The sequence below is a fragment of the Actinomadura sp. 6N118 genome (assembly GCF_044326415.1).
Classification (GTDB): domain Bacteria; phylum Actinomycetota; class Actinomycetes; order Streptosporangiales; family Streptosporangiaceae; genus Spirillospora.
Map to the genome: position 1 here is coordinate 1 of NZ_JBIRAZ010000045.1, position 43,620 is coordinate 43,620.

General features: G+C 67.8%; 42 protein-coding genes and 2 pseudogenes. 25 read left to right on the forward strand and 19 right to left on the reverse strand.

The genetic code is table 11. The features are described from left to right. Positions 1-239: 239 nt before the first annotated feature. From ACH34W_RS53460 to ACH34W_RS53470, 3 genes are all read right to left on the reverse strand, one after another. The gene (locus tag ACH34W_RS53460; protein WP_395968995.1) at positions 240-971 is read right to left on the reverse strand and encodes an SDR family NAD(P)-dependent oxidoreductase; all 732 of its coding nucleotides are present in this window, start codon (positions 969-971) and stop codon (positions 240-242) included. Continuing rightward, the gene (locus tag ACH34W_RS53465) at positions 968-3,154 is read right to left on the reverse strand and encodes a hypothetical protein (protein ID WP_395968996.1); all 2,187 of its coding nucleotides are present in this window, start codon (positions 3,152-3,154) and stop codon (positions 968-970) included. The genes ACH34W_RS53460 and ACH34W_RS53465 overlap by 4 nt, the downstream gene beginning before the upstream one ends. An 85-nt stretch (positions 3,155-3,239) precedes the next feature. Beyond that, positions 3,240-4,019: a FadR/GntR family transcriptional regulator gene (locus ACH34W_RS53470; RefSeq protein ID WP_395968997.1), complete on the reverse strand. Its 780-nt coding sequence runs from the start codon at positions 4,017-4,019 to the stop codon at positions 3,240-3,242. Between the two features lie 1,251 nt (positions 4,020-5,270). On the opposite strand from ACH34W_RS53470, the gene ACH34W_RS53475 reads away from it, so the two are divergent. The 5 genes from ACH34W_RS53475 (at position 5,271) to ACH34W_RS53495 (ending at position 9,425) form a co-directional block, all read left to right on the forward strand. Further along, on the forward strand, positions 5,271-5,999 hold the full coding sequence (locus tag ACH34W_RS53475) for an aspartate/glutamate racemase family protein (protein ID WP_395968998.1): 729 nt from the start codon (positions 5,271-5,273) through the stop codon (positions 5,997-5,999). Positions 6,000-6,022: 23 nt separating this feature from the next. Then, entirely contained in the window at positions 6,023-6,709 is a 687-nt protein-coding gene (locus ACH34W_RS53480) for a GntR family transcriptional regulator (protein ID WP_395968999.1), read from the forward strand. 747 nt (positions 6,710-7,456) lie between these two features. Beyond that, positions 7,457-7,831, forward strand: a complete 375-nt coding sequence (locus ACH34W_RS53485; protein WP_395969000.1) for a GntR family transcriptional regulator — start codon at positions 7,457-7,459, stop codon at positions 7,829-7,831. Next, entirely contained in the window at positions 7,828-8,733 is a 906-nt protein-coding gene (locus ACH34W_RS53490) for an ABC transporter ATP-binding protein (protein ID WP_395969001.1), read from the forward strand. Before ACH34W_RS53485 ends, ACH34W_RS53490 begins: the two co-directional genes overlap by 4 nt. After that, entirely contained in the window at positions 8,730-9,425 is a 696-nt protein-coding gene (locus ACH34W_RS53495; RefSeq protein WP_395969002.1) for a hypothetical protein, read from the forward strand. The genes ACH34W_RS53490 and ACH34W_RS53495 overlap by 4 nt, the downstream gene beginning before the upstream one ends. Before the next feature lie 617 nt (positions 9,426-10,042). Here ACH34W_RS53495 and ACH34W_RS53500 read toward each other — a convergent pair. Both ACH34W_RS53500 and ACH34W_RS53505 read right to left on the reverse strand, forming a co-directional pair. Then, a complete protein-coding gene (locus ACH34W_RS53500; RefSeq protein WP_395969003.1) occupies positions 10,043-10,663 on the reverse strand; it encodes a site-specific integrase in 621 nt (206 codons plus the stop codon). Between the two features lie 176 nt (positions 10,664-10,839). Beyond that, positions 10,840-11,244 carry a VOC family protein gene (locus ACH34W_RS53505; protein WP_395969004.1) on the reverse strand — a complete coding sequence of 135 codons (405 nt, stop codon included), beginning with the start codon at positions 11,242-11,244 and terminating at the stop codon, positions 10,840-10,842. Positions 11,245-12,222: 978 nt separating this feature from the next. Between ACH34W_RS53505 and ACH34W_RS53510 the strand changes: the two genes are divergently transcribed. From ACH34W_RS53510 to ACH34W_RS53535, 6 genes are all read left to right on the forward strand, one after another. Continuing rightward, complete coding sequence (locus ACH34W_RS53510) at positions 12,223-13,110, forward strand: peptidase inhibitor family I36 protein (RefSeq protein WP_395969005.1); 888 nt, start codon at positions 12,223-12,225, stop codon at positions 13,108-13,110. A gap of 34 nt (positions 13,111-13,144) precedes the next feature. Then, positions 13,145-14,083: a peptidase inhibitor family I36 protein gene (locus ACH34W_RS53515; protein ID WP_395969006.1), complete on the forward strand. Its 939-nt coding sequence runs from the start codon at positions 13,145-13,147 to the stop codon at positions 14,081-14,083. Positions 14,084-14,434: 351 nt separating this feature from the next. Further along, positions 14,435-16,204, forward strand: a complete 1,770-nt coding sequence (locus ACH34W_RS53520) for a sigma-54-dependent Fis family transcriptional regulator (protein WP_395969007.1) — start codon at positions 14,435-14,437, stop codon at positions 16,202-16,204. 307 nt (positions 16,205-16,511) lie between these two features. Continuing rightward, the gene (locus ACH34W_RS53525) at positions 16,512-17,615 is read left to right on the forward strand and encodes an NAD(P)-dependent alcohol dehydrogenase (RefSeq protein ID WP_395969008.1); all 1,104 of its coding nucleotides are present in this window, start codon (positions 16,512-16,514) and stop codon (positions 17,613-17,615) included. 14 nt (positions 17,616-17,629) lie between these two features. After that, positions 17,630-18,445 (forward strand): alpha/beta fold hydrolase, encoded by an 816-nt coding sequence (locus tag ACH34W_RS53530; protein ID WP_395969009.1) that lies wholly within the window; start codon positions 17,630-17,632, stop codon positions 18,443-18,445. Next, positions 18,442-19,887: an aldehyde dehydrogenase gene (locus ACH34W_RS53535; RefSeq protein WP_395969010.1), complete on the forward strand. Its 1,446-nt coding sequence runs from the start codon at positions 18,442-18,444 to the stop codon at positions 19,885-19,887. The genes ACH34W_RS53530 and ACH34W_RS53535 overlap by 4 nt, the downstream gene beginning before the upstream one ends. Before the next feature lie 349 nt (positions 19,888-20,236). Here the strand turns inward: ACH34W_RS53535 and ACH34W_RS53540 are convergent, their stop codons facing one another. Continuing rightward, entirely contained in the window at positions 20,237-21,439 is a 1,203-nt protein-coding gene (locus tag ACH34W_RS53540) for a hypothetical protein (RefSeq protein WP_395969011.1), read from the reverse strand. Next, the gene (locus tag ACH34W_RS53545) at positions 21,414-21,809 is read right to left on the reverse strand and encodes a hypothetical protein (RefSeq protein ID WP_395969012.1); all 396 of its coding nucleotides are present in this window, start codon (positions 21,807-21,809) and stop codon (positions 21,414-21,416) included. The genes ACH34W_RS53540 and ACH34W_RS53545 overlap by 26 nt, the downstream gene beginning before the upstream one ends. Here ACH34W_RS53545 and ACH34W_RS53550 point away from each other — a divergent pair. Further along, positions 21,800-22,384, forward strand: coding sequence for a Uma2 family endonuclease (locus tag ACH34W_RS53550; protein WP_395969013.1), 585 nt, complete (start codon positions 21,800-21,802; stop codon positions 22,382-22,384). The genes ACH34W_RS53545 and ACH34W_RS53550 overlap by 10 nt on opposite strands. A 505-nt stretch (positions 22,385-22,889) precedes the next feature. Here ACH34W_RS53550 and ACH34W_RS53555 read toward each other — a convergent pair. After that, positions 22,890-23,624, reverse strand: a complete 735-nt coding sequence (locus ACH34W_RS53555) for an SMI1/KNR4 family protein (RefSeq protein WP_395969014.1) — start codon at positions 23,622-23,624, stop codon at positions 22,890-22,892. 108 nt (positions 23,625-23,732) lie between these two features. After that, positions 23,733-23,978, reverse strand: a complete 246-nt coding sequence (locus ACH34W_RS53560) for a hypothetical protein (RefSeq protein ID WP_395969015.1) — start codon at positions 23,976-23,978, stop codon at positions 23,733-23,735. A gap of 184 nt (positions 23,979-24,162) precedes the next feature. Between ACH34W_RS53560 and ACH34W_RS53565 the strand changes: the two genes are divergently transcribed. Continuing rightward, the gene (locus ACH34W_RS53565; protein ID WP_395969016.1) at positions 24,163-24,579 is read left to right on the forward strand and encodes a DUF3592 domain-containing protein; all 417 of its coding nucleotides are present in this window, start codon (positions 24,163-24,165) and stop codon (positions 24,577-24,579) included. A 169-nt stretch (positions 24,580-24,748) separates the two neighbouring features. Further along, entirely contained in the window at positions 24,749-25,147 is a 399-nt protein-coding gene (locus ACH34W_RS53570; protein WP_395969017.1) for a DUF3592 domain-containing protein, read from the forward strand. 629 nt (positions 25,148-25,776) lie between these two features. On the opposite strand, the gene ACH34W_RS53575 is transcribed toward ACH34W_RS53570, so the two are convergent. Next, positions 25,777-26,622 carry an LLM class flavin-dependent oxidoreductase gene (locus ACH34W_RS53575; protein ID WP_395969018.1) on the reverse strand — a complete coding sequence of 282 codons (846 nt, stop codon included), beginning with the start codon at positions 26,620-26,622 and terminating at the stop codon, positions 25,777-25,779. A gap of 481 nt (positions 26,623-27,103) precedes the next feature. Here ACH34W_RS53575 and ACH34W_RS53580 point away from each other — a divergent pair, with 481 nt between their 5' ends. Then, positions 27,104-27,805 (forward strand): HAD family hydrolase, encoded by a 702-nt coding sequence (locus ACH34W_RS53580; protein ID WP_395969019.1) that lies wholly within the window; start codon positions 27,104-27,106, stop codon positions 27,803-27,805. Here the strand turns inward: ACH34W_RS53580 and ACH34W_RS53585 are convergent. Continuing rightward, on the reverse strand, positions 27,792-29,033 hold the full coding sequence (locus ACH34W_RS53585; RefSeq protein WP_395969020.1) for a hypothetical protein: 1,242 nt from the start codon (positions 29,031-29,033) through the stop codon (positions 27,792-27,794). The two genes, ACH34W_RS53580 and ACH34W_RS53585, sit on opposite strands and share 14 nt — an antisense overlap. A 227-nt stretch (positions 29,034-29,260) precedes the next feature. On the opposite strand from ACH34W_RS53585, the gene ACH34W_RS53590 reads away from it, so the two are divergent. From ACH34W_RS53590 to ACH34W_RS53610, 5 genes are all read left to right on the forward strand, one after another. Continuing rightward, positions 29,261-29,710: a hypothetical protein gene (locus tag ACH34W_RS53590; protein WP_395969021.1), complete on the forward strand. Its 450-nt coding sequence runs from the start codon at positions 29,261-29,263 to the stop codon at positions 29,708-29,710. Beyond that, positions 29,710-29,961, forward strand: a complete 252-nt coding sequence (locus ACH34W_RS53595; protein ID WP_395969022.1) for a hypothetical protein — start codon at positions 29,710-29,712, stop codon at positions 29,959-29,961. Before ACH34W_RS53590 ends, ACH34W_RS53595 begins: the two co-directional genes overlap by 1 nt. Continuing rightward, positions 29,958-30,176 (forward strand): hypothetical protein, encoded by a 219-nt coding sequence (locus ACH34W_RS53600; RefSeq protein ID WP_395969023.1) that lies wholly within the window; start codon positions 29,958-29,960, stop codon positions 30,174-30,176. The genes ACH34W_RS53595 and ACH34W_RS53600 overlap by 4 nt, the downstream gene beginning before the upstream one ends. Before the next feature lie 153 nt (positions 30,177-30,329). Continuing rightward, the gene (locus ACH34W_RS53605) at positions 30,330-30,800 is read left to right on the forward strand and encodes a hypothetical protein (protein WP_395969024.1); all 471 of its coding nucleotides are present in this window, start codon (positions 30,330-30,332) and stop codon (positions 30,798-30,800) included. 48 nt (positions 30,801-30,848) lie between these two features. Then, the gene (locus ACH34W_RS53610) at positions 30,849-31,667 is read left to right on the forward strand and encodes a phosphotransferase (protein ID WP_395969025.1); all 819 of its coding nucleotides are present in this window, start codon (positions 30,849-30,851) and stop codon (positions 31,665-31,667) included. Here the strand turns inward: ACH34W_RS53610 and ACH34W_RS53615 are convergent. Both ACH34W_RS53615 and ACH34W_RS53620 read right to left on the reverse strand, forming a co-directional pair. Further along, positions 31,640-31,924 carry a hypothetical protein gene (locus ACH34W_RS53615; RefSeq protein WP_395969026.1) on the reverse strand — a complete coding sequence of 95 codons (285 nt, stop codon included), beginning with the start codon at positions 31,922-31,924 and terminating at the stop codon, positions 31,640-31,642. The two genes, ACH34W_RS53610 and ACH34W_RS53615, sit on opposite strands and share 28 nt — an antisense overlap. Before the next feature lie 175 nt (positions 31,925-32,099). Continuing rightward, the gene (locus ACH34W_RS53620) at positions 32,100-32,708 is read right to left on the reverse strand and encodes a hypothetical protein (RefSeq protein ID WP_395969027.1); all 609 of its coding nucleotides are present in this window, start codon (positions 32,706-32,708) and stop codon (positions 32,100-32,102) included. 600 nt (positions 32,709-33,308) lie between these two features. Here ACH34W_RS53620 and ACH34W_RS53625 point away from each other — a divergent pair. The 5 genes and pseudogenes from ACH34W_RS53625 (at position 33,309) to ACH34W_RS53645 (ending at position 38,435) form a co-directional block, all read left to right on the forward strand. After that, the gene (locus tag ACH34W_RS53625; protein WP_395969028.1) at positions 33,309-33,566 is read left to right on the forward strand and encodes a hypothetical protein; all 258 of its coding nucleotides are present in this window, start codon (positions 33,309-33,311) and stop codon (positions 33,564-33,566) included. Positions 33,567-33,697: 131 nt separating this feature from the next. Further along, complete coding sequence (locus tag ACH34W_RS53630; RefSeq protein WP_395969029.1) at positions 33,698-34,813, forward strand: amidohydrolase family protein; 1,116 nt, start codon at positions 33,698-33,700, stop codon at positions 34,811-34,813. A 151-nt stretch (positions 34,814-34,964) separates the two neighbouring features. Further along, positions 34,965-35,599: pseudogene (locus ACH34W_RS53635) on the forward strand (transposase). A 375-nt stretch (positions 35,600-35,974) separates the two neighbouring features. Next, complete coding sequence (locus ACH34W_RS53640) at positions 35,975-36,202, forward strand: hypothetical protein (protein WP_395969034.1); 228 nt, start codon at positions 35,975-35,977, stop codon at positions 36,200-36,202. Positions 36,203-36,359: 157 nt separating this feature from the next. Then, on the forward strand, positions 36,360-38,435 hold the full coding sequence (locus tag ACH34W_RS53645; protein ID WP_395969035.1) for an MMPL family transporter: 2,076 nt from the start codon (positions 36,360-36,362) through the stop codon (positions 38,433-38,435). 362 nt (positions 38,436-38,797) lie between these two features. On the opposite strand, the gene ACH34W_RS53650 is transcribed toward ACH34W_RS53645, so the two are convergent. From ACH34W_RS53650 to ACH34W_RS53675, 6 genes and pseudogenes are all read right to left on the reverse strand, one after another. Continuing rightward, a complete protein-coding gene (locus ACH34W_RS53650; RefSeq protein WP_395969030.1) occupies positions 38,798-40,249 on the reverse strand; it encodes an ATP-binding protein in 1,452 nt (483 codons plus the stop codon). Continuing rightward, positions 40,246-40,938, reverse strand: a complete 693-nt coding sequence (locus ACH34W_RS53655) for a response regulator transcription factor (protein ID WP_395969031.1) — start codon at positions 40,936-40,938, stop codon at positions 40,246-40,248. Before ACH34W_RS53655 ends, ACH34W_RS53650 begins: the two co-directional genes overlap by 4 nt. 78 nt (positions 40,939-41,016) lie before the next feature. Next, positions 41,017-41,813, reverse strand: a protein-coding gene (locus ACH34W_RS53660; RefSeq protein ID WP_395969036.1) for an IS5 family transposase whose coding sequence is annotated in 2 segments (ribosomal slippage) — positions 41,017-41,471 and positions 41,471-41,813 — 798 coding nt in all. Because the reading frame shifts where the segments join, the coding sequence is not laid out codon by codon here. A 63-nt stretch (positions 41,814-41,876) separates the two neighbouring features. Next, a complete protein-coding gene (locus ACH34W_RS53665) occupies positions 41,877-42,005 on the reverse strand; it encodes a DUF6924 domain-containing protein (RefSeq protein WP_395969032.1) in 129 nt (42 codons plus the stop codon). Positions 42,006-42,210: 205 nt separating this feature from the next. Then, positions 42,211-42,609, reverse strand: a complete 399-nt coding sequence (locus ACH34W_RS53670; protein WP_395969033.1) for a hypothetical protein — start codon at positions 42,607-42,609, stop codon at positions 42,211-42,213. 378 nt (positions 42,610-42,987) lie between these two features. Continuing rightward, positions 42,988-43,209, reverse strand: a pseudogene (locus ACH34W_RS53675) (transposase); the annotation flags it as partial. Positions 43,210-43,620 lie beyond the last annotated feature (411 nt).

Sequence of the window (43,620 nt, forward strand, 5' to 3'; positions counted from 1 at the left end):
GCGTTACGGTGAGACACGAGAGCCTCCCGGTGGATGTGGACCTAGACAACCCACACCCCACCCGGGGGGCTCTCCCTACGTCAACTCCTACCGGCCCGCCACCAACGTCCTGGCCGAATACACCTAGGGCGTGTCTCAAAGTCGGCACGCGTCGCCCTAGGGCAGCTGACTTTGAGACGTGCCCTAGAGGCCCGGCCGCTTCGTCGAGCCGGTCGTCCAGAGTCGGCGCCGGTCGATGGTCATCGCGTGACCCGGAGGGTGCAGCCGCCGTCGACGAGGAGGGTGCTTCCCGTCATGTAGTCCGCCTCCTCCGAGCAGAGAAAAGCCGTCGCACGGGCGACTTGCTCGGCGGTTTGGAGCCGTCCCAGCGGAACGGCCGTCGCGATGCGGGCGGCGTACTGGGGCTCGGTCTCCATTTGGTGACGGGCCATGCCCGCCTGGACGATGCCGGGCGCCAGGGCGTTGACGAGGATGCCGTACGGTGCCAGCTCGGCCGCCATACTGCGGGCGAGCATCTTGATGCCGGCCTTCGTGACGGAGTACGCCGCGATCTCGGGCCAGGGGACATCCTGGACCCAGGAGGAGGTGAAGATGATCCGGCCGGGCCGCCCGCGCTCGACCATCAACCGTGCCGCCGCCTGTCCGGTGTTGAAGGAGCCGGTGAGGTTGGTGTCGAGGTGTCGCCGCCACTGGTCGGCGGTGATCTCCAGGAAGGGTGCGGAGTCGACGATTCCGGCATTGGCGATCACGACGTCGAGCGGGTCGACGGAGCGCAGCGCGGCGGCCACGGCGGCGGCATCCCGTACGTCGGCGCGACGGTAGGCACCGCCGGAGTCGCCCGCTTCCACCATCTCCGCGATGTCGATAAGGGTGACGGCGGCTCCGCGCCCGCTGAGCTCGGCCGCCATGGCGCTGCCGATGTCGCCGAGTCCGCCCGTGATGACGACGCCGAGTCCAGGGGTGATGGTCATGTTCGCCCGTTCACGTGGAGTTCGCCGGTCAGGTGCAGTTCCAGGACGCCGCCGGGCGGTACGGCGAGGGCCTCGCCGGCCACCCGTACGTCGGTGATGCCAGCGGGCAGGTGCAGGCGGGCCGGGCACGGGTCGGCGCCGTGCCAGGTGATGCGCAGGTCGACGTCCGCCTCGCCTGCGGCGACGTCGAGGCTGATCCGGCCGAAGCGCGTCGGGGTGCGCTCCACCGTGATCCGCGAGCCGGGCGACAACCAGTGCGGGGGCGTGCCGGGAAGGAGCTCGAGGGCGTCCCCGCGCTCGAGCACCAGCAGGTGGCGGACGAGCCGGATGAACTCGGCCGCGGCCCAGTTGTGCGGCATGTCGCCGCAGATCTGCATGAGGTCACTGCCGGTGAGGGGCTGCTCTTCACGCCAGACGCGAGTCGGGTGGGCGTGGTTCGCGAAGGCGTACAGGTAGTCGGCGGCCTTGTCCGGGCGGCCCTGGGCGAGCCACGCGTGCGCGGCGAAGGACGCGGCGTAGGTCCAGACGGCGCGGTACGGCAGCCAGCCGGTGGTCGCCGGGATGCCCTGCTCGCCGTCGCGAGCGTCGAACAGGGCGAGGAGGTCGGCGACGATCGGCTCACCCGGCGCGAAGACCTCGCCCGGCCAGATCGCGTGGCAGAACGCCCACGTCGCGGTCTCGGGCTGGATCTGCCGCCAGCGCGGCACCTGATCATCGGGCAGTTCGGGATGGAACTGGTGTGCGCCGCCCGCCGGGGCCATCGGCAGGTAGCGCGTGCCGTCCGGCGCGATCGCGCGCCGCAGGTTCGCCGAGCGTAGGAAGGCGTGCCGCAGGTCTCCGAACGCCGCGTCGAACTCCGCGGCGTCATCGGCGAACCCCAGCAGCCGCGCCGCCCGCACGGCGTACCGCAGGCCGATCAGCGTCCACATCGTCGTGGTGTACTCGGCCCGCCGTCCGCCAAGCCCGCCGTCCGCGAACGCCTCCGGCAGGACACCGTGCAGCGGATGGTCCGCGGGCAGCTCGGCGGCCTGCGCGCGCAGCTCCTGGATGTGCGCGACGGCCGCGCGGATCGACGGCCAGTACCTGCGCAGCGGGCCGAGATCGCCGGACAGCTCGGCCTGCCGGGCCAGCGTGGAGATGGCGATGCCGGTCTCCTTCAGATGCGGCTGGTCCTGCATCCCCACGACGGCGCCGTCGGCCCTCGCCCGCCGCATGAGGATCTCCAGGCCCGCGTCGGCGGTGTCGTCGAGGCCCAGGTAGCGTGCGGCCTCCAGCAGGAAGTGCCCGTCCACGAGCCACAGCCCGCGGTAGATCGTCGGGCCCACGTGCAGGACCGGGAGGCCGTCCTCGATCTCGCGCGCCTGGAGCATGTTGCGCGCGCACGCCGTCAGCATGTCCTGGACGTCCGGATCCGGCACCCGCAGGGCGAGCGGCTGCACGACGAGCTCGTCCCAGTACCCCCGCTCGGCGACGAGCCGCGCCCGCGCCCAGGCCAGATCCACGCCCGCGGGGCTCGCGCCGCCCAGACCGACGACGATCGCGCCGCTCGCGCTCCCGCCGCCCGCGACGATCTCGGGGGTGGTGACCAGGCCGCTCGCCGGCCGGAACCCGGTGGCGTACGTGCCGAGGAGCGGCCGGTCGGCCGAGTGCAGGAACCACGTCCCCGCCGGTTCGCCCGCGACGGCCGGCAGGTCGTCGGTCCAGGCCGCGGTCGGCGCCGGCGGCGCCGTCGGGTACACCGTCCGGTGCGGCGGCGGTCCGGCGGCCGCGAGCGCGGCGTCGCGCTGGTACACGTCGAGACGCAGGCCCGTCAGCGACTCGTCGTCGACCGTGACCGTCCACAGGATGATGTCGCAGCGGCGGCCGTCCTCGTACGACGCGAAGGCGATCATGTCGAGTGTCTGGCCGGGGTACCGCACGCGGGTGTGCACGATCGGCCGCGCGGCGGACTCGGTGCGCTGCTCGACGGCGACCGGGCGGCCGGTCGTCTGCGCGCTCGGCTCGATCACCACGTCGAAGTGCCAGGCGTCGAACGCCACGCCGTGGAAGCCGTACAGCAGCGCGCCGTCCTCGCGCACCAGGGACTTGTGCGGGTCGTCGGGCCGGCAGATCAGCGTCCACCCGCTCGCGGGGGCATGCCGGAAGTCGATCGTGGAGCGTGTGGCGGCGGCAGGGAGGATCATGGACCACCTCGTGTGGACAGGCCGGTCTGACCGATCTGACCAAATATCGCGGGCGTGGTCTCGCCACGTCAAGGAGGTGATCGCGCTACTTCCCGGCGCCGAACCGCTTTCCGACCTCGGCGAGGAGCCGCTCCAGCGGCTGGGGTGAGCCGAGCCCTGGGAACTGGCTGCGGACCACGCTGTCGATACTTCGGTCGTAGTCGGGGCCGTACAGGTCGGCGGCGATCGTCAGGTGCGCGCGCATCGCCTCGGCGGCGCGGTCGCCGTCGCCGGCGCGCAGCGCGTCGACGATTGACCGGTGGTACGGGAGGCCGCGCTCGGCGACGTGCGCGTCGAAGTGGCTGCGCAGCATCAGCTCGAACGTGAAACCGGCGATGGACCCGAACATCGTCTCGATCACCGCGTTGCGGCTCGCCTTCGCGATCAGGCCGTGGAAGGTGATGTCGAGGTGGGCGCGGTCGAGCACGCCGGCCGCGGCCTCGCACTCGACCGCGCAGCGCTCGATCGCGTCCACGTCGCCGGGCGTGGCACGCTCGGCGGCGAGCCGGGCGGCGTAGGTCTCCAGCATCAGGCGGGCGTCCATGATGTCGTGCGCGGTGACGGCGCCGCGCCGGTACAGCGACTCCATCGAGCGGGCGCCGTCGACGGTGCTCGGCTGCCGGACGAACGTGCCGCGCGCCGGGACGATCTCCACGAGCCCGCGCTCCTGGAGACCGCGCAGCACCTCGCGCACGGTGGGGCGGCTCAGCCCGAACGTCTGGGCGAGCTCGCGCTCGGGCGGCAGGCCCGCGCCGGCCGCCAGGCGGCCGGACGTGATCTCGTCCACGAGGTGGGTGGTCAGCTCGTCCTTGCTGGGCGGTGCCATCGATCTCCTTTTTGGTCTGACCTGTCTGGCCAGGATAGTTTGTAAGTAATTACTTGCGCCATGCTGATCTCCGGGGGCGCAGCTGTCCAGTATCAGATGCTCCATGCGGCTCGTCGCTTTCTTCGCGCTGATGTACTACGCCGCACTGCGTCCTTAGGAGGCGATGAACCTACGCAGGGAAGACGTGACCCTGCCGGCTCTTGTGTTCAACGAAGAGACACAGGAAGTGGAAGAGCCCGCCGAAACATGTGGCGAAATCAGCCTTCGGGCGGCCCGGCCGTACACCGGCAGCGCATGGATCGACGACGGCGCGGCGCGCAAGGTGGGTGCGCTCAAGCACAGAGCAGACGTTGAGGGCCGCACGGCACCGTACGGGCCCGCCCTGACCCGGATTCTCCGGGTGCACCCTCGCCGAGTTCGGCGATGGTCCAGACGGATCTGCGCCCTGCGTGCGTCTCATTGCCGGTCGCTGTGCCGGGCTCCGTCCACCATCGCCAGAGCCTAAGGGTCAAACGTTTCGGCCGTGGCACGGCGGGCGAACTCGGTGATGAGCTCGCGCACGACTGGACGGCGCCGAACCTTCTGCGGGGCGACTTCGTCGGCCTCGCAGAGCGCGGCAACCGCTCCGCCACACAGATGATCTTGATGAGATCAGTCGGCGATGCTCTTGGACGGAACGGGCATGTCTCCCACCAGGTCGTACCCCATGCGTGTGGCCTGCGCCATCTGATGCTCCTCGTCAATGCCGCCGGACCTAAGCCGGGATACCAGTGCGGAAGCCTCTTGACGGGCAGCCGTCCCGGGGCCGACCCTATCGCCAACACGCAGAATGCAATATATTGCAGTGGTGAGGGTTCATGAACGCCGCGCATACCTGCCCACCAGCGCAGACACCACACCGGACCGGCCTTCAGGGTTCCTATGGCGTTGTCTCCGGATGCCGATCGGAGTCCAATCGATCGAAGCTTTCGGGCTCAGCCGGTCGACGACCTCGTTCGTCGTCCTGCAACACCGACGGCTCCGTTCTCTACCAGGCGGCTGCGCGGGTCTTCCTCGTCAGCGCCAACGGTGCGGACACTTCCCTGCTGCACATGGTCGGCGTGCTGTTGCTCCTCTCCCAAGCATGGCCAGCGTCGCCTGCTCCCTCATCGTCGACACGGCCCGCACCGGCGTGAGCCAAACGCGGCACTTGCGAGACATCCACACTCTGGCCGCGCATCAGGCCAGGGCCCTGCGGAAGGAAGCCGCACCGTGAACACCCGTACCCCTGCCCCGGAGATCATCGGCATTCTGGGAGGCATGGGGCCGGCGGCCACCGCCGACTTCTTCGCGAAGCTCGTCTCGACAACGCCCGGCTCCAGCGATCAGGAACATCTCCGAACGGTCATCTGGTCCGACCCCACGATCCCCGACCGAACCGAGGCCCTGCTGGGCGGCGGCCCCGACCCCACCCCCTGGCTTCTCGATGGCAGCCGCATCCTGCGCGAGGCCGGTGCCACCGTCATCGCCATCCCGTGCAACACCGCGCACGCTTTCGTCCCGCGCATCGTGGACCACGTCGGCCTGCCCATCGTCCACATGATCGGCGAAGTCGCCCGGCACCTCACCACGCTGAGCCCTCGCGTTCACACCGCCGGGCTGCTCGCCACAAGCGGCACCGTCCGCGCCGGCCTGTACCAGGAGTGGCTGGACGGCTTCGGGATCCGCCTCGTCCTGCCCGATGCCGTCAGCCAGGACCGCGAGGTCATGACCGCCATCCGCGCGGTCAAAGCAGGCACCCGCGACGACATGACGACCGCGCTCCTGGCCCGCGCCGCACAGCGCCTGACCGAACGAGGCGCGCAGGCGGTCATCGCAGGCTGCACCGAAATCCCCCTCGGTCTCCCCGCCGACGCCGTGGACGTCCCGCTTATCGACCCAGCTCTCGTCCTGGCCCAAGCCCTGGTCCGCCGTGCCATGAGCGAGGACACAGCCAGATAGGGCGCCGATGTACTGTACGCAATATGTCGCTGGACACCCCTGTCTCTCGCCGCCTCCTCAGTGACGAGGTCTTCGACCGCCTGCGCGATTCCATCGTGCGCGGCGAACTCGTTCCCGGCGAGAAGGTCAAGGACGGTGAGCTCGCCGAGCGCCTAGGCCTCAGCCGTACCCCGGTGCGGGAGGCGCTCGCCCGGCTCGCCGACATCGGCCTGGTTGAAGCCAAGCCCGGCGTCTACACCCGCATCACCACCCTCAACCGCCGCGACGTCGAAAAGACCCTTGCCGTCCTGCGCTCCCTCGACCAGCTCGCCGTCGAGACAGCCGTTCCGGACATGACCGAGCAGGACCTGATGCGCATGCGCGAGGCCAACCGCGATTTCGAACGGGCCGTCGCCGCCAACGACATCACTGCCGCACTCGCCGCCGACGATCGCTTCCACGCCGTGCCCATCACGGTCGCGGACAACCCCGTGCTCGGCCGGATCATCGAGCAGCTCCACCCGCAGATCCACCGCATCCTCTACCGCAAGTTCTCCACTCTGCTCGGCGGTCGCAACACGATCGAGCACCACGACCAGCTCATCGACGTCTGCGCCGGTGGCGACGCCCGCGCCGCCGGTGAACTCTCCGGACAGCACTGGTCCGAGCTGGGCGGGCACATCAACGAGCTCTTTGACACCAACCAGTTCGCTGAGGCAGTGACCGGTTAGAACACCAGTCCCCGTCGGAGATCGGGGCGGCGATCGGCCAGGGATGGGGGATCCCAGCCGAGGTCGGGATCTGTCGGCACCGGGCGTACGTGACGCGGGCGCAACGACAGCTTTACTGGACTACCTGGAGGCACCCATGGTCTTCAGCGATCTTGTCCAGGATGGCGAGTGTCGTTACTCATCGAAGTTGCAGTCACTCGCGCTTGTTGTCATGAATGTGACTTGCATTGCTCGATGCAAGTCACAGATGATGATCGCCGCGATCGTGGCCATGACAGCCAGGCTCTAACGCCCTGTCCCGCTCATCGGCACGGTGATCCCCGCTGATCGGCGGTGCGGTCCCGGGCATCCGCCGCCCGGTCCCGTGCGTCGGCATCGTCCTCACGCTCGGTCAGCTTCAGCTCCGACTCGCGGACCAGGCGCACGCGCTCCACGAGGACGCGGTCCCGCGGACGGTGCTGTCGCTCGTCCTGGTCGGCCACCGTTCCTCGTGTCGGTGTCGGTGTCTGCGTCCACTCTGCCCCAGGTGCGCACGGCGCCGCCTACCGTACGGCCCGATCACACCGTCCGCTGCGTCGAGACGACGCCGCCCACGCATCCCCGGCTGCCTTTCCTGAGCGGGAAACAGGTCCCGGCGCCGCCGCCGGCTGAGGTCGCGGGACGCCCGGGCGGCTTGACAGCCGCGGCGACCCAAGGTTACGTGGTTAGGTACATGTGTAGCTAACCAGTTGGGCGGCTAAGCCAACGATGGACGACGACCGACCGATCTTCCTTCAGATCGCCGAGCTGATCGAGAACTCGATCATCGACGGGTCGCTGGTGGAGGAGGCCCAGGTCCCGTCCACCAACGAGCTTGCCGCCTTTCACCGGATCAACCCGGCCACCGCGGCCAAGGGCGTCAACCAGCTCGTGTCGGAGGGAACGCTCTACAAGCGACGCGGCATCGGCATGTTCGTCGCCGGTGGCGCCCGGGCCAGGCTGCGCGAGCGGCGACGGGAACGGTTCACCGAACAGTACGTGGAACCCCTGCTCGCCGAGGCGCGCAAGCTCGGCATCGGCCACGAGGAGCTGATGAAGATGATCGATTCATTCGGTGCGGTTGTCGGGAGGGACCTGGGATGACGGAGGTGGTAACCGCACACGGGGTGACCAAGCGCTTTGGTGACGTCACGGCGCTCGACGACGTGAGCTTCGCGCTGGCCGAGCACACGATCTACGGCCTGCTAGGGCGCAACGGGGCGGGCAAGACCACCCTGATGCAGATCCTCACCGGGCAGGCGTTCGCGTCGTCGGGGAACGTGTCGGTCTTCGACGCGCCACCGGTGGAGAACCCGGCCGTCCTGTCGAAGGTCTGTTTCGTCCGGGAGAGCCAGCGCTACCCCCACGTCTACACCGTGCGCCACGTCTTTCACACCGCACGCCGGCTGTTTGCGAACTGGGACGACACGTTCGCGCACGGCCTCGCCGCGGACTTCCAGCTACCGGCCGGGCGGCTGGTCCGCAGGCTCTCGCGGGGCATGCTGTCGGCCCTCGGCGTGACCGTCGGGCTGGCCGCGCGGGCGCCCCTGACGTTCTTCGACGAGCCGTACCTCGGGCTCGACCCGGCCGCCCGGCAGCTTTTCTACGACCGCCTGCTCGCCGACTACGCCGGGCATCCCCGCACCGTGGTGCTGTCCACCCACCTTATCGACGAGGTGAGCGATCTGATCGAGCGGGTGCTGCTCATCGACCGTGGCCGGCTGCTGCTCGATGAGGACGCCGACGACCTGCGCGGGCGGGCGGTGGCGGCCACCGGTCGGGCGGAGGCCGTGGACGGGTTCGCCGCCGGACGCACCGAGTTGCACCGCGAGCGGTTGAGCGGCCTGGTCCGGTCGACCATCCTCGGTGGGCTCGGACCGCACGCGAAGGCGCTCGCGCAGGCGCTGAACGTCGAGCTGGAGCCGCTGTCGTTGCAGCAACTCGTGGTCCGCCTGACCGTACCGCCGACGACAACGGCGCCGGCGGACCGGGAGGCCGCCCGATGAACCGCATCCGTCAGGTGGCCCGTCTCCAGATGCCGGCCTGGCCGCAGATCCTGGGCTGGACGTGGGGCATGACGGCCGTCGTGTTCGGCATCAACCTGTTGACCTTCATGGCGAACTACGACCCGGGCGACGGCGTGAGGAACACCGGCGGTCTGGTCAGCCTGTGCGGCGTCGCGATCGGGATGGCCACCGTCTCGGTCAACCAGATCTTCCCGTACGCGCTGGGCATGAGCGTGACCCGCCGGGAGTTCTACCTGGCCTGGTCGCTGCTCGCGGTCGTCCAGTCGGTGGTCTACGCGCTGGTGCTCTGCCTGCTGCGCGCCGTGGAACAGGCCACCGGCTACTGGGGGATGGGGATGCGCTTCTTCGGCCTGCCGTTCATGGATGACGCCAACCCGGTGCTGCTCCTGCTCGGGTACGCGGTACCCATGCTGGTCGTGACCCACCTCGGGATCCTGCTCGGCACGTTGTACCTGCGCTGGGGCACCACCGGCGTCCTCGCCAGCCTCACCCTGACGTTCACAGCGCTCGGGCTGGCCGCCGCGCTGATCACGTGGACCCGGCAATGGCACGCGATCGGCCGCTGGTTGCTCGACCAGTCCCCCACGGCGCTGCTCGCCGGCTGGCCGGTCCTGGTGGCCGCCGCGTTCGCGGTCTGCGGGTACAGACTCATCCGCCGTGCCACGGCGTAGGCGCGGCGGGCACTCGGCCGCTCCGGACACCGGACAACGCGAACGCCAACATCCGCCGTGATGGGCCGCCAGATTGTCAGCCCTGTCCGCCCGCGTCCTTGGGAGAGATGCAATGACGAGCAACAACACGCCCCCGCCCGCCGCAGGTCTCGGGATCTGAATATGACAAGTTGATTGAGCGAGAACGCGCTCGGCGCACTTAACCGACCAGCTCAAACACTGCGTGTGACGCTTGTTGGACGAGCAGGTACTGTTGCTTCGCGCGTGCCGACTCAGCGGGCGTCGACGAGTTCACCCAGGCGGGGCAGCCGGTCCCGGAACCTTTTCCGAACTACGGAGATCAACTCGCGGGCTGCGCTGCTTTCGCAGGTCATCGGCGTCCTCCGGGAATGATCGGCATACCTAGAGACACAGGCGCGGACGGCTGCTTGCGGGCTAGCCGGTCGAGGGCGGCGAGCTTGCGGCCAGCGGCGTCGAGACTGATTTGTAGTCCTTGGACTTCGCCGAGCCAGCCGTTGATGCGGGCTTCCTCGATGCGGTCGCGCAGGTTCCGGGTGATCTGTTCGACGCGACGAGCGCCCGGTCCCGATCCGAGCCCAACGCCTCGAAGAAGTTCTTCAACGCTGGTCGGACATTGCTCGCGGCCGGCGTTTGGGCACGGGCGGGTTGTAGCGCAGCCGCCCTTCGGGCCGGAACGGCTGCAGCGGATGGTGGTGCGCGTTCGGCCGTTGCCCGCGGCGGCGTTGCAAAGGCACCGGGTTAACCAGCGGCCCAGCGCCGCGCTCGATCCAGAACTCGTAGAAGGCGCGCAGGACGGCGTTGCTATGCCGGATCGTCCGCGGCTGATACCGGTCGCCCGGATGCAGTTTGCGCGTGATCGGGTTGATCGTCCCCGCTGTGGCGGCCGACGTCGTCCGCGCTGTCCGACGTCGCTTGGTCGCCCGCTGCAGCCAGAGCACCAGGTCGCAAACTTCGACCGAGGTCGCTCGGTCCCACTCGACGCCGACGGCACGCAGCCAGCGCCACCAGCGGAGCAAGTCGTAGGCGTAGCTGCGTACGCTGCCGGGCCGACGTCCCTGGGCGACGAAATCCCGCAGGTAGCGCCGAATCGGCTCGATCGGCTGGCCGTCGTCGTCGAGGACTTCGTACGGCACGACACCGCCGGTCGCCACAACGCGACCCCAGCTCGGGAACTCGATGATGCCGACGTCTCGGTCCGGCTCGTCCGGTATCGCCACGCGAATCCCTCCTCTTGGGTCGCGTGACTTCCTATCGGTGCCTCCCAAATGGCTGTCCACGACACGCGGAGGGCCGGCTCCGTAGTCCGGTCAACATGTCAACGCGGCCCGAGGAAGTTCGCCTCAGCAATGCGGGCCCAAGGAAGCTCGCCTCGGTGACTGCTGTGCCCGGCTCGTCAGGCGAAATCGGCTGCCGTCATGCCGGCCGGATGGCCCAGTGGCCACTGCACTAGCTCGATCCTGTAGCCGTCGGGGTCGGTGAGCCATGACGTCCGGATTCCTGGCCCCGGCTCGGTCGGCGGCTCGGCCGTGATGCCCTTGGCAGCGAGGTCGGCGATCGTGGCGTCGAGATCGTCGGTCTGGACGACTAGGTGGTTGACGGCGCTGACGTCCTTGACCGGTCTTGCGGGGTCGTGCACGAGTTCGAGGCTGACGAACGGATCGTCGGGCAGCTGGAGCATGGTCAGGCTGCCGAAGTCCGTTTCGGGGACACGGCCGAGCTCGGCGTATCCGAGTGCGGTGTAGAAGGCCAGCGAACGTTCCAGGTCTGTGACCCGCAGCCCCAGATGCAGCATGCGCATGCTCGGCAGACTAGTGCCACGCGGACGAGGGGCACCACTCCTCACCGGCGGACCCTGACGGCCGGACGCAGTAGCTGGAATTCTGTGCCGTACGGACGGCGAACGAGGCTCCTTAAAGTCACGACCTCTTCGTGCGAACTTATGGCGACCCTTGATCGTTATATGGTTATCCTGGTTATCGGGCTGTGGAGCCGGGCGCTGTGAATATGAGCGGCCTGGTCGTCTACCGAGGCTTCCACGTCGGTCGTCTTGCGGCGCGCCTTATTCCGCTTCGTTTCAGTCTCTCGAGGCGCCGCTCCAGATACCGACCTGACTTGGCCGGGCATCCCGCTGTGTCTGCGCGGTGCGAGCCCTGCCGAATCGGTCAGCGCGCTGACCAGGCACGTCGGAGGAATCCTGGGAGGGCTCCCACCCGGACCCCGCGACCAGACGGGTGCTGATCCCGGCCAAGCGGCCCCTCCTCTAGGACGTCCACCCATAAGCTTCTGACCTGCTCATTCTTTTGTCCAGCGAGATCTGTACACGTCCTGGACGAAGTTTTCTTGGCAGGGCATGGCGCCCGGTGCCAACGTTGCCGTGCAGCAACCGGCCGGTCGCTCTCTGCCGCTCAGGGCCCCCTTCGCTTCCGCTTGGGCCCTGTGCGTTCACCCCGCACAGTGTTCACCCAAGCAATGGAAGGAATGGCGGTGCGAATGTGCCTGGCCCACACCTTCCTCCTGCGTCTTTCAGCACTGGCCGAAAGACGCATCCAAGCGCAGTCACAGCAGCTCACCAGGAGCGGCACGGGGGACAGGAAGGTGTCTGTCATGAAGGACGGATAGGAGATAGGGACGCTCTTGGCCGTGGTGAGCGTCGCAACAATCGCGGGACGGCATCTCTTTCACGATCAACTGATTGACACGCTTTCGCCTGGCCGGGGTGGGACCCGGCCGGGTGGTGACCATCGAAACGTGAGCTCCCAAGGGGAAGGGGCACTTCGTGATAAGGCTCAACCGGATCTTCACCGCGACGACAGCCGTGGTGGCACTCGGCGGGGCGGTGCTCATCACCGCAATGCCCGCCTCGGCGGCAAGCCGCAATGGCAAGTGTGAGAGCGGCGAGTTCTGCTACTACTTCAACAGCGGCACCAAGGGATCGCTGTCGGACTTCACCGGCTCAGTCGCCGACTACGGCGCCAAGCAGCCCAAGTGCTTCGACTTCAAGAGCGCGGGCACCGGCAAGGGCAAGTGCGTGAAGAACAACGCCGCCTCGGTCTGGAACCGCAGCAAGAAGACCATCCGGGTCTACTTCAACAGCAACTACGGCGGCAGGTACCAGGACTTCAAGGCGGGCGCCAAGGGCAACCTGAACTCCGGCCTGAAGAACCAGAACGCCTCCCACCAGTTCTCGCCGTCATCGCGCACGAACATGACGCGCGGGCTGTACAGGCCCCAGACCGGCCGGATCACCGCCGGCTTCGACGGCTACCGGAACACCCCCGGCCGGCACGAAGGCATCGACTTCGCCCGCGGCGTCGGCGCGGATGTCCGCTCCCTGACATCCGGCAAGATCATCTACCTCGCGCGCGGGGCCACCGGCAGTAGTGGACTCTCCACGATCTCCATCTACAACGCCTCGTTGAAGAGGACGGTGATCTACCTGCACTCCGCGCCCCGCGCCTCCCTGCGCGTCGGCCAGACGATCAGCAAGGGCCAGATCATCGCCGACGAGTCGTGGCGCGGCGTGTCGTCCAAGGCAGGCGCGCACACCCACGTCGAGATGCGCCGCGGACGCCAGTTGCGTGCGGCCAAGAGCGTCAACGACTGGAAGCTCGAGAACCCGAACCCCACCCCGTTCTGGAACTCCCAGGGCTACAACGTCCGATAGAGCACCGGGCCTCTAACGGAAGAAAAGGACGACTGTGTCAACACGACTGATCTCGCGGTTCGCTGCGGCGACCACCGCGATGGCGCTCGGCGGGGCGTTCCTCGTCAGCGCATCGGCGCCCGCCTCGGCGGCGGCCCGCAACGGCAAGTGCGAGGTAGGCGAGTTCTGCCTCTACTACAACAGCGGTAACAAGGGCTCGGTCTCGGACTTCACCGGCTCGATCGCTGACTACAAGGCCAGGCAGCCCTCGTGCTATGAGTTCAAGGGCGCGGGCGCCGGCAAGGGCAAGTGCGTCAAGAACCACGCCGCCTCGGTCTGGAACCGCACCAAGAAGACCGTCCGGGTCTACTACAACAGCAATTACGGCGGCAGGTCCCAGGCCTTCAGGGCAGGCGCCAGGGGCAACCTGAACGCCGGCCTGAAGAACCAGAACGCCTCGCACAGGATCGGTTCCCCGCCGCCGAACAAGTGCAAGACCGATGGCACGAACACCAAGCTGCCCAGCTCGATCCTCGTGTACCGGGTGGGCCTCAAGCGCGTGGACCGGGTGCCGTTCAAGACCTACGTCAAGAACGTCCTGCCCAACGAGTGGATCACGAGCTGGCCGAGGGAGTCCCTGCGTGCCGGGGCGATGGCCGTCAAGAGCTACGCCTGGTGGTGGGCGCTCCACTCGACGCGCAAGACGTCCGCGGGCCAGTGCTTCGACGTCTACGACAACACGAACAGCCAGGTCTACAGGCCCGGCTCCGCGAAGGCCGTGACCAACGCCGCGGTGGACGCGACGTGGGGCAAGCGGATCAACCGCAACGGGAAGATCTTCATGGCCCAGTACTGCGCGACGAATACCGCGTGCGGCGCGTGGCGCACCGGGGACTGGATGTCGCAGTACGGCTCTCGCGACAAGGCGAGGGCGGGCTGGGGCTACGCCAGGATCCTCAGGGCCTACTACAGGAACATCACCATCAGGCCCTGACCCTCGGAGACCGATCAGGCCCTGACCCACGGGGACCCCAGGGGATCATCAGGCCCTGACCATCGGAGATAGTCCGACCCTAGTTCCCCGCCGTGCGACCCACGGCGGGGAACTAGTGCGTTCTGCTGGCGCGCACTCGCCGAGGCGATTCCGAACGTCGTGCTGAAGCCCATCGTCTGCGACCATTTCGCCGCCGATCAGCCTCGGACACTGCAGGACGTGCTCTTCGCGTACCTGGCCGCTGCACATGTGGAAGACGGACATGGGTTCCCCAGCCCGACGGATGCCCGTACTCTGCGTTTATCAGCGCCAAGTCGCGAAAACGCGGCATGTAGTTCGCCGGAGGTCGCTGTGCAGCCCAGTGACACGCTCCGTCCAGAGATCGCCCGCTCCTGGTGGCGCTCCGAGATGAGCGGGCTCAGCCCCGGGGCTCCGAACCTGCGCGTCGAGCCGGACGCGGTGGACCGGCGCAGCCGCCTGGCGGCGGCTGCCGAGCCGGTGCTCGCCGAACTCGCCGAGCAGCTCGGCGACGGGGGCTTCTGCGTACTGTTCACCGACCGCGAGTCGCGGATCGTGGACATGCCCATCGGTGCCGGGCGGTTGCGCGACCAGCTGGAAGGGCTCGGAGTGGTGGCGGGCGGGGTCTTCCTGGAGGAGACCACAGGGACGAACTCGATCGCCACGGCACACGAACTGCGCCGTGGTGTCGCGGTACACGGCGAGGAGCACTACCTGGAGCCGTTCAAACGGTTCAGCTGCTACGGGCATCCGATCACCCACCCGGTGACCCGCCGTCTGGTGGGAGTTCTCGATATCACCTGTGACACCGGGAACGACTCTCCCCTGCTCGCCCCGCTCATCGCACGCGCGGCCCGCGATATCGAGGAACGGCTGTTGCAGTCCACGCGTCGCGCCGAACAGCGGATGCTGGCGGCCTTCCAGACGGCGGCGGCAGGCCGCAACCGGCCGGTGCTCGTGCTCGGCGAGGGCGTGGTGCTGGCGAATACCTCCGCCGTGGAGCTCCTTGACCCCGTGGACCACATCCGGCTGCGTGAACTCGCGGTCGGCATTGTCCGTCGGGGCGTCGGCGAGAGTCCGCAGCCGCATACGGTCCGTTCGGTCGAGCTTGCCTCCGGTCGAGAAGTCTCCGTCCGCTTCCAGGCGGTCGCGCCCGGGGCGGAGGGCGTGCTGTTCGAGTTCGACAAGCCGGTTGGGCCGAGCGCGACGGCCCGGATCGCCGGCTCGGCCCGGATCGCTGGTTCGGCCCGGATCGCTGGCTTCGCCAGGCGTCCCGCCGTACGGACCACGGACCTCGTGCCGGGCACGCCGGTGTACGTCGGCGGGGAACCCGGAACAGGACGCACCAGGACGGCACGGTCACTGGTGGATGTGGACCGTACACGTATCGTCATCTTGGAAGCGTCAGAAGCCGTCGTACGTGGCGAGGCTGCCTGGCCCGCCGACCTGGAGAGGGCGACGGACGCCGACCTGGAGAGGACAGCGGACGACCGAGAAAAGACGACGGCCGACCGGGAAAGGACGGCGGACGACCGCCCGATCTTGCTGATCGTCGAGGACGTACAGCTGCTGCCTGACGCCTGGGCCGTCCGCCTGCGCCGGCTCATGGAACGACCTGGCCCGTGGATCGCCCTGACCGGTGCTCCCCTCGCCGAACTCACCGGTCAGAGGGCCGCACTGGCCGCCGCCTGCCCGGCGCACATCGATCTGCCGACGCTGCGGGAGCGTACGGAGGAGCTGCCGGAACTCGTCCGGGCGATGCTCGACGGTCTGGGAATCGGCGACCGGCTGCGTTTCACTCCAGCCGCGCTGGCGGCCCTCGCAGGCCACCCGTGGCCCGGCAACCTGAGCGAACTGCACGCGGTCGTCCGGACGGTCGCCGAACACCGCGCGGTGGGCGACATCACCCCTTGGGACCTGCCGGAGGGGTACCGGGTCAGCCCGCGTCGGCGCAGCATGACGCCACTGGAGCGCGCCGAACACGACGCGATCGCCGCCGCGCTGCGCGAGTGCGGCGGCAACAAGCTGCATGCCGCGAAGCGGCTGGGGATCAGCCGCACCACCCTCTACAACCGCATGCGCACCCTGCAGATCACTACCTGAGCCGCCCCAGCGGCAGCTGCCTGAGCCGACGCAGAGGCGGCAGGCTGGGCCGAGGCAGGGGCGGCCGCCTGAGCCAACGCAGGGGCGGCCGCCTGAGCCAACGCAGAGGCGGCCGCCTGAGCCAACGCAGAGGCGGCCGCCTGAGCCGACGCAGAGGCGGCAGGCTGGACCGACGCAGGGGCGGCCGGCTGGGCTGATCACGACGAGTGGACACGGGCCCTGTTCGAAGTGTCCACGAATTGAACAGTTGTGAGGGGACGCGCGAGCTTACTTTTCCGGTGAGTGAACAACGGCAAGGAGCCGCAACATGCAGATCACCGCCGCGCTGACCGAGACCACGGCCGCCCCCTTCACCCTCGAACCCCTCGACCTGGACGACCCCCGCCCCGGCGAGGTCGTCGTCAAGATGGTGAGCTCCGGGGTGTGCCACACGGACCTGATCGTTCGCGACCAGTGGTACCCGGTCCCCCTGCCCGCCGTACTCGGCCACGAGGGCGCCGGCGTCGTGGAGGCCGTCGGCGACGGAGTGACCTCGGTGGCTCCTGGCGACCACGTCGTCCTCACGTTCCAGTCCTGTGGGAGCTGCCGCACGTGTCTGCAGGGCCGCCCCGCCTACTGCGACCAGTTCTTCGCATGCAACTTCGCCGGCTCCCGGCTCGACGGCAGCACGCCGCTGCATCGCGAGTCGGGCGACGACGTGCACGGCGTGTTCTTCGGCCAGTCCTCCTTCGCGACCTACGCTCTCGCCTCCGAGCGGAACGTGGTCAAGGTCGACCCGGCCGCGCCTCTGGAACTGCTCGGCCCGCTCGGCTGCGGCATCCAGACCGGCGCGGGCGCCGTCCTCAACTCGCTCAAGGTTCCGGCGGGCAGCAGCATCGCCATCTTCGGCGCCGGCTCGGTCGGCCTGAGCGCCGTCATGGGCGCCGTCATCGCGGGCTGCACCACCATCATTGCCGTCGACCTCAACGACCAGCGCCTGGAGCTCGCCAAGGAGGTCGGTGCCACCCACGTCATCAACGGCGCGGCGGGCGACACGGTGGCCTCGCTCCAAGACCTCACCGGCGGCCTCGGCCTCGACTTCACGGTGGAGACCACAGCGGTCCCGGCCGTGCTGCGACAGGCGGCGGACGCCCTCAACCAGGGCGGCACCTGCGGACTGATCGGCGCCGCCGCGCTCGGCACCGAGGTCTCCCTCGACATGTCCTCGCTCCTCTTCGGCCGCAGCGTGCGCGGCATCGTCGAGGGCGACAGCGTGCCGCAGCTGTTCATCCCCATGCTCGTCGACCTGTACCAGCAGGGCCGCTTCCCCTTCGACAAGCTGATCAAGACGTACGCCTTCGAGGACATCAACCAGGCCGTCGAGGACTCCGAGAAGGGCACCACGCTCAAGCCTGTCCTCACCTTCGGCTGAACGGGCGAACAGCGATGTTCCTCTCGTACGAGGGTGCCGACCTGGCGTATGAGGAGCACGGGTCCGGCGAGCCGCTACTGCTGATCCACGGCAGCGGTGCACAGGCCGCCACCTGGGGCCGGACCACCGGCGACCTGGCAGCGGCCGGGCACCGGGTCATCGCCTACGACCGCCGTGGCTACGGCGCCTCCGCGCATCCTCCTGTGCGCGACCACCGGCGTCACGTCGCAGACGCGGTGGCGATGCTGGAGCACGTCGCCATGGCGCCGGCCACGGTGCTGGGCTGGAGCTCGGGCGGCAACATCGCCCTCGCGCTCGGCACCACCCGCCCTGATCTGGTGCGCCGTCTGATCGTGGTGGAACCGCCGTACCACGGCCTGCGCCGGCCCAGGGCCGATCAACTGCGCATGGTGGCCCGCGCCAAGTGGGCTCAGCTGCGCCGCCGCCCGCAGCAAGGAGCCGAGTACTTCTTCCGCTGGGCGGCCGAGGAGTCGTACGACAAAGCGCCCCAGGAGGAACGCGACCGGCTGCTCGACCATGCCCGCAACATCCTGGCGGAGCTCGATCCGCACCCCTACGGCGTGATGTTCGAACACCTGCCGATGCGTCGGATCCGCGCGATCCGCGTGCCGATCACCTTCCTGATCGGCGAGGACAGTCACCCCTTCTTCCACACCCTGCACCGGCGGTTGGTACGTGCCGTGCCCGCGATCCGCAGCGAGGTGATCCCCGGAGCCGGCCACCTCGTGCATGTCGACGCGCCGGACGCCTTCGCCGCTTCCGTGTGCCGTGCCACCACCCACCCGAGCCCTCTTGGAGCAGACCAATGAACCTGCGCTACGACACCTTCTACATCGGTGGTGAATGGGTCCGCCCCGCCACGAGCCAGACCATCAACCCCGTCAACGCCAGCACGGAGGAGCCCATCGGGCAGGTGCCCGAGGGCACCGAGTCCGACATCGACCGCGCGGTCGCCGCCGCCCGCGCCGCCTTCGACGACCCGACCGGCTGGGCGAGCTGGGAACCCGCGCGGCGGGCCGAGGTGATGGAACGCCTAGCCGACGCCATCGACAAGCGGGCCGACGGCTTCGTCGAACGGGTCAGCGCCCAGAACGGCATGCCCGTCGCCGTCGCACGTCAGCTGGAGACCGGGTACCCGAGCGCCGTGCTGCGCTACTACGTGGCGCAGGCCCGCGGGCTGGCGGTGACGGAGACGCGGGACGGGCTGTTCGGCGGCTCGATCGAGGTCCGCAAGACACCAATCGGCGTAGTCGCGGCGATCGTGCCGTGGAACTTCCCCCAGGCCCTGACCATGTTCAAGATCGCGCCCGCGATGGCGACCGGCTGCACCCTGGTGATCAAGCCGTCCCCCGAGACCGTGCTGGACTCCTACCTGCTGGCCGAGGCCATCGAGGAGGCCGGAGTCCCGGCCGGCGTGATCAACATCGTTCCAGCAGGCCGCGAGGTCGGCGCCTACCTGGTCTCCCACCCGGCGGTCGACAAGGTCGCCTTCACCGGCTCCACGGCCGCAGGCCGGGCCATCGGCGAGACCTGCGGCCGGCTGCTGCGCCCGGTCACCCTAGAACTGGGCGGCAAGTCGGCGGCGATCGTCCTCGACGACGCAGACCTGGACCTGTCGAAGATCGGCGAGGGCCTGTTCACCTCCACCCTCCTCAACAACGGCCAGACCTGCTTCCTCGGCACCCGCGTCCTCGCCCCGCGCAGCCGGTACACCGAGGTCGTCGACGCCTTCACCGCGTTCGCCGGCTCCCTGACCGTAGGGGACGCGAGCGACCCCGCGACGCAGATCGGCCCCATGGCCACCGCCCGCCAGCGCGACCGCGTGGAGTCGTACCTCGCGAAGGGACGCGCCGAGGGCGCCCGCCTCACCACCGGCGGGAGCCGCCCCAAGGGCCTGGACCGTGGCTGGTTCGTGGAGCCGACGGTCTTCGCCGACGTCGACAACTCCTCCGTCATCGCCCAGGAGGAGATCTTCGGCCCGGTCCTGTCCCTCATCCCGTACGACGACGTCGACCACGCCGTCCACCTCGCCAACGATTCCGACTTCGGCCTCGGCGGCACGGTATGGACATCCGACCCGGAACGCGGCGCAGCCGTCGCCCACCGCGTCCGCACCGGCACCATCGGCGTCAACCGATACATCCCCGACCCGGCCGCCCCCTTCGGCGGCGTCAAGGCAAGCGGCCTAGGCCGCGAGCTGGGCCCAGAGGGCCTAGCCGGCTACCAGCAAACTCAGACCGTCTACCTGTAACCCGCCAGCCCCGTCACCCTGGCACCGAGGCGCGAACCGCCGCAGTGCCAGTGTGATCCCAAGCCGCATAGGGCCTGGCTGAGCAAACCGCCTCCGCGGCCAACGATCTCCAGAAACCCCGTCAGGGGCCTGATCCACTCCCTTGATCAGGCCCTGACCGGGTAATGCCCGGTCAGGGTGGCGGGACTCGAACCCAGCATGCACACCGCCTCTTACGTGCGGAGATCAGCGAAACAGCACGTGAAAGCGAGGCCGATCAAGACTGTCCCGGACGCAACCCTGTGCCGCAGGGGTTGGACGTGGTCCAGCCCCGGCCAGATGTAGAGCCGATCAGCGTCGAAAGGGTTCCTCACACCCCTGTTTCAGTCAGGTCGGCGAGCGATCTTGCTTGGGCCTCCCAGGCCGTGTGGCGGGAGCGGGCCTCGGTCAGGAGGAGCCTGCGAAGCTGCTCGCGGGTCTGGCCGCGGGTTTTGATGGCGTGGCAGTTGGGGCACAGCGCGATCATCTGAATGGGGTGGTCGCGGCCCCAGTTCGCGCGGTCCTCGACATGGTCGACTTCCAGGATGGGCTCGCCGCGGTCAGTGACGTCGTCTGGCTGGCCGGCGCACACGGGGTTCTCGCAGCGGCCCCGACTGCGCAGTAGCACAGCCCTGACCGCAGTCGTGGAACGTACGGGCCGCTCGCTAGTCGTACGGCTGGTGCGGTCATGATCGCCACGTGCTTCGGCGGCTTCGACACTGCGGCAAAGGCGCTGGTAGGCCTTGAGGTCACTGTCGTTCTGTCGCGTGGGAGGGCTTGCCTGCGCAGGCTGAAGGCCTACCTCGCTGAGCAGCGCTTGGAGGATCGCGCCGTCGAAGAATCGATGGCCGAGTTCTGCGATGGCTTCGCCCCGTGCCTCCTCGGAGGAGGCTGCCAGCTCATACGCCCAGGGCAACAGACCGCTGTGCGGGTTGTGCTCCTCCATCCATCCGAGGGGTTCGCCGTGCGCTGCTGGGATAGCCCCGGTGTGACCACGCAGTTCCCACAGGTCGGTGTTGGCCAGGGCGAGGATCGGGAACTCTGGCCGGGGCCTTGAACGCGGCTGGCCGTACTCGCGCAGGAGCCCGCGCAGTTCGGTGTGAGCCGCGTTCCAGGAAACAAGGCGTGGGGCATGGTGAGCGGCGCGTCCCAGTGCCCACAGCAGGGTGATCGGCTGATGCCTGGCCGGTCCGTCAGCGGTGCTGGCGACGCGCAACCCCTGCAACTGCGCCATGAACCGTGGAAAGGGCGGAAGGATCTCGTCGGTGATCACTTCGAATCCCAGCCGGGTAAGGAGTCGTCCGACGGTCTGTTGTCCGCCGGAGAACTCCCCGGCGCTCAGCGGCCGACCCGCGACGGAACGGTAGGCAACGCCCACGATGGCCTTGGAGTCGTAAAAGCCGCCGTCGTAGTGCAGCAAGTACCGACGCGCAGGGTCGAAGCCGTACTCATCGAGGAAGCGGTCCCGCCCCAAGCGATCGCACTCGGCAATCGCATCCAGCACGGCCTCACGCGTGATGGGCGAGAGATCCATGAACGGATGGTATGCCCGAGTAGTGCCAATTCGCCTCAGCCTGAACGGTTATGGCCCAGACCCACGTCCCCCACTGCGGGGGGAGAGCGGTCTCCTCGTCGAGGGCACGGACGCGATTCCAGCCCAGAACCTCGATGGCCTGGCGAAGCAGCTTGCGGGCCGCGTTGTCGGTGACGTAGCCGCGCAGGAACGAGCGGGTCGCGGCCCCGACGCGGTCCCACGATTCTCCGGCGGCCGTGACCGCTCCGATCGCTGTCTGCATGATCGTCATCTGGGTGACGCGGAAGACCTCGGCGAAGAATGCACCGAAGGTACTCTGACTAAGTACCCGCACCAGCCCGACCGGAGGCGCCAGGAGCCATGCCTGCACTGACTCTCCCATTGCCGTCCGGCGACACCTGGACTCGGGCAGACTATGAGGCGCTGCCCGAAGACCTCCCGGTACGCGTGAGCCTCATCCACGGAGAACTTGTCGTGAACCCACGGCCCCGTCCGATTCACCAGCGCATCGCGCGGCGTCTGGCCACCCGAATCGAAGAGGCAGCCCCCGACGCCTGGCAGGTCGACACCGACGTGGACGTCCTCCTGGACGATGACGAAGTGGAGCCGGTCGAGATCGCCCCCGACATCGTCGTGTACTCCACCGACCACGACGCCTACGAACGTCCCATCCCCGCCGATCTGGTCACCCTCGTCGTCGAAGTCGTCTCACCGTCTACCAAGCGCAAGGACCGGCGGGTGCAGCCGGCCCTATACGCGGAGGCTGGGATCCGGCACTGCTGGCGAGTGGAGACCGATCAGACCGCTCCGGCGTTCGCGATCTATACCTACGAACTTGACGATGCGACCGGCGGATACGTGGCGACTGGAGTGCACCACGATCGGATCATCGCAACTCAGCCGTTCGCCCTCGACATCGAACTCAAGGCCGTCCGCGAGCGCTGATATCACCCAACAGGTCGCAGGCTGACACCCTCGCGGCCCGCGACTCCCAGGCCACGGGCCTCCTGCTTCCACATTGCTCTGGCGGGCTGTCGGATGTCTGCTCTACGGTTGGAAGATCGCCTTTCGGACTAGGACACCCCTGATCCTCCCGGACTCGTTGCGGCGCCACATCTACCCGCGGTGGGACGGGAGCCTGAAGCCCAAGGTCAACCGGTCCGCCAGCAAGACCGTGCGCGAACGCGTCCGCGCACGGGACGCCGCGCAGCCACTCCGAGTGGGCGGCGGCACCATTTCGCCTAGCGACGAGTGATCACTTTCGGTGAGAGAAAGCTCCCCTGTTCCCATGCGTCCTTGACGTCTTCGAGATGCTGACGGCAGCAGTAGCGCAGCGTGATGTGCTTCTTCGTCGCGCGCGGTCATGCCGATGACAGGGCATTCGCTTCTTCAAGGTCATGTAGGCGTTGGGCGGCACACTCGGCCGTGAGGACAGCTGTGCAGGGGGCCATCATGTCGGGTATGGACTGCGAGGTTGAACGTCCTGGAGCCATGCGGGACGCATCCCCCAAGAGTCCGTCGGCGTGCTGCCCCATTCGCAGGCCGGTCCGAGGTGATCGATCTCTAGAGTCGAGTTATCAGAATCAGCCGCGTACAGTTCCAGATCTTCGGCGTAGCGGACGAGCAGCTGCGTCCAGGACGGAGCCAGCACGTCCCATGAGGCGCATTCGACGTCAACCCGAACCACTTGTCCGGGCGTTCCCCCTGGGGCCGGATCAAAGTCGAGCAGCCACTGCACGTCGCCATTCATGTCGCCCACGACCACTGCGCCCGGCGAACCGATGATCGGCCGTACCGGCCCGTTCAGCCAGAGCATCTTCGTATCGACCAGGTATGCCCAGACCTGAGGATCGTCCCAGTCCGGCTCCAGATGATAGTTGTCGCGCCACATCCGGGTCATCTCGATGATCTCGTTGGTGTCGCAGAGGTAAGTCAGCGGTACCGGGCTGGGCTCAGGGGGCGGCAGTGTCGGGCCGGGGTCGGTTCCGTTGTGAATGCGGAGACTAACGCGGAAATCCTGCGGCAGTGGTATAGCCAAGGCGGCCTCCACTGCATCGATTGCCTGTACCTTGGCCTGCGCATTGAGCTGCCGTAGGGAAGCCGGCAGGACGCGACTCAGGCCAGCCTCGATCCGCGCCCACGCCTCGGCAACGCGCTTGTCGACGTCGGCTCCAGTGTCAGTCACGACGCAGACTCTAGACATCGCCACCGCAGGCGACTACCTCATCTGCCGCCGATCGTGCTTGCGGGGGTCGTACGGCAGGGGGCGTGGCTTCGCGGTGTCAATTCCTGCTCAAGAGGCCTCGACGGCCGCCTTGATGCGCTGGAGGAAGGCGTCGGCCTCCTTGCGTGCCGAGCTTAGGGCCAAGCCTGCGATGAGCCTGCCGACGCCGTGGCCTTCGAGGATGTTGAAGACGCGCAGGCGGGTTTTGTCGTCTGGGGTGGAGGTGAGGTCGTAGCCGCCCTCGCGGGCCGTCACGAGGTTCTTGGAGATCTCGACCCAGCGGATTTTGGTGGGCGCCTCGAACTGACCGGTCATGGCTTCTCCTGTGATCGTTCACCCCCCTGCTCGCCAGACGTAGCATCATCCCAGATCATCAGCAGCCTGGATGTTCGGCAGCGGTTTGCGCCGGTGGTGCCTCGGCGTGCCGGAGGCCGCAGGGCTCTGTAGCCTGCTGCGGACGGACCGGCCGACGGGCCGCACCGGCGACTGGGAGAGTTGCTTGGACGAGCTGTCGTACATCGTGGTCTTCGGGGCGTGCCTCGTCTTGGCCGGGATCGTCCTGCTGGCCAGGTCCTGGCTGTTCCGTGCCCGCGCGGTGCGCGTCTCCGGGCGGATCACCAAGCTCGATGTCTTCCATGGGGACGACGGGAACAGCACCCGGGACGCGACCGTCGAGTTCATCACCGAGGACGGGCGCGAGATCACGACCAAGGGCGGCGACATCGTGTCGCAGCCCAGGCTTCGTCAGGGGAGCCCGGTCACAGTCCTGTACGACCCCAACAAGCCCACCCTGGCCTACATCGAAGGCACGTCGATGCGGGGCGGTTGGGTCGGCCGAGTCCTCATCGGCTTCGGCCTTCTCATCATGCTCGGCATCATCCTGGCCCTGCTACTCGGCCCCGAAGGCACGATCTGACCCGTACGCCCTCCGCAACCAGGCCGCCAACGGCCCGAGCAGCGGGCCACGCCTCCGTCTCGAAAGCCGTTACCAGCCGATACCAGCCGGATCATCCGCGGCAACCTCGCCGCCCTGGTACTCGCGCCCTGTACGCGCTCTACACCTCCCTCTAAGAGGCGATACAGATATGGAACAGTGGTTCTATATCTGTCCAGGCGTGCCCGTCTTCGCGCTCGGTGTGTTCCTGTTGCTCCGGGCGTGCTGGTTCACCAAACGCGCGGTCCGGGTGCCGGGCAAGGTCATGACCTTCAAGGGTGCGCGGACGCACGAGTCCGACTCGCGCCGGGTCGAGTTCGAGTTCCAGACCCTCGAGGGGAGGCCGGTGACCGCCGAGGCGCACCTGGGTCAAGCCGGCCGGACGGACGTCGGGGTAGGTGATGACATCACCGTGATGTACGACCCCAACAAGCCCACCCGCGCCCGGATCGACAAGAAGGGGCTGCGCGGCTACCAGATCGCCTGGATGACCGTCGGCCTCGGATCGTTCTGGCTGCTCGCCGGCATCTTCGGCCTGATGTTGGGCTAGGACGTTCCCCCACAGGCCCGGACGGCAGCCATGGTTCCGATAAGCGCCCTCCACCGCCGCCGGTACTGGAAAGCAACGTCGTGCCGTGTCTCGGCAAGGCTGTCGGACCGAACCGAACCACAACGGAGAGTGCCATCGCAACTGCCCGTACGTGGGGAATCTGAACTGGCCGCTGTCAGCTAACGCGCCTGACGGCTTTAGATCAACCGCTGTGGCCCGTTCCGGCAGCACGACACCGATCCCGACATGTCGTCGGCCAAGCGTGCTCATTCAGCTTGCGAAGACGTCAAACGGGACATCCGCTCATGCCGCGACTGTGCTCTTGATGGCGATCTTGAGTATCCGTCCGGAGTGGTATCAACGGGTGGGTGGTCGGCCACATGGGGACGGGCAGCATGAAGGGTTCTCGTGCTGATAGCGGCGGTAGGTAAGCCGGGGCACCATGGGTAGGTTGGCTATGCCGACGAGTACGAGTACGAGCACCGTTTGTTGGTGGGTTCGGGCACCGGTTGGTGATCGTTGGGTCCAAGTGTCGCTGAGTTTGGGCACCACCCCGGGCAGGGCCTGCGGGCCTCGGCGCCGACGTGCCGTTGCCCGTCCAGCGATCTGTCAGCTGGCCCGCGCCGCGCCTAGTGTCCAGCCAGCTCTGCCACGACTGGAGCGAGCGTGTCGGCGAAGTCGGCGCCGACGACGAAGTAGGAGAAGCCGATCTCCTCCCGTCGCCGGTGGATCTCCTCGGCGGCGGCCGTGGGGTCATCCGGAAGCACCGCCAGTGAGTCCGCCGCGTGAAGTGCGGCAGGGTCGGTGTCGGGGGATGCCATGAACGGTGCGACAGCGTCGCCGATCACCGCCACGTGCTGCGCGAGTTCGAGGTCTCGGACGGCGCGGAAGTCGCGTACCACCTTGGTGATTTCGTCCCGGTCGTCTCCCGGCATCAGTGCGAAGGCGACCGTGTCCGCCAGGCCGGCCGCCAGTGCCTGGGCCCTTGGCCCGCGCACGGCCATCACCACCGGCGTGTGCACGTCGGGGCCGTCGAGATCTCGCAGCGCCGTGACGGTCTCACGCACCTGGGTCAGCCGCTCACTCGGTGGTGCGACGGGCAGTCCCAGTTCGCGGAGTTCGTCTTCGATGCCGGGCCTGCCGGTGCCGATGCCCATCTCGAAGCGACCGTCGGTGAGCACCGACAGCGAGTGCGCTTCCCACGCGGTGCTCCAAGCCGGCCGCAGCGGGGAGGCGTACACCCACGTGCCCACCCGCAGGTCGGTAAGGGTGGCCGCGACGGCCAGCGTGGGGGCAGGCGCCGGCTGCCATTGCGGGACGTCGGGCATCAGCAGCGTGGAGTAGCCACTGTCGGCGATACGGCGCACCCGGTCTCGCCACGTCGGCAGGTCAGTTGTGAGCGGGGCAACGACCCCGAATCGGAAGGGTCTGGTTCCACCAGTTGCCGTCGAATCGGTCATCGTTCCTGTCCTCATCAGTTCTAGGGATGGGCTTGCGGTCCTGCTCTGTCACACGCTTCGGTCAGTTGCCTACTGCTGGGGTCCGGCTGGGCGATAGACCGTTCCCCGCCTCAATCCATCGACAGTGACCTGCGTCATGGCCGTCAGCTTCATGATCGCGGACCCCTTGCCTTGGCGCCGCCCGTGTGGACGGCCTCACCCCTGCTACGAACAGCACCGCCCCGATCCGACACCGTCTCCCGGATTTCTTTAAAGAACTTTCCGGGACACCGAGCGTCAGCGACCCGACAGCACGACAGTTTCGCGGCGACTGCGGCTCACTCCCTCAAGTGCGCTCCGCGGCTACGACCGGATCAACCCGTTCCCGATCGACTGGACAGGCTGACCTTGAATGAGACAGGCGCCCCGTCTCCCTCAGCATGAGCGCGGCGGGGCGCCAGTGCATCGCGTAGCGAGCGGCTGCGCTGCCGCATGGCGCTTCGCCTACGATTCGTGCGTGCGCATCCTGGTGCTCTGGGACATAGACCACACGCTGATCAGCATCGGCGGACTCAGCGGCGAGATCTACGCGGAGGTGTTCCATCAAGTCACCGGCCGCCCGTTGGACAAGCTCGCGGACATGACCGGCCGCACCGACCGCGCGATCACCGCCGAGACTCTGCGACTTCACGGCATCGCCCCCACGGACGAGATCATGCGGACCTTCGCCGAAACGCTGGCCGAGGCGTTCTCGGCGCGGCAGAGCGACATCAGGACGCGCGGGCGAATCCTGCCGGGAGCGCGGGACGCCATGGAGACGCTCGCCCGCCGGGCCGACGTGATTCAGTCGGTGCTGACCGGCAACATGAACCCGATCGCGGTGTGCAAGCTGGTTGCGTTCGGGCTGGACGACTTTGTTGACTTCGAGGTCGGCGCGTACGGCCTGGACGACGTTGAGCGGCCGCCCCTGGTGAAGCTCGCCCAAACACGCGCGAGGCGCAAGTACGGCGAGACGTTCAACGCCTCCACCACGGTCCTGATCGGTGACACCCCGAACGACGTAGCCGCCGGACACCAAGGAGGCGCCCGTATCGTCGCGGTGGCCTCCGGAGCCAGCAACGCAACGGACTTGCGGGCCGTCGGCGCGGAGCTGGTCCTCGAATCCCTGACCGATACCGACGCCGTTGTCCGGGCGGTGCTCGACGTCAGCCGGTCGTGACCCGATCCACCAACGCCCGCACCTCCGGCACGTCATAGGGCTGCATCCGTGCCACCAGTTCGGCGAACCGCTCGTCGATGCGCGCCGACCCGATCCGCGTCGCAAGGTCGTACGCTTCGGCCGCTACGCGGGCCGCCTGCTCCGGCTCGTCCTGGAGGAGATGAGCGGTCGCAAGCCGCGTCTTGTAGTGGGCGAGGTCGCGGGCATGGTCCGGTGAAGTGGCCTCAGCGAGGGCAACCGCGTCCGTGAGCGCATCGACGGCCTCAACTGGGGGCAGCAACTCCTTTAGCGATAGATCCAGCAGGCACGCGCCGCGCTGCGCTGCAATCTCGACTTCGCTGACGTAGGCGGTCCATTGAGGCTCGTCGTGGGTCTCATCACAGGCGTAGATGGTGGCAGCGAGGTCGAGATGTTCGCGGGATGCGTCGACGGCTCCAAGCCGGGCGTACGCCCGCGCCGCGCGGTTGTGCAGAGTGGCAGAGGTGCGGGGAGTCGCCTCGGCGCGGGCGAGGCTGAGGGCGGCATCGGCCAGGGCGCGCGCCCGCTGGGGCCGGTCGCGATAGAAGGCGTGCAGGCTCATGTAACCCATGGCGTGCGCGGCCAAGCCCAAGTCATCGATCTCGTGTGCGGCGTACACCGTCGCGGACAGGTAACGGGAGGCGTCCCCGTGCCTTGTGGCGTCGATCGACAGCCATCCAGCCATCTGGGTCAGCCCGGCCACCGCCGTCAGGAGCCGGTGCTCGGTCTGGAGTTTGAGTGACGCATCGTTGAACAGCCGGAAGGCCGCGAGAACCTGTCCCTCGATCACGTGGCACAGCTCGTTTCCGCCGAACTCGTCGTCGAGTCGGTACAGCCTGCCGAGCAGCGCTTCAACCCCCTTGACCGTCAGCGGGCGGGGAGACTCAACCTCGGCTGAGGGGGGTGAGAGGAGCAGGGGCAAGGGATGAGTGGAGCCATCGGGGTTCGCTGACGTCTGAGCGTCCATTCCAGGGCCGAACAACTCAGCCAAGTCGATCTCGAACGCAGTGGCGTAGGCGTCGGCCCAGTCTCGGGGGAAATGCAGGCCCTTTTCCCAGTCGAGGATCTGGCGAGCGAGGTTGGCGACTTTGCCTTGTTTGAGCCCGGCCGCGCGCATCAGTTGACGCGCCATCTCGTATTTGCCCCAGCCGCGTGCTTGGCGTTCGGCCTGGAGGCGGATGGCCCACGTGGGGCGCGGCTTGTCGGTCATCGGCGTACACCTCGCGGTCGAAGCCGGGGGTACCAAGAGACTTTGTCTCCGGGTCCTACTCCGCCATTCTCCACTGTCTTGGTGTCGCATGACGCGGTTTGACTGAGGCCAGTGGGGCGCGGGCCGGCAACGCGCGGTACGCGCTCCAGCCAGAGACATGGACGACCCCGGTCCGGTGCGCGAACACCGGGGGTTCCGGGGCCTCGCCGGATACTGGAGGTCCGACTGTGAGCAAGGTATCTGAACACCCGCCGTGGGCGAGCGTGGACATCGATCCTGAGCGGTTGGTCGCGGAGTTGCGCCGCCGGTTCCCGGGCGTGTGCGCGTGGTTCGGGGAGTTCACCGGGGAGTGGTGGGCGATCGCGCCGGGCCGTCAACGGCTCATCAAGGCCGGGACTCCCGCAGCGCTCGGCCGGTGCCTGGAGGAGCTGGGCGCCCCACGCCGTGCGGCCGTCCAAGCTCCGCTTGAGGGCTTCGCGCCGGAGTGGGTTCCGGCACCCCCAGAGACCGGCGTGGCGGTCGCGGCTCAACGCTGTCCCCAACAGTCCCCCGCGACCGGTGCGCCTTCCAACTCGCCGTCTCGCGCGTCTGGGGCGTCTCGGCGGTCGCATCGTGCGCCTCGCGGCCTGGGGCGGCGGCTACTGGGGGCGCTGGTCGCTCGTGATGGGGCGCGGTGATGTCTGGCTCGACGTACGCGACCTATGTCGGCGGCGATGAGATCGCGGTCGGTCGGGAGATGTGGGTGCTGGTGATCCGGGGGCTAGACGGTGATCCGGGTGCGCGTGAGGAGGGCCGTCATCTGCTGATCGCGGCGGCTCCGCTCGGCTGGGATGACGAGTTGGACGACGACGGCGGGGCGGCCTGGCAGCCCGCCCGCCCCGAGATGGCGCCCGCGATGGGCGAGCGGCCAGAAGGTGAGGAGCGGTGACCAAGGAGAAGCTTCCGCCTGAGCGGACCAGGGACCTGTGTGAGGCGCTCGCGGCCTACAACCTGCTGCTCGACGAGGTCGTCACCGACAAGCAGTACTGGTTGTTGGGGCGACGACAGGACAACAACAAGATCGCTGCGTACGGCTCCATCATCGAGCGCGCCGCCGCGCGGCAACGCGAACGCGAGCAGGCGGCGCAAAAGTCGGGGGTCTAAAGACGTCCCGCTGCCCCGGCTGATCCGAAGCGTGCGGGGATCTGGGGCAGCGGGACCCCAACGCGTGGCGGCTGCGGTTCTTACCCCAACAGCCCGCGGCCGCCACGCCCACCAGTGGAAGGAACCACTCGGTTCCGTGAGGAGGAGTCTCACATGACCATCGCCCCTGAACGGGTGACCACCGACCGGAAGAAGGGCCGGCACCTGGTCACTCCCGAGCTGTTCGAGAAGCTCTCCGCTTATGTGGAGAAGCACCAGTCCGTCACCCGCCCGTACGCCGAGAGCGTGATCGAACAGACGCTCGTCTGGCTCAACGCGTGCGCTGAGAACCCGACCGTCCGGCTCGGGATGAGTGACTCGGTGGACCCCGGCTGGCATGCGTTCATCCTGCACAGCCAGGAGTACACGGCCTTCTGCCAGGAGCAGTTCGGCCGCTACTTCCACCACGTCCCGCCCGCGCCCGGCAATGTCATGGACGCCGAGACGATCGCGCGCACCCTCCCCGTCATGTACGCCTCCGGCTACGAGGTCGAGGAGTCGTTCTGGACCGGCGCCCTGTACCCCTGCTGCCCGCCCAACCCGTGTGTCGCGGCGGCCGAGAACGATGAGGAGGACGTCAGTTAGGAAGTGTTCGTGTCTACCGGATCACGATCGGATGGCAGGCTCTCCCACATGGACCGAATCGAGTGGGGGAGCCTGCCCTCCTTGCTGCACGAAGCGGTACAAGACCAGATCGGCCCAGTGAGCAAGGCCGAACCGAGTCCGGAGGGGCGCCGTTCGGCGCTGGCCGTCACCGTCCACACCAAGGGCGCGCAGCGCTTGTTCCTCAAGGGCGCCTCGGCTGACAATCTGCGGGCTGTCGGTGACCTGGACCGCGAGGCGGCCATCGCCCCCCACGTGACCGCCGTTGCGCCCGAGTTGGTGTGCGACATCACCGCAGCGGGCTGGCGACTCCTGGGGTTCGACTACGTCGAGGGCCGGCGCGCCAACTACGCGCCAGGCTCCCCCGACCTGCCCGCAGTGGTGAAAACGATCGCGGCCCTGGACGCGCTGTCGTGCCCGGACGAGGTCCCGCTGAAGTGGTTCGAGGCCCGCTGGTCGGCCTACGCAGCCGACCCCCGCCAACTCCCCGTCCTGGCCGGGACCACGATCCTGCACACCGACCTCAACCCCGGCAATCTCCTCGTCGGCCCGCACGCCGTTGCCGTGGTCGACTGGGCCATGGCCAGCCGCGGTGCAGCGTTCGTCAACCCCGCGGACCTGGTCATCAACTTGATCGCGTGCGGGCACACGCCGCCCGAAGCCGAAGCCGTAGTTCACGACCTGGCCGCCTGGCGCGATGCCGAGCCCAAGGCCATCGACCACTACGCGCGAACGGTCGCGGTGACGTGGCTGCAAGCCTTCTGGACCTACACCCACCCCTGGGCCCGCGCAGTCGTACGAGCTGCCCAGCACTGGGCCCTCTACAGGGCAGACACATCCGCGTCCTGATCGACTTGCGCCGTACCGGAGATACGCCCGAGCACGAAATCGAGGCGGCCGGCCTCGTACGCTTCGACGATCCTCTCGGGGGCCAGCGTGCGGAGGGCGCCCTCGTTGAGCTGCCCGGCCGGTGGCGTGGCCGTGGTCTTCGTGGGCGGGGCGGTGGTGAGCAGCATCGCCAGCTCGCCCGCCTCGTACGCGCGGAACCTGTCCTCGGAGGAGGCGGCGGCGAACCATGCTTCGTCGCGCTGCACAGGGGCGGTCATGCGCCCCACGCTTCCTTGCGGGGTATCCGGACGGCATCTGTCCGGCCAGTCCGCGAAAGCCGTGTTGCGGACCATCGTCCGCCAGGCGGCGGACCAGGCACGGACCGCTGAGGAGTTCTTCGAACGACTCCACCAGAGCGGGCTGCTGATCCGCCAACGGTTCAGCAGCATCGACTCAGACCAGATCACCGGCTACGCAGTCGGCTTGCCCGAGCACTCCGACAGCGACGGAAGTCCCATCTGGTACACCGGTGGACGTCTCGCCGACGATCTCACCTGGCCGCGCCTGCAACGGAGATGGCACGATGACCTTCGCGTTCCGAGTGCCCGCCTCGCCGATGCTGACTTTAGTCGCGAAGAACGCCAGGCGATCTATGACGACGCCGCCCGTGCCGCTGCCTACGCCACCGCTCAGATCCGCCGCTGCACGGTCATCGACCCGTACGCAGCACGTGATGCCTGCTGGGCAGCCGCCGATGTTCTTCACGCCGCTGCCCGGGCCACGGGCAACCAGCATCTGCGACAAGCCGCCGACGCCTACGATCGCGCTGCCCGGATGCCCTATGGCCGCGTTCCTCCGGCGACGCCGGCTGGAAATGACCTGCGCACCGCTGCACGCCTCATCGCCCTCGTCGGCCAACTCCGATCCGGCGCCACCGGCGTAGTCACGAATCTCATCAGCTCGCTCGTCGGCCTCACGGACGCCATCGGCCATCTCCATGGCAGGCAGTGCCGCGACGCTCAAGCAGCGGCCAGCGTGTTGACCAGCGAACATCTCCGCCATGATTCAACGACGAGTTGGATCACGGAATCCATCCGTTCGGCGAACCCGTCCGACCTCGCCCGGAGTGACTTTCCCGCCCCACCGAGCCCGCTCAGCTGGCCCGGCACGCCCGGTGCACGGCGAACATCTCGATCGCAGCGGAGACCTCAACCTCCGAAGACCTAAAAGCTCCTAACACGATGTGCTGAATCGATGCTGATCAGCGTTGCGAGGTGAAGATCAGTCTCGTTCGGGTCGGCGTGAGCGAGGCGTGGGTCGTCGACGACGAGTTGTGGAAGCTGATTGAGCCGGTGCTGCACTTCTAACGGTCGTCTCAGGTTCGCTCGGTATCAAGTAGGCATCCAGATAAGCGAGGTAACCCGCGTGTAGGAGGCTAGTGATGGCAGTCAACGCAGCGTCGTCAGGGAAAGCGCCGCCCAGGCGGTTGAGGTTCGGGGCAGCCACCATGGCGCTGGCGACGGCGTTCCCTGTCGCCGCCGCGGGTCGCACGCTGACAACAGTGCGGGGCCTGCCACGGCCGGCCCGGACAGCGCGCACGCGGGCGGGTCGTCATCTCCACCACGGCCGCTGCGTGTCGGCGAGCGGTTCCTCGACCTGAGGATGGCCGGAGTCTGCACGCCCGCGCCGCCGGAGGGTGGCGGCTCGGACGAGTACCGGTGCCAGATGATCGATCCGGGCCTGACCAAGACGGCGTTCCTGACCGGGACCCAATTCGCACCGGAGAACGTTGCCATCGCGCACCACGCCGTCGTGTACGCGGTGTCGCCGGGCGGCGCTGCCGCGGTGCGCGAGCAGGACGCGAAGACCCCTGGTCTCGGCTGGGAGCGTTTCGGCGGGACCGGCGTGGTCGGCGCCTAGGTCGAAGAGGGGGACGCGGCGTGGGTGGATACCTGGGCGCGCCTGGTAACGACGAAGGGTCGATCTGAAGTATCTGGCAGATGGATGCCGCACGGATACCGCACCACACAAACACCTGGAGAGAGACTGACATGAAATCCATGGGGCGCCGCGGCTTTCTGACCGCCACGGCAGTTGGCGTTGGTGCCGGCTTGTCCACGCATGCCATTGCCTCCTGCGCGACAGCGAACGAGAACGAGACTTCGGACAAGGCTTCGGACATTTCACTGCGAGACAAGGACCTGCGCTTCATCGGCACGGAAGAGACCTTTTCCACCCGTGAGTTGATGGTGCTGAACGACAGGCTGTTCCTCGAGGATACTGGTCTTGCCGAGCTCGGCCCACGCCGCATCGGTGCAATGGATGAGGCGGGGATCAACGTTCAAATCCTCTCCGCACATACGCCAGGCGTGCAGAACGTCCCAGGTAAGAAGGGCATCGATTTTGCGCATCGTCTCAACAAGCTGCTCGTCGATGGACCGATGGCCACCTATCCGGGGCGGTTTCAGGCATTTGCAACCTTGCCGCTGCAGAATCCGGAGGCCTCGGCAGACGAACTGGAACGCACAGTTCGGGAAGACGGCTTCCTGGGATGTTTGACCAATGGAATCATCGGGAAGAAATTTCTCGACCATCCCGACTTTGAGCCCCTGCTGGCACGCGCCGAAGCCCTGGGTAAGCCGATATACATCCATCCGGGCCTGCCGCCTGACGAGGTTTTCCAAATCTACTACAGCAATATGCGGCCGGAATATCAGAAGGAGTTCCAGGACCAGGTTCTCAGCATCTCTGCATATGGATGGCACCAGGAAGTCGTTACTCAGTGCATCCGAATGATCGCCTCTGGGGTATTCGACCGGCATCCCAAGCTCCAGATTATCATCGGCCATATGGGAGAGGGCCTCCCGTTCTTCTACAAACGCATCTTGGAGAAGATGAGCGAAGTGACCGAGAAAAGCCTGGACAAGTCGTTCGAGCAGTATTTCCATGACAATTTCTGGTTCACAACCAGCGCATTCCCCCAGACTGAACTGCTCGATCTCCTGCTGAAGTACATAAGTGTGGATCGAGTGATGTTCGCAACCGACTACCCGTTTGCGAACATGAAAGTTCAAACCGACTGGTTCCGGGGAGTCGATTTGCCGCGCGAAGCCAAGGAGAAAATCGCGTTCCGAAATGCGGAAAAACTGTTCGGAATGAAAGTCTGACACGTCCCGACGGGCAGAATGATGCCCGTGAAGTGACGCGCCGGCGTCGGCAGAAGTGGAGAATGCTTTGGCTGTGAAAGCTCCTCACACGATCTGCTGAATCGATGCTGATCAGCGTTGCGAGGTGAAGATCAGTCTCGTTCGGGTCGGCGTGAGCGAGGCGTGGGTCGTCGACGACGAGTTGTGGAAGCTGATTGAGCCGGTGCTGCCACCAGGGCCGGCGAAGGCGCCGGGACCACGGCCAGTCCCCGACCGGTTGTGCCTGCAGGGCATCCTGTTCGGGCTGCACACCGGCATCGGCTGGGAGGATCTGCCGCAGGAGCTGGGCTTCGGTTCCGGACTGACCTGCTGGCGCAGGCTGCAACGCTGGACAGAGGCCGGCGTGACGGCAACGGCACCCCTATCTACGTGCTGACCAGCGGCGCGAACGTTCCCGACATCAAACGCGCCCTCGATCTGCTCGACAGCTACCCATCGATCGCCGGGCGTCCCGGCCGGCCACGACGCCGCTTGGCCACCTTGCTGGCCGACAAGGCCTACAGCAGTGCAGCGTTCCGGCAGGCCTGCCGCGAGCGCGGCACCAAACCGATCATCCCCAAGCCCAAAACTACCGGCATCAAGGGTCTGGGCAAGCTGCTCCACGTCGTGGAGCAGACGTTCGCTCTACTGCACCAGTTCCGCCGCCTCGCCGTCCGCTGGGAACGTCGCCTCGACATCCACGACGACCTGGTCAGCCTTGCCTGCGTCTTGATCTGCTGGCGCCGACTGATCAACTGGACCCGCTAGGAGATCGTGTTAGGAGCTTTAAGGGGTGCCCTTGTAACGTCAAGTTCGCAGGCCCATGTAGGTAGTAGTTAAGTGCGACCTGGACTACCGGTTCCGACGCGGCGGCCTTCGGGCGCGGCCGTTCCGCGGTGCCGTAGACGCGCTGACATGGATTCATGTCAAGCTGCTGATGGTCGGCGAATACCCCGAGTGCCATCTGGCGCCGGGGTAGACCCCCAGGCGGGCCACCCGTCTTTCCTTCCACGGGCGATGGGTGGCCTGGCCTCACGAGCGAGGATTCAAGAGCCCTTGCGCCGCCCCGGCGGCATCGCCCCCTCGCCGTCGGTGCTGTCGTTCACGGAGCACTCCGACGCCGCGGAGCCCCCGAACTGTGCGATGGCCGCCACGACCGGTGCACCCAACCCGGACGACTCCCGCTCGCGCCGCTCGGTTAAGTCCTGGTGCTGTGATGTCCAAGCATCTGCGCGGCACACGCCAGGTTCGAGTGCGGTGCACTCATCCCGGCCCGACGGCTGTGTCGCCTGGGCCTTGCCTACCGGGCAGGACCTCGACGCCCCCGCACTGGTGCGTGCGCTGGGCACCTGGTTCGGCCAACCGGCCTGAGCACCGTATTAACAGTCGTCTCAGGTTCGCTCGGTAGGAAGCAGGCATCAGATCAGCGATGTAACCCGTATGTAGGAGGCTAGTGATGGCAGTCAACGCAGCGCCGCCCGGGAAAGTGCCGGCCGGTCGGTTGGCCGGTCGGTGGGTGCCGTGGTTGGTGATTGGCTTGTGGCTGGTGCTGGCGGCGGGCATGGTGCCGCTGAGCGGAAAGTTGAGCTCGGTCACCACCGACAGCGCCGTAGACACCCTGCCGGCCAGTGCCGAGTCCACCAAGGTGGCGGTGCTGGAGGACAGTCTCCCCGGCGGTGACGACAACACGTTCGCCTTCGTGTACCACCGCGCCAGCGGCATGACCGACGCCGACCGAGCGACGGTCAAGCGCCACTACAACACCCTTGCCAAGCGGTACCCGCCGAAGGCGGCGGCAGCCGGCGAGGACGACGAGGGCCCACCGACGAGCCCCTCCACCGACGGCAAGGCGATGATGTTCACCCTCGAGGTGAGCACGACCTACGGCGGACCGGAGGACATCGTCGGCCCGTTGCGTGACGCCGCGAAGGACCGCCCCGCCGGCCTGGAACTCGACGTGACCGGCCCGGGCGCGATCGACGGCGACATGGATGCCGTCTTCGACGGCATCGACGTGCAGGTCTTGCTCACCACCCTCGTCGTCGTCACGCTCCTGCTCATCCTCACCTACCGCAGCCCGGTGTTGTGGCTCATCCCGCTCGTGGCCGTGGGCGCGGCCGCACTGACCGCGATGGGGACCGTCTACCTGCTCGTCAAGGGCTTCGGCATCGTGGTCAACAACCAGAACTCGGCGCTGCTGACGATCCTGGTATTCGGCGTCGGCACGGACTACGCGCTGTTGCTCATCGCTCGATATCGGGAAGCCCTGCACCACCATGAGAACGTCCGGGTCGCGATGGTCCACGCGCTACGCGGTGCGGCGCCGGCCATCGTCGCGTCCGCGGCCACCGTGGTCGCCGGCCTGCTCTGCCTGCTCGTCGCGGACCTGAACAGCACCAGCGGGTTGGGCCCGATCGGCGCGGCCGGCATCCTGTGCGCGCTGGTGGCCATGCTGACGCTGTTCCCGGCGGTGCTCGTGGTGCTCGGCAAGCGGATCTTCTGGCCGGCCATCCCGCGGTTCAGCACGGCTGTGGAGGAGAAGCCGGGGCTGTGGGGACGGCTCGGCACCGCCATCAACCGCCGCCGGTGGGTGGCGGCGCTCAGCTCGCTCGGAGTCCTCGGCGTGCTCGCCATCGGGCTGGCGGGCAACACCGGCGCCCTGCGTGAGCAGGACCAGTTCCTGTCCGCGCCGGAGTCGGTCACCGGCTTCACCGTTCTCCGCCAGCACTTCCCGGAGCTCGGCGGCCAGCCGATGACGATCTTCACGCGGCCGGCGCACCAGGAGCGGGTGCTCGACATCGTCAAGGACACTCGCGGTGTGGCCCAGGCCATCCCGGAGCAGACCAGCGGTGGCTGGGCCAACATCTCCGTGTTCCCGAAGGACGCGCCGGACACCGTCGCGGAGTACGACACGATCAAGCGGGTGCGCACCGCCGTGCACGCGGTGAGCGGGGCGGAGGCGATCGTCGGCGGGCCGAGCGCGGAGAACCTCGACACCGAGGTCACCACCAGCCGCGACGAGAAGCTGGTGATCCCGCTGGTGCTCACCGTCGTCCTGATCGTCCTCGGGCTACTGCTCCGAGCGATCGTGGCCCCGCTGGTCCTGATGGCCACCGTGATCGTCTCATTCGCCGCAGCCTACGGCGGCAGCGTGTTCGTCTTCGACACGATCCTCGGGTTCAAGGGCGTCGACTACTCGGTGCCGCTGCTGGCATTCCTGTTCCTGGTGGCGCTCGGCGTCGACTACAACATCTTCCTGGCCAGCCGGGCCCGGGAGGAGACCGTGCGTCTGGGCACCAGAGAGGGCATGCTCAAAGCCCTCTCCGCCACCGGTGGCGTCATCACCTCGGCAGGCCTGGTCCTGGCGGCCACGTTCGCGGTCCTCGCCACGCTTCCGCTGGTGATGCTGATCGAGGTCGGGTTCCTGGTCGCCTTCGGCGTGCTGCTCGACGCCCTGCTGGTGCGGTCGGTCCTGGTGCCCGCCCTCACCCTGCTGATCGGCCGGCGGATCTGGTGGCCGAGCCGGCTGTCCGGTCCAGCGGCGGAGCTGCCGGACGGTCGACAGCCGCTCGCCGACGACGAGGAGCCCGCGCTGCAACGGTGAGCGCGGCGGCACGGACGAGATCCGGGACGGGGACCCAGGCCCGTCCCGGATCTTTTCATGGGCCCGACGGTCGCCGCCCTTTGGTCCTGCGCCACGCGCCGGGGCCGGGGTCGGCGCATCGCGGTGTCCTGCCCGGTGGTGGGCCGCTTGTCCTGCGCCGTGCGGCCGGGGCTGGGTCGGCGCATCGCGTCCTGCCCGGTGGTGGGCCGCGCGGGCCATTGCCCGACGGCCGCCGCCCTTTGGTCCTGCGCCGTGCGGCCGGGGCTGGGGTCGGCGCACCGTGTCCTGCCCCGACGGTGAGCCGCGCGGGGCCATGCCTGAGGGCCGCTGTCCCTTGTCCTGCGCCGCGCCGCCGGGGCGGGTCAGCGCTCCGCGGTGTCCTCCCCGGCGGTGAGCCGCGCGATCGAGGCGGGCGGGGCCGCGGCCGGAAGCTCGACCCGAAGCAGCGCGCCACCGCGTGCGGAGCGGGCGACGGTGGCCCGGCCGCCGTGGGCGTCGACGACCCGCTGCACGATCGACAGCCCCAGACCGGATCCCGGCAACGCCCGGGCGCTGTCGGCACGGTAGAACCGGTCGAACACCCGCTGTACGTCGGCGGCGTCGATGCCCGGCCCGGCGTCGTCGACCTCGAGCACCGCCGACGCGCCCTCGGCACGGAGCCGGACCTGGACCGGCTGGTCCGCGGGGGACCACTTGCCGGCGTTGTCGATGAGGTTGAGCACCGCCCGCTGGAGCGCAGCGGGACGCCCGCTCACCCACACGGAGGTCACGTCGAGCGCGACCTCGATGTCGGGCACGCGGGAACGCGCCCGGGTCGCGGCGGCCACCACCACGTCGGCGAGGTCGAGCAGCTCGGTGCTCTCGTCGCTGACGTCACCGCGCGCCAGGTCGGTCAGCTCGGCGGCAAGGGCGCTCAACTCGGCCACCTGGGCGCCGAGATCGTCGAGCAGCCGGGTCCGGCTCTCCGCCGGCAGTGCGCTGTCCAGGGTGCCGCGCCGATCGAGCCGGATCAGCAGCTCGACGTTGAGGCGCAGGCTGGTGAGCGGGGTCTTGAGCTCGTGGGCGGCGTCCTCGGCGAGCAGCCGCTGGGCCCGCCGGGAGTCCCGGAGCGCGGCGAGCATGTCGTTGATCGACTGGATCAGCCGCCGGATCTCCCCACCGCCCTCATCCGGGATGTCGGCGTCGAGATCCCGGGTGTGCGCGACACGTACCGCGGCGGCGGTCAGCCGGTCGATCGGTGCCAGCCCGGTCCGCGCCACGGTCAGTCCGACAAGGGCGCCGCCGACCACGCAGAGCAGCCCGATCAGCAGCATGCCCAACCCGAACTCGGTGATCGGACTGTCGTCGTCGGCGGCGACGCGGGCCACCTGGACCGCGCCGTCGCCCGCCCGCAGCGTGTAGATGAAGGAGCCGTCGCTGTCGTTCGACTCCATCAGGTCGGCCGACGCGCCCTGCGCCACGCGCCCGGCGTGCTCGCTGACCGGGGGCAGCGCGGGTTGGCCGGCCGGCGTCCGGGTCGAGCCGTCGGGCAGGATGACCCGCACCAGCTGACCGGATCCGGGATACGGCGGTAGCTGGACCTGCGCCAGACCGGCGCGCTCCGCGTTCGTCGCCAGGACGCGGGAGTCGGCGCGTAGCTGATTCTTGGCGGTGTCCTGCAGCTCCCAGTTCAGTAGCTCGATGCCCACCTGGAAGGCCACGAACACGCTGACCGTGATGGCCGTCGCCGCGATCACCGTCAGCCTGGTCCGTAGGGACCGCTGGCGCCACCATCGGGTCAGCCGGCGCGGTTCCCGGCCGGTGGGCCTGCTCACGGAGGAGTCTCCCGCAACGTGTATCCCAGGCCGCGCAGCGTGTAGATCAATCGCGGCTCACCCTCGGCCTCCATCTTGCGGCGCAGGTAGCTCACGTATACCTGGAGGTTGTTGGCGGTGGCGCTCATGTCGAAGCCCCAGATCGCCTCGAACAGCGCGTCGCGGGTCAAGACCCTGGTCGCGTTGCGCATGAGGACCTGCAGGAGGGAGAACTCCGTCCGGGTCAGGCGCAGCGGCCGCCCGCCCCGCCACGCCTCGAACCTGTCGGGATCGAGCCGGACGTCGGCGAACGACAGGATCTGCGACTCCTCGTCGGGCGGCGTGCGCCGGCGCAGCAGGGCCCGCACCCGGGCCAGCAACTCCTCGGTGGCGAACGGCTTGGGCAGGTAGTCGTCGGCGCCCGCGTCCAGCCCCGCGACCCGGTCGGAGACCTGGTCACGGGCGGTCAGCATCAGCACCGGCAGATCCCGACCCGCGGCCCGCAACCGCCGGCAGGTCTCCAACCCGCCGAGGCGGGGCATCATCACGTCGAGAATCAGCAGATCCAGCGTGTCACCGCCGGCCCCACCGACCCCGTCGAGCACGGCGAGACCGTTGGCGACGGTGCTGGTGTCGTAACCCTCGACCTGGAGCACCCGCTCCAGCGACTCACGGATGGCCCTCTCATCATCCGCGATCATGATCCGCACGCCAGCCCGCCCCCTTCCAGCCGATGCTTTTGCCGCTCATTGTCCCCGATCAACCTGAGGCCAGGATTAGAAGACATCTCATTTGGTGAGTCGGCGTTGGCAGATGAGGGTGGCGGCGATGCCGACGAAGGCCAGGAAGTGTTCGGGTTTGCGTTCGTAGCGGCGGTGCAGGCGTCGGTAGCCGTTCAGCCAGGACACTGTTCGTTCCACCACCCAGCGGTGCCGGCCCAGGCGGGCTGAGGACTCGATGCCGCGGAGGGCGATGCGGGGTGTGATGCCGCGCCGGCGCAGCCAGTGCCGCAGGTCGGCGAAGTCGTAGCCCTTGTCGCCGTGCAGTTTGCCGGGGCGGCGCCGGCGCGGGCCACGCCGTGAGCGGATCGGCGGGATGCCCTGCACCAGGGGCTGCAGGGCGAGTTTGTCGTGGGTGTTGGCTGCTGAGATTCCGACAGACAGGGGCAGTCCGGCACGGTCGACTAGTAGATGGATTTTCGACCCACGCTCGCCGCGGTCGACAGGATTCGGGCCTGTCAGCTCCCCCCTTTGCTCGCTCGGACGCTGACCGAGTTGATCGCGCACCGAGACCAGTCCAGCTCGCCGCGCGCGCCCAGCTCATCCAGCACCAGCCGGTGCAGCTTGGCCCACACTCGTGCCGCGCTCCACTCGGCAAAGCGCCGATGTGCAGTTGGGCCCGACGGGCCGAACACCGGCGGCAGCTGCTGCCACGTGCAGCCGGTGGTCGCCACAAAGATGATCGCCGCCAGCACCTCACGATCCCCATACCGGCGCCGACCACCGCCCTGCGGCCGTGTTGGAGCAGGCAGCACCACCCGCTGAAACAACTCCCACAACTCATCCGGCACCAAGCGTTCAACCATCTCCACGACCGGCAGATTACCGACGCCACACCAAATGAGATGACTTCTTAGTTCAGGGAGATGTCAGACGCCGCCGACACAGGCTTCCTCGTCCGGTGACCTGACCGTCTCGCAGATGGCCTCCCACGCCGCCTGATCGGAGAAGTCGGTGCGCAGCATCAGTACGAGGTCGCTCGACGGCAGCAGGTTCATCGGAGGCCTCCCAGGGGCTCGCCGTGGTGGAAATGCGGCTGGTTCTACGGACATGACTTTTGGCTCTGGTCCACATTTCGCAATGTGGACCAGAGCCAGGACGCGTCCGTAGGACCAATCAGCCCAGCGGGGTCTTCCGTCGTCCATGGTCCCCGTTGCGCGGGCCTCCAAATCCGGACAGGAGGCCTGCGTGCAGGAACTCGGCTCAGTAGCTCAGCTTCCCCTTGATGTGGCCGGCATATCCCTGACCCATCTTAATCTGGAAGCACGTGCCCTTCTTGAGTGTTTTGGTGGTGAGCTGGTACTTCTTGCCGACCTTCATTTTGTACTTCGTGGGGCCGAGGTTCTTGTGGGGCCATTTGCAATTGACCACGGTGACGTAGGCGTTGGCCCTCTTGTTCTTGATGTACGTGACCTGGAGCCAGATCTTCTTGGGGCTGCTGGTCTTGCGGTATTTGCCGCTGTAGAAGTAGGCTCTTTCTGAGACGGCCTGACTGAAATTCGACGTCTTGGCCTCTGCCGGAATCGCGGTTCCCACGGTGAGCGCCGCCGCGGCGATACTTCCCGCCATCAGCGTGCCCAGCATCCTGCGTCGAGTGGTCATAAGTGCTCTGCCTCTCTTGTTTCGGGGGATATGGCCGAGAGAGTTCGGGTCATCCTGACCGTCCCTCTCGGCGTGCCGCTAGTGCTCTGAGCCGTACCAGAGGGGTATTAGACCCACTTTGTGTAGCCGTTCATCTCCTGCCAGGACGTGAGCCCTTTCTGCCTCTGCGCTATCCTCTGTACTGGATCAGAGGCGGGGTAGGGCCCCGAGAGCTATCTTCAAGGCGTGCGTCTGGTGCTGAGGGCCTACTGGATCCGCAGCCTGGACCCACCTAAAAGCGCATGGGTTCGCGGATTCTCGGACGGGTGGGGTCCTGAACTCACGCGGGGTTGGCCTGTGAGCCGGCGTGCGCGTTTAGGTTCGACGTTAGAACACATCTCATTTGGTGAGTCGGCGGTGGCAGATGAGCGCGGCGGCGATGCCAACGAAGGCCAGGAAGTGTTCGGGTTTGCGTTCGTAGCGCCGATGCAGACGACGGCAGCCGCTCAGCCAGGACACCGTGCGTTCCACCACCCAGCGGTGCCGGCCCAGGCGGGTCGAGGACTCGATGCCGCGGCGGGCGATGCGTGGCGTGATGCCGCGCCGGCGCAGCCAGTGCCGCCGACCTCCACCGCCTGCTAGACGTCTGATCGGTTAGTGCCGAAGAGGGGCGGGTTCCACTCCGGAGCCCGCCCCTCTTCAGGGCAGTGCCCCTACGGGCGGGTGGTCACGTTTGAACGACCGCGCTGCTGAGGCTGAGGGGGAGTAAGGGTTTCGTGCCTTCGGGGGCACGGACGGTGCCGGGGGGTGACGTTCAATCCCACGGACGAATCACGGACAAACGATCAGAGGCCGGTTCCTGATCTTCAGGAACCGGCCTCTGAGCTGGCATTTTCTGTCGGGGTGGCGGTGTGTTCGCTCAGGACATAGGAATGGGGTGTCTCAAGACATCGGAATGAGCGGGCCGTCAGTCTCTGGCGATGTCGATGAGGCGTTTGGTGATCACTGCTGTGGTGGTGGAGGGCCGTTCCC

Bases quoted from the DNA above. Each gene is read 5' to 3' on its own strand.
- ACH34W_RS53460 (WP_395968995.1), bottom strand. From the start codon at position 971: ATGACCATCACCCCTGGACTCGGCGTCGTCATCACGGGCGGACTCGGC.
- ACH34W_RS53465 (WP_395968996.1), bottom strand. From the start codon at position 3,154: ATGATCCTCCCTGCCGCCGCCACACGCTCCACGATCGACTTCCGGCAT.
- ACH34W_RS53470 (WP_395968997.1), bottom strand. From the start codon at position 4,019: ATGGCACCGCCCAGCAAGGACGAGCTGACCACCCACCTCGTGGACGAG.
- ACH34W_RS53480 (WP_395968999.1), top strand. From the start codon at position 6,023: ATGTCGCTGGACACCCCTGTCTCTCGCCGCCTCCTCAGTGACGAGGTC.
- ACH34W_RS53485 (WP_395969000.1), top strand. From the start codon at position 7,457: ATGGACGACGACCGACCGATCTTCCTTCAGATCGCCGAGCTGATCGAG.
- ACH34W_RS53490 (WP_395969001.1), top strand. From the start codon at position 7,828: ATGACGGAGGTGGTAACCGCACACGGGGTGACCAAGCGCTTTGGTGAC.
- ACH34W_RS53495 (WP_395969002.1), top strand. From the start codon at position 8,730: ATGAACCGCATCCGTCAGGTGGCCCGTCTCCAGATGCCGGCCTGGCCG.
- ACH34W_RS53505 (WP_395969004.1), bottom strand. From the start codon at position 11,244: ATGCGCATGCTGCATCTGGGGCTGCGGGTCACAGACCTGGAACGTTCG.
- ACH34W_RS53525 (WP_395969008.1), top strand. From the start codon at position 16,512: ATGCAGATCACCGCCGCGCTGACCGAGACCACGGCCGCCCCCTTCACC.
- ACH34W_RS53530 (WP_395969009.1), top strand. From the start codon at position 17,630: ATGTTCCTCTCGTACGAGGGTGCCGACCTGGCGTATGAGGAGCACGGG.
- ACH34W_RS53535 (WP_395969010.1), top strand. From the start codon at position 18,442: ATGAACCTGCGCTACGACACCTTCTACATCGGTGGTGAATGGGTCCGC.
- ACH34W_RS53540 (WP_395969011.1), bottom strand. From the start codon at position 21,439: ATGGATCTCTCGCCCATCACGCGTGAGGCCGTGCTGGATGCGATTGCC.
- ACH34W_RS53550 (WP_395969013.1), top strand. From the start codon at position 21,800: ATGCCTGCACTGACTCTCCCATTGCCGTCCGGCGACACCTGGACTCGG.
- ACH34W_RS53560 (WP_395969015.1), bottom strand. From the start codon at position 23,978: ATGACCGGTCAGTTCGAGGCGCCCACCAAAATCCGCTGGGTCGAGATC.
- ACH34W_RS53570 (WP_395969017.1), top strand. From the start codon at position 24,749: ATGGAACAGTGGTTCTATATCTGTCCAGGCGTGCCCGTCTTCGCGCTC.
- ACH34W_RS53575 (WP_395969018.1), bottom strand. From the start codon at position 26,622: ATGAGGACAGGAACGATGACCGATTCGACGGCAACTGGTGGAACCAGA.
- ACH34W_RS53585 (WP_395969020.1), bottom strand. From the start codon at position 29,033: ATGACCGACAAGCCGCGCCCCACGTGGGCCATCCGCCTCCAGGCCGAA.
- ACH34W_RS53595 (WP_395969022.1), top strand. From the start codon at position 29,710: ATGTCTGGCTCGACGTACGCGACCTATGTCGGCGGCGATGAGATCGCG.
- ACH34W_RS53605 (WP_395969024.1), top strand. From the start codon at position 30,330: ATGACCATCGCCCCTGAACGGGTGACCACCGACCGGAAGAAGGGCCGG.
- ACH34W_RS53610 (WP_395969025.1), top strand. From the start codon at position 30,849: ATGGACCGAATCGAGTGGGGGAGCCTGCCCTCCTTGCTGCACGAAGCG.
- ACH34W_RS53615 (WP_395969026.1), bottom strand. From the start codon at position 31,924: ATGACCGCCCCTGTGCAGCGCGACGAAGCATGGTTCGCCGCCGCCTCC.
- ACH34W_RS53620 (WP_395969027.1), bottom strand. From the start codon at position 32,708: ATGGCGGAGATGTTCGCTGGTCAACACGCTGGCCGCTGCTTGAGCGTC.
- ACH34W_RS53625 (WP_395969028.1), top strand. From the start codon at position 33,309: ATGGCCGGAGTCTGCACGCCCGCGCCGCCGGAGGGTGGCGGCTCGGAC.
- ACH34W_RS53630 (WP_395969029.1), top strand. From the start codon at position 33,698: ATGAAATCCATGGGGCGCCGCGGCTTTCTGACCGCCACGGCAGTTGGC.
- ACH34W_RS53640 (WP_395969034.1), top strand. From the start codon at position 35,975: ATGGCCGCCACGACCGGTGCACCCAACCCGGACGACTCCCGCTCGCGC.
- ACH34W_RS53665 (WP_395969032.1), bottom strand. From the start codon at position 42,005: ATGAACCTGCTGCCGTCGAGCGACCTCGTACTGATGCTGCGCACCGAC.
- ACH34W_RS53670 (WP_395969033.1), bottom strand. From the start codon at position 42,609: ATGACCACTCGACGCAGGATGCTGGGCACGCTGATGGCGGGAAGTATC.